Here is a 57,024-nt window from a genome sequence, read left to right as displayed (position 1 = left end):
GTGGGTGACCAACCATTCGGAGTACAAGCTGCAGACCGTCACGGATTCGATTATCCAGACCGCCGGGCCGTCGAGCGGCAAACGCGCGCTCGCGTACCAGATCACCAAGACGCCGACCAACGAGGGCACCGCGACCATCGGTTTCGCGGCGCATTGCGACAATCCGCTCGGCTGCCAGCCGAATCCGTGGGAGGCGGGCGCCGACTTCAAGCAGTTCATTCGAAACGGTCCCGGGCTGCGGAAAACGGCGACGCCGCAGGCCGGTACGATGCCGCCCGCCGCACCTGCACCCGCGCCTGCGCCGAGCGGCGTGCAGGTCAGTCCGCTGGATCAGCCGGTTCCGCTCAACCTCGAAAGCCAGCCGGGCCAGTCGGCGGCGCCGCTCACGCCTCAATAATCTAGTGTCCCATCGAGGCTGACGCGCCCTTCTTCGGCCGCGTCAGCCAGACCATCACGGCCAGCACCAGAAACGCATAGAACGAGATGCGGAAGAAGTCATTGGTTGACATCATGTACGCCTGCGCCGACACCACGCGATCCAGTTGCGCCGTCAGCGCCTGTCCCGACAGGCCGAGTCCCGAAAGCAGATCCGAGTATGCCGTCGTGCCGGCCGAATACGGCGTGACCGATTCGGTGAGCCGCGCGTGATGGCGGATCATGTCGTTCTCCCAGAAGGTCGTGCTGACCGCGGTGCCGATCGCGCCTGACAAGGTCCGCAAAAAGTTCGACAAACCCGCCGCTCCTGCAAGCCGCTCGTCGGAGACGCTGGACAGCGTGATCGTCGTCATCGGCACGAAGAAGCACGCGACACCGATACCCTGAATCAGCCGCGGATAGATGATCTGGTGAAACGGCGTGTCGAGCGTGAAAGTCGAGTTCCAGTGCGACACGAAGGCAAACGTGAGGAACGCAAAACTCGCGACCACACGCAGATTCAGCCGATGCATGTTCTGCCCGATGATCGGCGACAGCACCAGCGCGAGAATGCCGACCGGCGCGGTGGCAAGGCCCGCGAGCCACGGCGTGTAGCCGAGCACGGTCTGCAGCCACAGCGGCAGCACCACGACCGAGCCGAAGAACGCAAGAAAGCCGAGCGACGTGATCAGCACGCCCATCGCGAAATTGCGGTCGCGGAAAAGCGAAAGATCGATCACGGGCTCCTTCTCCGTCAGCTCCCACGCGAACATGAAGGCGAGCGACACCGCCGACACGATTGCCAGCGTCACGATGAAGCTGGAGCTGAACCAGTCGCGGTCCTTGCCGAGGTCGAGCATCATCTGCAGGCTCGCGACACCGATCACGAGCAGCGCGAGCCCGACGCCGTCGATGCGCTGCTTCGTTGTCTTCGTCTCGTGGCCGCGCAGCAGGAAGAACGCGATGGCCGCCGAAAACACGCCGATCGGCACATTGATATAGAAGATCCACGGCCAGGTGAAGTTGTCGGTGATGTAGCCGCCCATCACCGGGCCGAAGATCGGCGCGACGATAACGGTCATCGCCCAGAGACCGAGCGCGAGGCCGCGCTTTTCGGGCGGATAGCTGCGCATCAGGATGGTTTGCGACAGCGGGACCATCGGGCCGGACACGAGACCTTGCAACAGCCGGAACGCAATCAGCGATTCGAAGTTGTGCGCGAGGCCGCAGAGCGCCGATGCGATCGAAAACAGCAGCACGGAAATGGTGAACAGCTTCACCTCGCCGACGCGGCGTGCGAGCCAACCGGTCAGCGGCACCGCAATCGCGGACGCGACGGAGTACGACGAGATTACCCATGTTCCTTCGCTCGTCGCGACGCCCAGATTGCCGGAGATGGTCGGCACCGCGACGTTCGCGATCGACGTGTCGAGCACTTCCATGAAGGTGCCGAGCGCGAGGCCCATCGTCAAGAGGGCGAGGATGCCGCCTGTGAGCGGCATGGGCGTGGGCGGGGTTGCGGGCGTGCTGGTCGAGGATGTAGACATCTTTCAGTTCTCCGGCGCGTGGACGGCGCTCAAAACGCGCATCGCACGCAAACTATTTCTTGTCGCGGCATTCTCTGCCCAGACAGTGAAAGCGGCGCTATAGACGCCGAATTTTGTCAGGTTAATCAGGCTAGATCGTCATCGAGCGTGCATGGAGCGCAATCGCCCGCCGGCGTGTTTCCGATGATGCGCGCGAGCATCGCAATCAGCAGGTCCAGTTCCGCGGGGCTGAAACCGCGCAACTGCTCATTGAGCACCGCCGCACCGATCACCGGTAAACGCTTGGCGGCATCGCGTCCGCGCTCCGTCAGACTGAGCTCGACGACTCTCCGATCCGCCTCGCTGCGCGCGCGGCTCACGAAGCCCTTCTTTTCGAGCCTGTCGAGCATGCGCGTCATCGAGCCGCTGTCGTAGGACATTTCGCGCGACAACTCGAGCGGCGTGCGCGCCCGCCCCGACGCCAGCATGAGCATCACGCCGATTTGCGGCGATGTGAGGTCGAGCGGCTTCAGCGCCTGATCGGTTCGCATGATGAGTACATTGCGCGCCTTGGCGAGGTAATAGCCGAGGCTCGTTTCGAGCTGAATCGTGGCGGGATCGTAAAGCGGTTCGCTATTCATGCAACGTGGAAAGCGGCTGGTGCAGGTCTGCGACTAGGTCGCGTCTCTATAAGGCAACAATTCCGAAAAAGCAATCAGCAGTATCTTGAAAAGTAGTTGCACAGTCAATATTATTCTATGCAACGAGTTATGCGCTTGATGCGCCGCCCGAGACTATGTTCTGACCGCCTGCCGTCGTTCGCCGACGCCCGAGAGACCTTCCAATGACCCGCTTTGTTCGCACCGCCCGCCGACGCTTCGGCCCCATCAGCAGCATGCTCGCCAACGCTTCACGTCACTTCGTCCCGCCGAAGCTGAGCTCGTGGAAACTCGCGTTGTATCTGATCGTGTTCCTGCTTCCGGGCGGTTCGTTCGTGGTGCTGGGCATGGGATGGTTCGAGAACCGGCATCGGCGCAAGGCGACGGCATCCGCGCCGACGAAGGCGCCCTCCCGATCCCTTCTCGCCGCGCCGTGCCCCGGCGGCGGCGCCAGCGGCGCGTGACCCACCCGTAACGCGTCGTAACCTATTCCCGCTGCCGCGTAACACCCGCCTTACGGCGAACCCGTTACGCTAACGTCTGCCTGACGAGCGCGCATGATAAGCGCCCGTCGCGTTCCGTTACCATTTCGGCTTGCCGCGTCCGTCGCTTCGGAGGCGCGGCGCCGACAGGAATTCCGACAAGCAGATGCCGCATCGCCCCGCCTTTCCCGCTTTCCCCGTTACGCGCCCGCTGACCGCCGCCGCGCTCGCCGCCACGCTTGCGGTCTTCATCGCCGGTTGCGCGGTCGGCCCCGATTATCAGCGCCCCGCGGCAACGATCCCGGCCAGCTACAAGGAAGCGCCCGAAGGCTGGAAGGTCGCGCAGCCCGGCGACCAGGCCGATCGCGGAACCTGGTGGACCGTCTATAACGACGAGCGCCTCAACGACCTCGAAGCGCGTCTGAATCAGTCGAATCAAAGCATTGCGCAGTTCGCGGCCGCTTACCGGCAGGCGCGTGCGCTCGTCGGCGAGGCGCGCGCGGCATATTTCCCGACGATCGGCGCGTCGGCTTCGGCTTCGCGTTCCGGAACCGGCGCAGGCAACCGGTCGACCAACAGTTCCAGCTTCGGTCAGCAGGGTTCGGTGAACAACCAGTTCAGCCTCGCGCTCGACGCATCGTGGGAACCGGACCTGTGGGGCAGCGTGTCGCGCACCGTCGCCGCGCAAACGGCGGGGCAGCAGGGCGCCGCCGCCGATCTCGCCAACGCGCGGCTGTCCGCGCAGGCCACGCTCGCGCAAGACTATTTCCAGTTGCGCTCGCTCGACGCGCAGCAGAAGCTTCTGGACGAAACCGTCGCAGCCTACGAGCAATCGCTCAAGCTCACGCAGAATCAGTACGCGCAAGGCATCGTCGCGCGTTCCGACGTGATTCAGGCGCAGACGCAATTGCAATCCGCGCAAGCTTCCGCCATCGACAACGGCGTCGCGCGCGCGCAGTTCGAACATGCGATCGCGGTGCTCGTCGGTGAGCCGGCTTCGACCTTCTCGCTTCCGCCGATTCCGCTCGACGCGACGCCGCCCACCGTGCCCGTGCAGATGCCGTCCGCGATTCTCGAGCGTCGGCCGGATATCGCATCGGCGGAGCGCAAGGCGGCGGCGGCAAACGAGCAAATCGGCATCGAAATGGCCGCCTATTTTCCGACGCTCACACTCTCCGCACAGGGCGGCTTCGAAAGCTCGGTGCTGTCGCAATTGCTGCGCGCGCCGTCACGTTTCTGGACGCTCGGGCCGGACATCGCCGCGACCATTTTCGACGGCGGCCTGCGCTCCGCGCGCACGGAAGCCGCGCGCGCCGCCTACGACCAGAACGTCGCGACGTATCGGCAAACGGTGCTGACCGCGTTCCAGGACGTCGAAGACAATCTCGCGTCGCTGCGCATTCTGGAAAGGGAAATCGTGGTGCAGCAGCAGGCCGTCGAATCGGCGCAGCAGGCGCTCGCGATCATCAACAATCAGTACAAGGCGGGAACGGTCGCGTTCATCAGCGTGCTGACCGCACAGACCACCGCGTTCACCGCGCAGCAGAAGCTGGCGAATATCGCGGGGCAGCGAATGGTGTCGTCGGTGGGACTGGTGAAGGCGCTCGGCGGCGGCTGGGATGTCGCGCAAATGAATCGCGAAACGGGCGGCGTGGAAGCGCCCGCCGCGGCTGCGTCCGCTGCAAGCGCGACGCAAACCGCCAATCGCTGATTTTTAACGCATGAAGGTCAGCGCAACCGTATCCGGATCGGTATGACGGCCGAGCAGGTTCAGAAGGCCTGCGAGGTTTTCACGCTGATTCGGCGCAGCCGTCGCGGTGCCCTGAAACGACGTCGATTCCGGCGAGATCGAGCCGTTGCCGGTCAGCATGAGCGGCCCTTTGCTCGTCGAAAGATCGATCGTCGCGGATGCGCCCTGCGCCTGCAGCGCCACGCGATACGAACCGAGCGGCTTGACACGCGAGACGCGCGAAGCCATGTCGTCGAGCGTGACGACCAGTTGGCCGTACGTGTTGCGGTTGAGCAAGCGGAACTCGGTCCACGAAAGCCGCACGCTGCCATCGAAGTCGAGCGTGTTGAACGGAGCGCCCAGACCCGCGAGCAGCGTCGCAGGCACGGCGATCTGGCCTGGCGTGACTGTCGCGCCGCGCGTCGTGGCATCGACGGTCACGGCGTCGGGCATCGCGTCGGTCTGGCGCATCGTCATGTGCACGCGGCCGGTGAAGAGCGGCAGAAAGGACGTCGTCCATTCGATGCGCCCCGGCAGAAGCGTCGCGCCCGCGCCGTCGTTGCCCGCGGCGAGCATCAGCGTGGCCGAGCCGCTCCACAGCGAGCCCGCCGGATCGACCAGGTTCACGTGGCCGCCCGTGGCCTTCGAAAATTGCGGCACGATCCACGCGGCGGGCATCATGGCGAGCAGCGTGCCGGCGACCGATATCACCATCACGAAAAGCGCCGGCAGCGCGAGCCGGAAACGTCGCGTCCAGTAACTCATTTCGCGCCGGCCGGTTGCAGCGACGCCGTCAGATCCACTTGGCCATCCGGCTTCAGCGCCGTGACGTGCGCCTCCGATACCTGCACTTTGAACTGCTTGCGCGCGTCGTCGAGCCACATCGTCCAGTTCGGGAACGACGCGTTCTTCAACTGAATCTGCACCGCCGCGCCGATCACCTGGATCTGCGTCGGCTGCATGCCGTTGTCGGCAAGCGACTTCGCGAGCGCATCGCGCAACGCGCCGCCCGTCGGCATCACGCCTTCGGCGGCGGGCGCGAGCGAGCGCGCGTCGTTGGCCTGCGCGGTCATCGTCGCGAGCTGGCGCTGCATCACGGGCAGGCTTTCGCGCAGCCGCGCGCGGCCTTCGTAGGCGGGCGCCCACAGCACGAGATACACGAGCGCGAGGCCGAGCGCGAGGCCGCCCCACATCAGGAGCGTCTTTTCGCGCGGCGTGCGCACTTCCCAGAATTCCGACAGTGAACGTGCGATTTCCGCTTTCATTGGCCGCTCCTGATCGTCCATTTGCCGGTGTTGCTATCGATCGAACCGTTCAGGCCGTTCGCGGCGAGGCGCTTCGTCAGGTCGGGATCGACCTTCGTTTCCGGCTTGAAGGTCACTTCCAGATGACGGTCGCGATAATCGAGGGCCGCGACGCCGTTCACCGGCACGGGCCCGAGCGAGCGCGCGAGTCCGTCCGCGAGCGAGAGGAAATCCGATGGCGACAGCTCGCCCGACGCCACACGCAGGCGATCGAGATTGCGCGTCATCTGATCGGGCGCGTCGAGCACGACGGTCGTTTTCGGAAATGTGTTGAGCAGCAGATCGGTTTCCTGCGCGGCAATCGCGTCGCGCTGACGCGCGAGTTGCAGCCATTGCACGTTGATGCCGATGATCGACACGACGATCGACGCCGCCACGAGCGCGATCGGCACGCGCAGGCGCCGCATCGTCGCGCGGTCGAGCCGCCACGGCTGCGCGGCGAATTCGAACTGGCACAAGTCGAAGCGGCTCGCGACGGCATTGCGCGCGAGCGTTTCGAATGTGACGGGCTGCGCGCCGGCGACCGCGGCTGCGGCATTGCGCGAACCCGACAGGCGCGGCTCGTCGCCGGGAAGATCGGCGAGCGAATAGAGCGTCACGGGATGATCGCCCGCGAGTGCCGCGAGTGTCGCTGAAATCGAATCGGCGGGCAGCGCGAGGCCTTCGCCGAGCGCCGCGCGTTCGCCGCGCGCAATCGCGATTTCGATGCGCGGCGCACCGAGCGCGGCCGGCGAGGGCGCGGCCAGCTCCCCGATCAGCGCAGGCGCGGTCGAGACGACCTGACCGAGCAGCCCCGCGATGAAGGGCGTCGATGGCGCCTCCGTTGCCTCGCCTTCCGCGGCTTCTGCAACAGGCGGCACAGCCGCGACCGGCAGGCAGCGCATGGCAGGCACGGCCTTCACATTGCGATGCCCCGCGCCCGAAAACGCGCCCAGCACGAAGCGGAACCAGCCGCGATCGATCACGGCGAGCACGCGCTTGCCATCCGCGAGTTCGACCGGATCGACCGCGATGTGGCACGTCTGCGGATCCTGAATCAGTTGATCCTCGACGACGTTCGGCAGCGCCTGCCGCAAGCGCGGCCCCTTGAGCGGCGGCATGGAAGCGGCGAGCAGGAGCGTGTCGCGGGCCGCGACGATCAGCACGGTCGCGCTCGCACGCGGCAGAAGCCCGAGCGCCGCGCGGCCGACGCGCTGCGGCGCGCCGCGCTTGTCGAGCAGCAAAAACGGCAGATCCGGCAGATGCCACTCTTCCGAGCGCACCGCCGGATCACGCGGCGGTAATAAAACGATCAGTGTGCTCAATGGCCACTTCCTCTCATCAATGACTGCGGCACGTCTTCACAGCGCATCGCGCGTGTAGACGATGCGCGTCGTATGCGTCGTCGGGTCGCGATACACGAGCGTCGTGCGCTCCAGTTGCGCGCGTTCATGTTCGACGCGACCGTGGATCACGAAATACTTCGTGGTGACGTCCATCTCGTTCGGGTCCATCGACACCGTCTTGACGCCCGCGCCGGTCAGCGCGAGCTGCACGTTGCCGACATCGTGGAAGAACACCGTCTCCCGGCGCGCGACGAACGCCTGTCCCTGCGACAGGTTCATCCCCGGCACCACGGCCGCCACCACTTCGGCGGGCGCGGTGTTCATGTTCACGGCGGTCGTCGTCGGCAGCACGGTGACGAACGGCCGAAGCTTGGCGACCGCTTCCGGCGAGAAACCCGGCACGTCGAGCAGCGAATCGACGGTGATCATCTGCAAAGGCGCGACGGGCGCGTTGCTGTCCGCGTCCTTCAGTCCGGGATCGTCGGTGAAATTGCCGCCGCCCGTGCCGCCGCCTTGCGCGATCGCCGCCAGCGTCGTCGCTTCGTTGTTCGTGCCCGCCGCCGTGGTCGCGCTGTTGCCCGTCTGCGTCTGAAAGCGCGTGGCCGAGCGCGCGAGGCCCGCGCGCATCTGCAGCGCCACCGTCTTCGCGAGCGAGCCGTTGATGCCGAGCATCGTGAGCAGCCGCTGGAACGCCTGAATCTGCGCGACGTTGATGGTCAGCACGCCGGGCGTCGGCGTCGAGACCAGATTGCGCAGGTTGAACTTCGCCTGCGCGTCCTCGATCGAGCCGGACAAATAGGTCGATGCGCCTTGCTGCGCGCGCACTTCGCCGATCTGCCCGAGGAAATCCGACAGCTTCGTCTTCGCGATCGGCACGCCCCATACACCGCCGAGATACGTGACCGTGGGCGAGGTATCGGCTTCCGAGCGCAGGATGAGGCGCGTCCAGTCGAGCGCGCTGCGCGAAATCCACTGCGCCTGCGCGAGCAGCCGCTGATTCTCGATGCGGCGAATCTGCACCTGCTGGCGCCACAGCATGCCCGACACGAGAATCGCCGCGAGCGATACGACCAGGAGCGCGCTGATGATCGCGACGCCGCGTTGCCTCTTCGGATTTGGAGCGCGCATGCTCATTCTCCGACCAGAAACACGCGCGTGAGCGGCGTCGCGAGCGTGCGCGCGCCGACCGCGATCTGAATGCCCGACACCGCGCGCGCCAGCGGCGCGTTGCCGAGTTGCGGCACCTTCAGGTTGTTGCCGTTCTGGTTGATCTGCGCGAGCACGTCGGTCATGCGCGTCGTCCAGCCTTTTTCCGGAATGTAGACGCGCGTCGCGAGCGAGGCCACGCCGCCCATCAACGGAATCGAGCTCCAGCCATCGCCCGTATCGCCCGACGAGAGCGCGCGCCGCACTTCGCCGACGTTCGACAGCGGCGGCGACGCAAAGCGCACGATGCGCCCGTTCGACAGCCGGTAGCGCACTACCTGAAGCCGCGGCGGCGTACCCGGCGCGAACACGCCGCGCACGATCTGCAGCGAGCCGTTGCCGACCTGCACGGCGGGCTGGCCGGCTTCGTCGTCGGTGGCGGCCTGGCGCGCGTCGATACGCATCTGGTCGAACAATTGCGCGACGACGCGCTCGTCTTCCATCGCGTTCTCGATCGTCGCGCGGCCGCGGATCACCGAGTCGAGCCCGCGCCACGACAGCACCGCGAGCACCGCGAGAATCGCGATGGCGATCAGCATCTCCAGCAGCGTGAAGCCGCGCTGCTTTCTGCCGCGGTCAGAGCGAGCGGTTCGTTTCATTCGCCACCACCGTGACCATTTGCGCCAGATTCCCGGAGCGGCCGGGCGTCGAGACGAACATCTCGACGCGCCGGAAAATCGGATTGGGCGTCTGGCTCACGCGCTGCGTGCACAGGAGCTTCAGATTGCCCTGCGAGCAGTCGAAAGTGCGCGAGCCGATCGGCGGAAACTGATGCGAGAGCCGCAGTTGCGCGAGCTCGTTGTCCGCGCTCCAGCCCGCGAGCAGCCGCCGGTGCAGGTCCGCTTCGCCCGTCGCGAGCGAGCCGACCGCGCGCACCGATGCGGCGAGCGCCACCGCGATGATCGCCAGTGCGACGAGCACTTCGATCATCGTGAAGCCGCGCTGATGCCGACGATGTTCGCGCATCACCGCACCTGATAGCGGCCGTTGCCGCTTCCGACGATCGTCACGCGGCCCACGGCCGAGAACAGCGTGATTTCCATCGGCGCGTCGATGGCTTCGGTGCCGAACACGAGCCGGCTCACCGTTTTGTCCGAGTCGAGGAACTGGATCGACACGCCGGTCACGCCGCCTTCCCAGCGCCGCTGGCGCAAGAGGTCGTCGCGCAACGGGCGCCAGCCGTCTTCCGTGCGGATGTCGAAGCGAAAGCCGCCGTCGAGCGGCTGCCACGCGATCGGCCGCGCGCGCACCTGCGCCTCGTCGCCCGCGGATTCGAACAGCAGGGCGAGACGCTGCGCTTCCTCGTTGAGATCGGTGCGCGGATTGCGCGTCAGTTGCAGCGACGCGAGCGACACCAGCAAGCCCGCGATCACCAGCACGACGAGCATTTCGAGCAGCGTGAAGCCCGCGTTGCGTCGCGTATGTCGGTGCCTGTTCACGCCGCTTTCCTTCGTCTGCCGTCAGACGGTCATTGCCACGAGCCGACATCGGCATCGTTGCCTTCGCCGCCGGCCTTGTTATCCGCGCCGTAGCTGAACACGTCGATTTCGCCGTGCACGCCCGGATTCAGATATTGATACTGACCGCCCCACGGATCGGCCGGCAGGCGCTCGAGATAGCCACCGTCCTTCCAGTTATTCGGCACCGGCTCGGTCGACGGCTTTTCGACCAGCGCGCGCAGGCCTTGCTCCTGCGTCGGATAGCGGCCGTTATCGAGGCGATACAGCTTCATCGCCTGCATGATGGTGCCGATGTCCTGCTTCGCGGCGACGCGGCGCGCCTCGTCCGGGCGGCTCATGATCTTCGGCACGATCAGCGCGGCGAGAATGCCGAGAATCGCGATCACGACCATGATTTCGATCAGCGTGAAGCCGCGCTGACGGCGTCCTTGCGCCTGAGCCTGTTGAATTCGCATGCGGCGTTGGGTCCACAATTGCATGACTGCTACCTCTTGAATTGAAAATATCGTTTCCGGGCTCATGCCCGGTGATGATTGGAAAAATCGCGCGGCTTCCTGTCTTTCGGAAGCCGCCGGTCATTCTATCGATCCGCTTTCGTCGCGTGATTTCTGCCCGAGCGAGGCATCGCGTCGCGCTCAGCGCACCCAGATCGTCGGTCCGGGCGGATTCGGCGGCAGGAAGATCTCCGACTTCACGCCGTTGCGATCGATGATGATCGAACGCGCGCGCACTTCGGAGAGCTTCACGCCTTGCGTGAGCGGCCCGCCCAGCGACACGGCCTTCGCCGCTTCGCCGCCGTAGCTCACGATGGCCGCCGCGCCGCCCTGCAACGCGAGAATCCCGAACAGATGCACATCCGAATTGGCCTGACGTTCCAGCCGTCCACCGAAAATGGTCGCAGCCTGCTCGACCGACGGAGCACGCGTCGCGGCCGCGGCGGGCAGCGGCGCGGTCTGCCGCGAGGTCAGCGTGACGACCCAGTACGTTACCGTCACGCAGAAGAGCGCGAGCGCGGCGAGCGTCAGTAAGCGAGTTTGAAGGGCGTTCATCACTGCACCAGATTATTCAGTTCGATGATCGGCAACATCACGGCGAGCACGATCACCAGCACGACGCCGCCCATCGCCAGAATCAGCAGCGGCTCGAGCAGGCTCGTGAGGAACATCGTGCGCCGTTCGAGCTCGCGCGCTTCGCCTTCGGAAGCGCGGTCGAGCATCGTGGTGACGTCACCCGTCGCCTCGCCCGAGCGGATCAGGTGAACCAGCACGGGCGGAAACGTCTTCGTGTTGCCGAGCGCGCGCGACAGCGACGAGCCCTCGCGCACCCGCACGATCGCGTCGTCGACGTTCTCGCGCATCGCCGTGTTGCTGAGCGTTTCGCCCGCAGCCTGCAGCGCGCGCAGGATCGGCACGCCCGCGGCGGTCAGGATCGCGAGCGTGCTGGCGAAGCGCACCGTGTTGTAGCCGCGCACCAGCTTCCCGATGAGCGGCGCGCCGAGCAGCCAGCGGTCGAACGACATGCGCGGGCCGGGCCGCGCGAGGATGCTCTTCACCAGCCACGCGAATATCACGACGCCGATCAGCACCGCCCACCAGTAACTTCGGACGAAGGACGAGAGCGCCATCATCATGACGGTCAGGAAAGGCAGCGCCTGCTTCGTGCTCGCGAACACGTTCACGACCTGCGGCACGACATAGCTCAGCAGGAACGTGACGATGCCGAACGCGATGATCGTCACGATGCCCGGATACGTGAACGCCAGAATGATCTTCTGCTTGAGCGCGTTACGCTGTTCGATGTAGTCCGCAAGACGCGACAGCACGAGGCCGAGCTTGCCGGTGTGCTCGCCCGCCGCGACGAGCGCGCGATAGATCTCCGGAAAGTCCTTCGGATGCTGCGCGAGCGCGTTGGCGAAGGAATGGCCGCCGAGCACTTCGGCGCGGATCGCGGCCATCAGTTCGCGGATGTAATCGCGCTCGGACTGCTCCGTCAGCACCGCGAGCGTCTCGCCGAGCGGCAGACCGGCGATCAGGAGACTGGCGAGCTGGCGCGTGAGAATCGCCTGTTCGCGCTGCGACAGACGCCGCCCGAGCGACAGCCGCTGCTGGCGCTCGCCGCGCGTGCGCGTGCCCGCCGCCTCGACGACGAGCGGCGTCAGCCCCTGCGTGCGCAACTGGCTGCGCGCGGCGCGGGCGCTGTCGGCATCGAGCACGCCTTTCTGCGTCTTGCCCGCGTGGTCGATCGCTTCGAAACGAAAGGCCGGCATACCGTTACTCTCCGCCCGTCACGCGCAGCACTTCTTCCAGCGACGTCACGCCGGCGGCGAGCCAGCGGTCGCCGTCCTCGCGCAGCGTGCGCATGCCTTGCTTGCGGCCTGCCTCGAGAATCTCCGCATCCGCCGCGTTGCGATGGATGAGCGGGCGGATCGCGTCGTCGATCAGAAGCAGTTCGTAGACACCGCGACGGCCGACATAACCCGACTGGCCGCATCGCTCGCAGCCGACCGGATGGTAGCGCTTCGTGCCGTCTTCCTCGACGCGCTCTTCCTTGCAGACCGGACAGAGCTGGCGCACGAGCCGCTGCGCGAGCACGCCGAGCAGCGACGACGCCAGCAGATACGGCTCCACGCCCATGTCGGTGAGACGCGTGACGGCAGAGGCAGCGTCGTTCGTGTGCAGCGTCGCGAGCACGAGGTGGCCGGTTAGCGAAGCCTGCACCGCGATCTGCGCGGTTTCGAGATCGCGGATTTCACCGATCATGATGATGTCCGGATCCTGGCGAAGGATCGAGCGCAGCGCGCGCGCGAAGGTCATGCCGATGCGCTCGTTCACCTGCGTCTGCCCGATGCCCGACAGGTCGTATTCGATCGGGTCTTCCACCGTCATGATGTTGGTGGTCGTGGTCTCCAGCCGCGACATCGACGCATAGAGCGTGGTTGTCTTGCCGGAACCGGTCGGGCCGGTGACGAGCACGATGCCGTGCGGCTTGCCGATCAGCTTGTCGAAGTGGACGAGCGTGTCGCGCGCCATGCCGAGCGTTTCGAGATTCAGGCGCTGCGCGTCCTTTTCCAGCAGACGCAGCACCGCGCGCTCGCCGTGGCCGGTCGGCAGCGTGGAAACCCGCACGTCGACGGGACGTCCGCCCACGCGCAACGTGATGCGGCCGTCCTGCGGCAATCGTTTTTCAGCGATATCGAGCTGCGCCATGATCTTGATGCGCGAGATCAGCGCGCCGTGCAGCGCTTTCTTCGGACGCACGACATCGCGCAGCGTGCCGTCGACGCGAAAGCGCACCACTGACGCGTTCTCGAACGGCTCGATGTGAATATCCGATGCCTGCTCGCGCGCCGCCTGCGTGAGCAGCGCGTTGATCATACGGATGATCGGCGCGTCGTCCTCGGATTCGAGCAGATCCTCGACTTCGGGAATGTCCTGCATCAAACGCGACAGATCGACTTCGCCTTCCACTTCGCCGACCACCTGCGCCGCGCTGCCGTCGTTGCGCGCGTATGCCGAATTGATCGCCGCGGCGAGCTCGTCGGCGGGCTTGCGCACGATCGACAGCGCGCCGAAATTGCGCGCGACTTCAGCGAGCGCCGCGTCGGTCGTCCGCTCGCTGATCCATACCTCGATGCTGTCCGCGTGCCGATGCGCGAGCAAGATCTGCCCGCTGCGCGCGAAGCCGTAGGGCACGAGGCGGGCCGCCGCCAGCGGCGACGCCGCGCTGCTCGCGCTCTCGACCGCATCGTTGACCATGCTCACGGCCGGGCTCCCTGTTGGCCGTTCGTCGCGGCGTTACCCGGCAGGGTGTTGGTCGCTGCGTTGCCCGGCATGGCGTTGGTCGCGCCGTTCGCGGGAAGCGGATAGCTGCCCTGCGGCGGCGGCGTCGATTGCGGCGCGGATTGCATCGGCTGCGGCGCCGGACCTGCTTCCGGGTTCTGCGGCAGCGTCGTGCTCGGGCCGGGGCCGCGTGTCGTGTTGCTCCAGTCCAGCAGATTTTGCGCCGGGACGCCGCCGCCTTCGCTCGGACCAATCGGTTTCGGCGGCATCACCGGCACATTCTGATCCTTGATGAGACGGTTGTCCGTCGTCGAGCCGTACTGCTGCTGACGCAGATACTCGTAGCGCGTGTTGGTGATCTGCGTCGAGGTTGCCTGATCGCGCACGATCACCGGGCGCAGGAACACCATGAGGTTGGTTTTCGTGCGCGTCTTGCTTTCGCTTCTGAACAGGCTGCCGATGAACGGAATGTCGCCGAGCAGCGGAATCTTGCTGTTGTTATTGTTGTACTGGTCCTGCATCAGGCCGCCGAGCACGACGATTTCACCGTCATCCGCGAGGATGGTCGACTGCACCGAGCGCGTATTGATCGTCACGCCGCCCGGATCGTTCTTCGTGGTCGCATCGACGCTCGAATCTTCCTGATAGATCTGCATCTTGAGCACGCCGCCATCGGTGATCTGCGGCTTCACATGCAGCGTCACGCCGACGTCGCGCCGGTCGAACGTGTTGAACGCGGTGACCGAGGTGGCCGCGTTCGCGGTCGGCGTCGCGTAGGAACCCGTCACGACCGGCACGTTCTGGCCGACGACGATCTTCGCTTCCTCGTTGTCGAGCGTAATCAGGTTCGGCGTCGAAAGGATGTTCGCATCCGCCGATGTCGACAGCGCCTGCAACAGCCCGCCGAGGCCGAAGAGGTTGCCGAAGCGGTGCAGCAAGCCGATGTTGAGGCCCTGCGCGAGCAGGCCGGTGGTCGACGTGATGGCCGACGGATTCTGTGCGATCGCGTTGCCCTGCAAGGTCAGATCGACGATGTTCGTGTTGCCCTGACCGAAGCTCGAACTGCCGTAGAGCGCGTTGTTGCCGCCGTTCGACAGCAGGAGGCCCTGCCACTGAATGCCGAGGTTCGCGCCGGTGGTCGCGGACAATTCGACGATCAACGCCTCGATGTAGACCTGCGCGCGGCGCGCGTCGAGCTGATCGATCACGGCGCGCAGGTTTCGATAGACCGGGTCCGCAGCGGTGATGATCAGCGAGTTCGTTGCGGCATCGGCCTGGATCATGCCGCCGCCCTGGTCGTTGCCGGACTCGTTGTCCTTGTTCGACGAGAAGCTCGAGTCGCGGTTGCCGGCGCCGCCCGACATCGGATTGTTGCTGCTGCCCGAGGTGCCGCCGAGACCGCCGGGCAAAGGCGGCGTGCCGGCCGTGCCGGTGGACATCGACGAACTGCCGAGACCGCCGCCGCTCTGACCGAACGAATTCGAGCTGGAGTTCGAGCCCGACGTGTTGTCCGAAGTATTGTTGCCCTTGCCCATCATGCCGCGCAGCGTCTTGGCGAGACGCGTCGCGTCGGCATTGCGCAGCGCCACGACGTGCATGTTGCCCGGTTGCGAAGTCGGAGAATCGAGCTTCTGCGCCAGTTGCTTCGCTGCGGCGAGACGCGAGCTGCTGGACGCGCGGAACATCAGCGAATTGGTGCGCGCATCGGGCGTGACGGTGACTTTGAGCGTGGCGTCGGTGCTGCCGATCGCGCCGGGATCGAGCAGCTTGTTCATCTGCTCGGCAACGTCGATGGCGTTCGCGTTCTTCAGCGTGACCACATCGACCGAGCGGCCGGCCGCCGTATCGACACCCGCGATGATGCCCGCGATGCGGCGCACGTTGTCGGCGTAGTCCGTGACGACGAGCGTGTTGTTCGCCGGATAGGCCGCGATGGTGTTGTTCGGCGAAATGAGCGGACGCAGCACCGGCAAAAGATTGTTCGCCGATTCGTTACGCAGTTGAAAGACCTGCGTGATCACCTGATCGCCGCGCGCGGCCGGCGCGTTGCCGACATACGTGGGCACGCCCTGCAGCTTCGCGTCGGCTTCGGGCACGACCTTCAGGACGCCGTGATCCTGCACGAGCGCGAAACCCTGCATGCGCAGCGACGACTGGAGCGTCTTGAGCGCCTGATCCTCGGGAACCGCATTCTCCGAGACCAGGTTGAGTTGCCCCTTCACCCGGGGATCGACGATGATCGTTTTGCCGGTAGCGGCGCCGATCGCCTTCGCGACCTGGTCGATGTCCGCATTGACGAAATTCAGCGTCACTTGCGCGTGCGCGGCTTGCGCGACGATAAGTCCCGCCGCCAGCAGTGCCGTCGCGATACGACGCAGTGCCATAGGTTGTCTTCTCATGAATGTGATGTCAGAGCCGGGTCTCGGGGGAGCCAGCCAAGGCAGCACCGCCCGTCAGCCGAGAGCGCTGCCAACCGCGATGTGGGACGCACAGGCCCGGAACATCGCGATCATTTTAAAAAATATGACGATAACAGCTTAATGTAACGAAAATGTGCCAATTCGTTCCGGATCAGATGACGCCTGGCTGTCGACTTCGCTACGTTTTCCAGCGCCCTCAAGCTTTCAAAAAACTTGCCGATAGACCGTACCTGGACGCTTCCAGAGGTCGGCCGATGCACGCGGGAGCCGAATTGTACCCCGTCCAGAAGTCTTATTATTCATACATTTAGATCACACCTGATTGACGGTCCGATGTGTTCCCGCGCAAGCGGGCTTCCGGCGCTGCACCGGGCGTATGTCTGATAGCCAACTTATGGTCTGATTCGTCAGCCGGTATGATACGGTCGGTTCCGCATTCCGGGCGGTTGCGAAATGGGCGGGTTTTCCCCATGCAGTCCGGCCGCGGGCGTTGATTTGTTGGCGTTGGCGCCAAGGCGCCGCAACGGCGGCATGACGTTCCGCATCTGCGGATGGAGTAGAAGGAAGATGAAGAGAATATTGCGACTACTTGCGATATGCGGGCCGCTCACGGCGGCCGCCTCCGCACATGCGGACTGCTTCGACGAAGCCGCGAAGTATCAGAAGGTCAATCCGCTCATCCTGCGCGCGATCGCCTGGCAGGAATCGCACAACAAGCCTGACGCCATCAACAAGAACGCCAACGGCTCGACCGACTACGGGCTGATGCAGATCAATTCGATCCATCTCAACACGCTGGCGCAGTACGGCATTTCCAGCGGCACGCTGATGGAGCCGTGCAAGAGCGTGTATGTCGCCGCCTGGCATCTGCGCCAGAAAATGAACAAGTACGGCAATTCGTGGCAGGCGGTCGGTGCTTACCATTCCGAAACACCCGCGCTACGCGACAAGTACTCGGCGCAGATCATCGAGATCCTGCGTCGCTGGAAGCTGCTTCAGGCCACGCGCTGACCCAAGGCGCGCTACTCGCACACGCGCCGCGTCCGGCGCGCATTTGATGCAAAATCCCCTATTCGATCGCCCGCGCCGCCCGAACGGCAGCGCGGGCTCGCGCTCGCGCGCTCCCTTCCTCCGTCACGCTCACTGCGATGAACCAGACGCCATTGCCCATTACCGTGCTATCGGGATTCATCGGCGCGGGTAAGACCACGCTCGTCGATGCCTTGCTCGCCAACGCCGAAGGAATCCGCATCGGCGCCGTGACATGCGGCAAGGCCGCGTCCGGCGCGGAACGCGAAACCACCGACTTGCCCAACGGCTGCCTCGTGCTGACGCTCGGCGACCCATCGATGGAGACGCTCGAAAGCGCGATCACCTGGATCGCGGAACAGCAGCGCTTCGATGCGATCATCGTCGAATCGTCGGGCATCGCGAATCCGATCACGATCGCCGAGCATCTCGCATTCGGCGATGACGACGACGCGACGCTCGCGGGCCGCGCGCATCTCGATACGTTCGTGACCGTGATCGATGCCGCGACCTTCCTGCGCGACTATGCGTCTTCGGACTCGCTCGCCGAGCGCGGTCTCTCGCAAGAAAGCCACGGCGACGAAGACGACCAGACAGTCGTCGAGACCCTCATCGAGCAGATCGAGTTCTGCGATGTCATCGTCATCAACAAGATCGATCTCGCCGGCGCGGACGAAGTGGAAAGGATCGCGCGCATCCTGCACGGGCTCAATCCGCGCGCGCTTCAAGTGCGGGCGCAATCCGGCAACGTGTCTTCCGGCGACGTGCTGAACACCGGCCGCTTCGATTTCGATGCGACCGCGAGCGCGCCCGGGTGGCTTGCGATTCTCAACGGCGAGCACGCGGCGAGCGACGAGCCCGATGCCTCCGGCATCGGCCATTATGTGTATCGCGCACGCCGGCCGTTTCATCCCGAGCGCCTGTGGAACCTGCTGCATCAGGAATGGCCCGGTGTCCTGCGGGCGAAAGGCTTCTTCTGGCTCGCGACGCGAAGCGATGTCGGCGGCTCGCTGTCGCAAGCGGGCGGGACCGTGCGGCACGGTCCGGCGGGGTTGTGGTGGGCCGCGCAAGATCGCAGCGAATGGCCGATCGACGACCCCGAGCTCGAAGCGGAGATCGTTGCGGAATGGTATGGCGACCCGGACGACAACAGCATCGGCGATCGCCGGCAGGAACTGGTGCTGATCGGCGAGAACCTCGACCGCACCGCATGGCAGGCCAGGTTCGATGCATGCCTTCTGACCGACGACGAATGGGCGCTCGGCCTCGATGGCTGGCATCGCTTCGCCGATCCGTTTCCCGCTTGGGACGTCGAAGAGCACGACCACGATCACGATCATGATAACGACCACCACGATCATGGTCCCGATTGCAATTGCGAGGATCATCGGCATTGAAGCGTGAACGGCTCGATGCAACGTCGAGCCCGCCAACGAGATGCGCAGCCGAAAAAAAAACCCGCCGAAGGCGGGTTATGTATAACTGGCTACTTCGAGTAGCCGCACAATCGGCAAGAAGCTTACCGCTTGTTCACTGCGTCCTTGAATGCCTTGCCAGCCGTAAACTTGACCGTCTTCGCGGCCGGAATCTTGATGGACTCGCCAGTCTTCGGGTTGCGGCCGGTGCGCGCTGCGCGCTTTCCCGAGCCGAAGCTGCCGAAGCCGATCAACTGAACTGCGTCACCTTTCGATACAGCCTTCTTGATCACTTCGAGCAACGTGTCCAGCGTTTCGCCGGTTTGAGCCTTGCTGGCGCCGGTCTGAGCGGCTACGGCGTCGATCAATTCCTGTTTGTTCATTAAGGTTCCTTTATCAGTTTAGGTTGACACGAACAGCGCGAACGCGCCGATTATACGTGCGCAAGCCGTGCAGTCGAGTAGCGACGGCCTTCTGGCGCGGCCGACCGGGGAATCGGCGGTGTTACGCGCCATCTCAACGGCATTGCTTCACTTCGTCGCCTTCACGCCGCCTCTATACGCGGCGCTTGGTATGATAGCGCAGCGCAAACCCAATCAGGATAAGGGTTTCAAAGATTTACCCTTATATTTTTGAGGCTCGCGGCGGTTTTTTTTGGCGCAGAACAACTGGGTCCGATCCATGCTACGCGAGCTGATCATCGAATACGGCCTGCCGTTGGTTTTTGCCAACGTTCTGCTCGAATGCCTCGGCTTGCCGCTCCCAGCCTTGCCCACACTGATTCTGACGGGTGCGATCACGGTCTCCGCGAGCTTCGCAACGGGCGTGCCTTCGGGCTTTCCGTCGGCTGCATGGGGGCCGCTCTTGGCGATCGTCGTCACGGCCAGCATGGCCGCGCTCATCGGCGACACGCTCTGGTTCTGGCTCGGGCGTCGCTACGGCAGCCGCGTGCTTGCCTTCATGTGCAAGATCTCGATCTCGCGCGATACCTGCGTGAACCGCAGCCTCGACTTCTTCGGGCGCTTCGGCGTGCGCATTCTCGCCCTGTCCAAATTCATCCCCGGCCTGTCGACGCTCGCGATACCCGTCGCGGGCGCGACCGGCATCGGCTTCGGCAGCTTTCTCTTGTATGACGCGCTCGGCGCATTGTTGTGGTCCGGCATCGGCGTCGCGTTCGGCGCGATGTTCGCCGATCTCGTCGATCGCATGCTCGCCTGGCTCGACCTGTTCGGGCGCGGCGTGGTCGTGCTTGCGATCATCGCGCTCGCGCTCTATCTCGCCATGCGCTGGTGGCAGCGCGTGTCGCTGTTGCGGAGGCTGCGCATGGCGCGCATCGATATCGCGATGCTGCGCGCGCTGCTCGATGGCGAACCGCCGCCGCTCGTCATCGACGTGCGCCGCCGCGAACGCCGCGCGATGGATCCGTTCGCCATTCCCGGCGCGCTGCTCCTGCACGACGACGCCGCATCGCAGCTCGCCGGTATCGCCCGCGACCGCAAGCTCGTGACGTACTGCGACTGCCCGAGCGAAGTGTCCGCCGCGCTTGCCGCCAAGGAACTCGCCGCGCACGGCTTCACCGATGTCGCGCCGCTGCTCGGCGGCCTCGCGGCATGGCGCGCGGCGGGCTACGCGCTCGAGCCGCTGACGATCGAAGACGCCCCGAACGGCGCCGCGCGGACCTTGGCCAAGTCGTCTTCCGCTTGACGTGTCTTCCCCTGTCGCATGACCGAATCTCTGTTTTTCGCGCCGCACGATCTTCCCGCGCGCTGGCGGCGCACGCGCGTCTTCACCTTCGTCGATATGACATTCAGCGCCTTCCTCCCGCTCTGGCAGCGCTGGCGCGACGACGAAGAGCGTTGCGACCGGTTGCACGTCGTGGCGATTGCGACGCTAAAGGCGCTGGACGATCCACCATCGACCGATGACGCATCGCCGCTCGCGGCCGAGCTTGCACGCGCGTGGCCGATGCGCGTGGCAGGCATGCATCGGCTGGAGTTCGACGAAGGACGCGTGGTGCTCACGCTCGCCATTGGCGACGACGCGCAGGCGATGCTGTCGAAACTCTGGCTACGCGCCGATGCCTTCCATCTCGAAGCGACCGACGATCCACGCGCCCTATGCAAATCGCTCGCGCGCTTTGCCGGCGACGGCGCGACAGTCTGCGCGAACGCATCCGGGCCGCTTCATTTGCCGATGCGCCGCGCGCTGGAATCGTCGGGCTTCGAGTGCTCGTCGGCGGCGGCGGACGCACGGCTCGTCGCACGCTTCGCGCCGCGCTGGCGCGTGCGCCGCCACGAACCGCCGCTTCCTTGCGCTGCGAGCGCGCGCGAGGCCGTCGTCATCGGCGCGGGACTCGCGGGCTGTGCCGTGAGCGCGCGGCTCGCCGGGCGCGGCTGGCACGTCACGCTGATCGATCGTCACGCGTTGCCCGCGCGCGATGCATCGGGCAATCCGGCGGGCGTGTTTCATCCTATCGTCTGGCGCGACGACAGTGTCGCCGCCCGCCTCACGCGCGCGGGCTTTCTCTACGCATTGCGCCGATGGCAGGCGCTCGAAGACGCACATCACGACTTGCTGCGCAGCCCCGCGGGTTTGCTACAGATCGCCGACACGCCCGAAGACGCCACTGCGCTCGCCGCCGCCATCGCGCGCTTCGCGTATCCATCTGAATACGTGCAGCCGACGACGCGCGCCGATGCATCGCGCATCGCGGGCGTCGATGTCGCGCGCGGCGGCTGGTTCTTTCCGCGCGGCGGTGCGATCTCGCCTGCGGCCGTTTGCACAGCGCAACTCGCCGACGCCGCTGCCCGGATCACGCTGCGCATGGAAACCGACGTAACGCGCATTGCGCACGATGGCCGCATCTGGAGCGCGTTCGATACGAGCGGCGGCGAGATCGCGAGCGCGCCGGTGATGGTGCTCGCCAACGCTCACGATGCCGCGCGGCTCGCCGGTCTGTATGGCGCGCCGACACGCAGCGTGCGCGGCCAGCTCACCGTGCTCGATTCATCCGCGCTCGATGCCCTGCGTGCGCCGGTTATCGGCGAAGGCTACGCGGTGCCGCTCGGCGCGGACGGCGCGCTCATCGGCGCGACCTATGACATCGACGATCCCGACCGGGATATTCGCGAAGCCGGGCATCTGGAGAACATCGAGCGCGTCGCGGGGATGTTGCCGGATCTAGCGCTCGCGCCGAAGCAAATCCGCGCGGGGCGCGTCGCGTTCCGCTGCGTGACGAGCGACCGCATGCCGATGATCGGCCAGCTTGCCGACGAAAGCGCCGCGCGCCGCGATGCGCCTCAACTCTCGGGCGCGTGGCCGCTCGATCTGCCGCGCATGCCCGGTCTTTACGGCGCATTCGCATTCGGCTCGCGCGGGCTCGTCTGGGCGACGCTCGCGGCCGAGCTGATCGCGTCGCAGATTGAAGGAGAACCGTGGCTCATCGAGCGCGAACTCGCGGACGCCGTCGACCCAGCCCGCTTTTTGCTCAGAGCGCTCCGTCACGGAGAAATCGGCTCGACATAGTTGTCCCCGGCACGTTGTGGATAACCCGTCTAATTGCAGGTGGAAGTCGTGTGAACGCGATGTGCACGTAAACGGGACAACCTGGACTTCCGGTTTACGCGCGCCAAAGTTGTTCCGGGTTGGCCGCGCCGCGCCAACGTGTTTACGGCCCGCTTCTGCTTTATCCAAATGATTGAATGTAAAGACGAAAGATGGGTTATCCACAGAAGACGCAGCCTCTTGTTAACTACTACTACGTTTATATACAGTAAACCTGTAAACACCTGAAGACGAAGCCATCGGTCAGGCATAAACCAGAAATCCGAACGTCCCGATAACGGCGAGCGGTCAGCCTTTCCATCCTGCTTCGAGCCCGGCAGTCGCTTTTACTTCATAAGAATCAGGAGCTTGGACTTTCTGTCAGGGCAACGGAGGTATGGCACAATCGCGCTTCTTCCTGCGTCGCGCCGTTCGGACGGCGACCGCTTCATTGGAACGATGGTTGCGAGCCAAGAATCTGATCAACGAAGCCGCGCCGTCGTTTGCTGTGTTCGGCCCGGCATTCGAGCGGGCGCCGCATGCGTTACCCATGTCACACGGATCCGAGTTCTCCGGTGCGACATCGAGGGCATGCAGGGCGCATCGCAGCTAGCCGAACGCGTCGTCTAATCCGTGCACGTCCTGACGTGACGCCGTGTTCGTTCGCATTTCGTTTCGCCTGAATGAACCAACGCTCGCATAGCGGGCCCGATGCGCCTCGCCCGCGAGCGCGCGCCGTCGATGCGAGTCACGCAACGGAACGTGCACGCTCTGCTGCAGCAACGAAGGAGAAGCCAATACGATGAATTCGGCATTTTCATTTTTGCCCGTCTGGCCGCTCGAACCCGACGCCATTTTCTGGGCCGGTCTCGCGCTCATTACGGCGGGGCTCGCCGGCGAGCTGTTATGGCGCGCGTGGCGCTTGCCGCGCATCACCGGGTTCGCGGTGATCGGGCTGATCGCCGGTAACGCGGGTCTCGGTGTGATCGACGCAAGCGCGGCCGGCCTGTCGCGGCCGCTGCTCGATGTCGCGCTCGGGCTGCTGCTCTTCGAATTGGGTGGGCGGCTCGATCTGCGCTGGATCCGTCGCAATCCGTATCTGATCTTGTCGAGCATCGCCGAATCGACGCTGACGTTCGGCCTCGTGCTGATCGCGCTGACATTGCTCAACGTGCCGACGATGCCCTCGGTCGTGATCGCGGCCATTGCGATGGCGACGTCGCCCGCGATGGTCATCCAGTTGAAGACCGAACTGCGCGCGGAAGGCCAGGTCACGCAACGTCTGCTGACGCTGACCGCGCTCAACAGCATGTATGCGGTGATCGTCGAGAAGCTCGCGGCGGGCGTGCTGCATCAGGAAATCTACGGCAACGCGCTCGCGACGATCCTGCAGCCGCTCTATCTGCTGATCGGCTCGCTCGTGCTCGCGTTCCTGCTCGCGCGCGCCTGCAATCTGCTGGTGCGGCGCCTGCCCGCGAACGACGAGCATTCGTTCGTCGCGCTCTTCGGGCTCGTGCTGCTGGCGATCGCGGTCGCGCATATCTTCAAGCTGTCGACGATTCTCGCGCTGCTCGCCGCGGGCATCATCGTGAAAAACGCCGACGAACGTCCGCAACTCTGGCCGTCGCACTTCGGCTCCGCCGGATGGCTCCTGACCGTGATTCTTTTTGCGCTGACGCTCACGCCGTTTCACTGGCGCGATATCGCGCTCGGCGGCGTCGCGGCGCTCGGGCTGATCGTTGCGCGTTTCGTCGGCAAGCTCGTCGGCGTGCTGATTTTCGCGAAGCCGAGCGGGCTCGACTGGAAGCAGGGCGCGGCGCTCGGCGTCGCGCTGACGCCGATGTCGGCGCTGGCGTACGTGCTCGTCGACGACATGTACGTTCTCTATCCGGACTACGACCCGACGCTGCGCGCGATCATCATGTGCTCGATCGTCGTGCTGCAGATAGTCTCGCCCTTCGTGGTCTACCGCAGCCTGTCGGCAGTCGGCGAGCGGCGCGAGTGATCGCGCCCGCTTGACTCATGCATTGATTATTCAAGAGGCGCCATGGCACTCGAACCTTTCATCAACTCCGAACCGTTCACGTTCGGCGTCGAGCTGGAGATCCAGGTCGTCAACACGCACGACTACGATCTGACCCGCGCCGCGTCGGACCTCATGCGTCTCATCAAGGACGAAAAAATTCCGGGCAACATCACGCCTGAAATCACCGAAAGCATGATCGAGCTTTCGACCGGTATCTGCACGACGCACGAGCAGGCTGTCACGGACCTTCGCAAGATCCGCGATACGCTCGTCGCCGCGGCGGATCAGCTCAACGTCGGGCTCGCGGGCGGCGGCACGCACGCGTTCCAGCAATGGAGCGATCGTCAGATCTACGACGCGCCGCGCTTCCAGTACATCTCCGAACTGTACGGATACCTCGCCAAGCAGTTCACGGTGTTCGGCCAGCACGTCCACATCGGTTGTCCCGATCCGAACAGCGCGCTCTTCCTGCTGCACTCGATGTCTCGCTACATCCCGCATTTCATCGCGCTTTCAGCGTCGTCGCCATACATCCAGGGTGTCGACACGGGGTTCCACTCGGCGCGTCTGAACTCGGTGTTCGCGTTTCCGCTGTCGGGGCGCGCGCCCTTCGTGCTGACCTGGGACGGCTTCGAGGAATACTTCTCGAAGATGGTCAATACGGGCGTCGTCAACAGCATGAAGGACTTCTACTGGGACATCCGGCCGAAGCCCGGCTTCGGAACGATCGAAGTGCGCGTGATGGACACGCCGCTTTCCGTCGACAGGGCGGCCGCGATCGCCTGCTACATCCAGACGCTGTCGCGCTATCTGCTGCTCGACAAACCGCTGACGCCGCGCGAGGACGACTATCTGGTCTACACGTTCAACCGCTTCGAGGCGTGCCGCTTCGGACTGGAAGGCACGTGCATCCATCCGCAGACGGGCGAGCGGCGCACCATCGGCGAGGACATTCTCGCGACGCTCGACGTGCTCGCTCCGCATGCCGAAGCGCTCGGCTCACAGGCCGCGCTCGCGGAGGTGGCCGATATCGCGCGCGGCGTCAACGACGCGACCTGGCTACGCGGCGTGGTGGACAAGGAAAAATCGCTGCACGAGGCGGTCAGGCAGCAATGCCTGCAGTGGCGCCGATAACGCTGCGCTTACGCCGACGCGAATCGGCGAATCATGACGAAAGGCCGCTTCGAGAAGCTTACGAAGCGGCCTTTATCTTTGGGCCGTATGAAACATGTGCATGACGAGCAATGTGCATAAAGCGCTCGCGGCAACGTTGGAAGAAAAACCGATTCAGCGACGCTAAGGTTTACTTCAAGAAGTCCGTATACATCCGTAATAGTAGTTAACAAGTCTTCCCCGACGCTGTGGAAAACGTCAAAAAGAGGTGCAGAGTCAACGAGCTAGCGCGATGATAACCATGCGGCCCGCGTGTGGCGTCGCGACGAGGATTCTGGACAACGGAAAGGTGTCCGACGCGAGGGGAAGTGTTATCAAGAATACGCCCACATCAAAGAAGACTCTTTTCCACGGGTTATCCACAGTTCTGCGTGGATAATTAAGGTGTACGTTTGTTCTATGTCGCTTAGAATGGCGACTTTGCTGGCATGGCGTTATAGTCGGCAAGAAAACAGCGCCACGAGCAGGACCATAAGACGGCGCATAACGAAGAGGGTTGCAACGTCCCCATTCAGGCACCGCTAATTGGCTTGGCACGCCTGAATTTTGAGACGGCGGGGACCTGGAACGAAGGGCAGTTCGCAAGGGGTTCGGAGTACTTTCTGCGGGCGGCGTTTCGAACGAGGTGTTCGCGGTGGTTGCCGCGAACGTGCCGTCAGAACACATAAGCGGAACAACAAGCGAAAGACTATGAGTGAAGGCGTTTACGGAGAGCAGGCGACGGGGCGGGTGACCCACGGCCTGCTGAGGCTGAGCACCGCGATGCGCAGCCAGGCATGGGAATGGGCGGAAGGCGCGGGGCTGACGCCGACCCAGGGTGAAATTCTCGTTCTGCTGATGCAGCGCAAGGGGCCGATGCGCCTCGGCGAGATCGCACGTGAAACGGCGCTGACCGCCGCCACGACGAGCGATGCGGTGAGCACGCTCGAAGGCAAGGGTCTCGTCGAAAAGCGCCGCGCGCTCGACGACGGCCGCGCGCTCGCGGTGCGTCTGACCGCGCGTGGCCGCACGGCTGCGAAGAAGGCACTGCAATGGCCGGACTTCCTCGCGAAGGCGGTCGGCACGCTGCGCGAGGACGAGCAGGTGGCGTTCTATCGCACGCTGCTCAAGACAATCCGTCAGCTCGAATCGCAGCAGCAGATTCCGGCGCACCGCATGTGTCTCTCCTGCTCGCACTTCGAGGCGAGCAAGAATCCGAAGAAGACGCCGCATCACTGCGCGCTTCTGCAGATCGACATGGCGGACACGGATCTGCGTCTCGACTGTTCGGTATACGAAGAAGCCGACGTCGCCACGCAGAAGAAGAGCTGGAAGGTCTTCGCCCAAGTCGCCTGAATCAGGCTGCGCGGGTAAAAAGCCATCTGGCGGCATCCGGCGCTGTGAGGCCGCGGCGAGTCGGTTAGACTGTGCCCGTCGCGCCTCGCCGCGAGGCCCGGCTCGTCACTACTCCGTCCCGGGAAAGCCGCCGATGAAACATGAAGTCCTGGCGATTCGCCACGTCTATTTCGAAGATCTGGGCAGCCTCGAACACGTGCTCGGCGATCGCGGCCATCTCGTGCGCTATCTGGACGTCGGACGCGGCCGTATCGACGCGCCCAATCCGCTCGATCCTTCGTTGCTCGTCGTGCTCGGCGGACCGATCGGCGCTTGCGACGACGCGCATTATCCGCATCTCGCGCCGCTGCTTTCGATGCTCGAAAAGCGCATCGCGGCAGGCTTGCCGACGATCGGCATCTGCCTCGGCTCGCAACTGATCGCGCGGGCGCTCGGTGCGCGTGTGTATCCGTCGGGCAAGCTGGAGCTCGGCTGGTCGCCGCTCGAGCTGACCGGCGCGGGACGCGCGTCCGCGCTGCGGCATCTCGAAGCCGACGGCGCGCCCGTTCCGGTCTTTCACTGGCACGGCGATACCTTCGATCTCCCCAAGGACGCGACGCTCCTCGCATCCACCGATCTCTGCGCGCATCAGGCATTTTCCTGGGGCGAGCACGTTCTCGCGCTGCAGTGTCATCCCGAAGTGCTCGTGGAGCGCTTCGAGAGCTGGCTCGTCACGTACCCGGGCGATATCGCGCGCAGCGGCGCGACGGTCGCCTCACTGCGCGAAGACACCGCGCGTCACGGCGCGAAACTCGAACGGGCCGCTCGCGCGATGTTCGGCGAATGGCTCGACCGCTTCGCCGTGGTGGACGCGCGCTGAACGTGTGATGGTATGAATCATCGCGCCGCGTCTCGCGCGGTGCGCGTCCCTGCACGAAAGAAATCGCGGTGCTATTCTCGATCGCTCCTTTCTAGCGACGAGCCACGCCATGAGCGCGCTGTTCACTCCCACGACCCTCCGCAGCCTCCAGCTCCCGAACCGCATTTTCGTCTCGCCGATGTGTCAATACTCCGCCGAGCGCGGCGAGGCTACGGCATGGCACATGATCCATCTGGGCCACCTCGCGTTGTCCGGCGCGGGCATGCTGTTCATCGAGGCGACCGCCGTCGAGCCGGACGGCCGCATCACGCCGGGTGATCTCGGTCTTTGGGACGACGTCACCGAGGCCGCGCTGCGTCCGGTGCTTGCCGCGATCCGCCAGTATTCGAAGATCGCGGTGACGATGCAGCTATCGCACGCGGGCCGCAAGGCATCGAGCCGCAAGCCGTGGGAAGGCGGGCAGCTGATCTCCGTCGCCGATGGCGGCTGGATGACCTTTGCGCCATCCGCCATTGCGCACAAGCCTGAAGAGACCCCGCCGCTCGCGCTCGACGCCGCTGGCCTCATCCGTGTGAAGGAGGCGTTCGTCGCATCGGCGAAGCGTGCGGCGCGGCTCGGCATCGACGGCATCGAAGTGCACTGCGCGCATGGCTACCTGCTGCATCAGTTCCTGTCGCCGCTCGCCAATCAGCGCACCGACGAATACGGCGGCTCGCTCGAGAACCGCATGCGGTATCCGCTCGAAATCTTCGACGCCGTGCGCGCTGCGTTTCCCGCCGACAAGCCGGTCGGCGTGCGCGTCTCCGCGACCGATTGGGTCGAAGGCGGATGGAGCATCGAGGATACGATCGCGTTCGCGTCGGAGCTGAAAAAGCGCGGCGTGGACTGGGTCGATGTGTCGTCGGGCGGGGTCTCGCCGTTGCAGAAGATTCCGTTGTCGTCGGGCTATCAGGTGCCGTTCGCGCAGGCCGTGAAGGAAGCGACGGGCGTGAACACCGTGGCCGTCGGGCTGATCACCGAGGCAAAGGAAGCGGAAGAAATCGTCAGGAGCGGCAAGGCCGATTACGTCGCAATGGCGCGCGCGATGCTCTACGATCCGCGCTGGCCGTGGCACGCCGCCGCCGAGCTCGGCGCAACCGTCACCGCGCCGCCGCAGTACTGGCGCTCGCAGCCGCGCGAACAGAAGAATCTCTTCGGCGAGATCACCATCGGGCAACGCTGAAAAGTTTCGAACATCGTCCAGACGGTTGAGCATTCGCGCGCCGGGAGTGTAGGATACCGGTCTGTTGAGCGCGAGCGTTCAACCGAGCGAACGCGGCGCCTTTTGAGGCCACCGCGTTTTTTTTCATCCCGATGTTCATCCCGATCGCGCGGGAGCGAAGCGTTATTTAAGGATTCGTTCGATGAGTTCACGCAGGGTCACCGTTCGCCGCTCCGGCGTGCATGGCAAGGGCGTGTTTGCCGTGAAGCGGATTGCCGCGGGCGAGCAGGTGATGGAATACAAGGGCGAGCGCATTTCATGGAAGGAAGCGCTGCGCCGCCATCCGCACAACCCCGAAGAGCCGAACCACACGTTCTACTTCGCACTCGACGACGGCCGCGTGATCGACGGCAAGATCGAGGGGAACAGCGCGAAGTACATCAACCATTCGTGCGCGCCGAATTGCGAGGCCGAGGAAGTCGAAGGGCGCGTGTTCATTCACGCGTTGCGCGACATCGAGCCGGATGAAGAACTGAACTACGACTACGGGCTCGTCATCGACGGCCGCATCACGAAGAAGCTCAAGCAGGAATACGAGTGCCGATGCGGCGCAAGGAAATGCCGCGGCACGATGCTCGCGGTGAAGAAGGAGAAGAAGAAAAAGTAGGTCGCGCGCGCGTCGAGTCGATGCGAAAGAGCCACGCAAGCGCGTGGCTCTTTTTCATTCCGCCGCCGGCTTCTCTTCCTTGAGCGGCATGCGCACGATGAAGCGCGCGCCGCCTTCCGGCGCGTCCTCATAGTGCACGGTGCCGCCGTGCAGCACCATGATGTCGTGAACGATCGCGAGCCCGAGTCCCGCGCCGCCTTCCACGCTTTGTCCGTCGCCGCGGAAGAAGCGCTTGAAGAGATCCGGCTGCTGATCCGGCGGCACGCCCGGGCCGTTGTCCTCCACGATGACTTCGCCGAAGCGGCGGCCATTCGCGTCGCGCCATTCCGTGACCGTCATGGTGATACGCGCGCCTTCGATGCGAAACGGCGGAATGTACTTGAGCGCGTTGTCGATCAGATTTGCCAGGACTTCGCGGGCGAGCACGACGTTGCCGCGCACGATCAGCGGATGCTCGTTCTCGGGGTCGTCGAGACGCTGAAAGCCGAGATCGACGTGCGCGGCGAGCGCACGCGGCACCCACTCCGCGCCGGTTTCGAAGGCGAGCGCGGCGATGTCGAAATCGGCGAAACGCGCCGCCTGTTCGCCCGGCTCGGCGCGCGCGAGAGAGAGCAGTTGATTCGAAAGCCGCACCGCGCGATCCGCCGATGCACGCAACTCCTTCACCGCCTCGATCGCTTTGTCGGGATCGCGCGAACTGAGCGCCTGCTCCGCGTGCAGCTTGACCGCGGTCAGCGGCGTGCGCAGTTGATGCGCGGCATCGGCGATGAACTTGCGCTGCGCATCGAGCGCGCTCTGCAGGCGCACGAGCAAGGCGTTCATCGCGCTCGTGAGCGGGCGGATTTCGCTGGGGACATAAGTCTCGTCTACGGGCTCGAGCGAGATGTGCGTCTGCTGGTTGAGCGCGTCGGCGAGATCGGTGAGCGGGTTCAATTGCTGATTCACGACGCGCCACACGATCACCCAGCCCGCGAGCAGCAGCAGCGCGAGCGGCATCATGATCGCGATGAGAAACTCCACGGCGATCCGATACCGCGAGCCGACCCGTTGCGCCACTTCGACGACGATCGGATTGCCGGTCGGCTGCGGCACGCGCACTTGCGCCGCGCGCACGGAGACGCCCTGGAAGTGCGTCTCGAAGACATACGCGTAGTGGATGCGCCGCACGTTGGTGCCGGTGAGCGGCAGATCGGGCTCGCCCGCGATTTCCTCATCGCCCGTGCTGATGCGGTAGATGAGCTGCTCGACAGGATCGGAGAACATCGCCTGCGCGAGCGGCGGGACGGTGACGGGCGCATCGACGCCCGCGAGCTGGATCTGCTTGGAAATGGCAGTGGCCAGATCCGCGAGCGAGCGGTCGACGACGTGCTGCGTGTACTGCCAGGCGAGCCAGTACGCCATGAGGCCGCTCATCAGCGCGAGCAGGGACAGCGGCGCCGCGAGGCGGCGCAGCAGCGTGCGCCGCAGGCTCGGGGGCGCCGGCGTCCTGGTGGCTGTCGATCGAGCCAGATCGAGCCAGTCTTCGCGGGCGAAACGCTGATCGCTCGCACGGCGGGTGGGAAATCGCAAGGCGGTCTACGGCAGAAGCATTACGCGGCTTGCCGGATCTCCTGAAGCAGATAGCCGAAGCCCCGCACCGTCACGATCTCGACGCGCGTGTTTTCGAGTTTCTTGCGCACGCGGTGCACATACACTTCGATCGCCGTATCGCCGAGATCGCCGCCGAAGTGGGTCAGGTGATCCTGCAACTGCGCCTTGCTCACGACGCGGCCGTGGCGCAGCAGCAGCATTTCGAGCACGGCGAATTCACGCGGCGAGAGTTCGAGCGGACGTTCGTCGTTGAAGATGCGACGATCGACCCCCGACAGCCGCAGGCCGCCCAGCGACACTTCGGGGCGCGGCACGTCGCCGTGCGGGCCGCTGCGGCGCATCACCGCGCGAATGCGCGCTTCGAGTTCCTGCGGCTCGAAGGGTTTCAGCATGTAGTCATCGGCGCCGCTGTTCAGGCCTTGCACGCGGTCGTGCAGCTCGTCGCGCGCGGTGAGGATGATCACCGGCGTATGGCGGTTGCTCTGGCGAAAACGCGAGAGCAGCGTCATGCCGTCGATGCCGGGCAAGCCCAGATCGAGAATGACGAGTTCATGGCGGTTCTGCGCGAGCGCCTGCTCGGCGAAGATGCCGTCGTGGACCATGTCGACCGTGAAGCCGGATTGTTCGAGGCTGCTTTGAATGCCGCGCGCGATGGGGCGGTCGTCTTCGATCAGAAGGATTCGCATGGAGTCGCTCAAGTACAATGGTTGAGTTCAAGCGGGCGGGGCGGTCGGTGACATGCTCACATGCACGACGGGGCGGCGCGGGCTCGAGCGGTTTACATCTCATATCTCATGCGGCGTCGCGCGACCGTATCCCGGAATGCGCGAGCCGCCGTACACCGAAAGTGTTTCTGCCCGGACATGGCTGTCATCTCGATCAACGAACTCGAAGCCGCGATCAACTACTGGCGCGGCCGCTCTCCGTCTAGCGGCGACGAACTCAGCCTTTGCAAGGAGGCGAGCGCGTTGTCCAGGCCCTATGCGCTGCTGATTGTACAGCGTCAGTCCGGCGTGCCACCCGAGCAACTGGACGACGACGCGCGCGCCGCGTGGGAAGCTTACGAGCAATTCAGGAATGGTATCCAAGACTGAAAGCTAGCTGACGTCTGAGCTTTCTTTTTCCTGTTCTAACGCTTTCGTTTTTCCCGATTTCGCGGAATTTCGCGCGATTTTCGCCTTTCGCGATGTCATGATTGGTAACACGCGCGTTACTTTGTTTGCCGCCGTAAGCAATTCGTCAAATACGCGCTGAACGGCCCTTTCGCGCAAAGGGTTTGTGAGCTTCTGGTCATCAGTGCGATAAAGTCGCATTCATCCACGCCACAGCGCACATCCGCCTCATGCTCGAACTCGACCATTTCGACCTCGCCCTGCTCGACGTGCTTCAACGGTTCGGGCGCGCCACGCATCAGCAACTGGGCGAGCAAGTGCCGCTTTCGCCGTCGCAGATCGGGCGGCGGCTGCAGCGGCTGGAATCGACGGGGGTGATCGAAGGGTATCGCGTGGTCCTGCGGCCGGAGAAGCTCGGCCTGGGCGTAACGGCGTTCACGAGCCTGAAGCTTAAGCATCACGGCGATTCGATCATCGAGCAGTTTCAGCAGCAGATCGAGATGCTGCCCGAAGTGCTCGAATGCCACGCGACCGTGGGCGACGCCGACTATCTGCTGCGCATCGTCGCGCCGGATTTGAACGCGCTGTCAGGTTTCGTGATGAAAAAGCTGATGCGCGTGCCGGGCGTCGACAGCGTGCGCTCGAACATCGTGCTCACGACGTTCAAGCGCAACGGCCCGCTGCCGCTCTCTCATCTGGCGAGCGATGACTCGGGGCTCAGCAGATCCACGTAAGCGAGCGGCACGAGGTCCGTCTGCGCAACGCCCAGGCGCGCGAACATCGCGTGCGCTTCCTGTTCGCCGCCGGCTTCGTCGTCGTCCTGGCCGAGGAGCACTTCCAGCTCGATGAAATCGCCCAGGCCGTCCACGCGGTCCAGATGAATGCGCGTGCGTCCGACGAGATACACGTGCCGCTCCTTCGAGACGATGCCGCGCGTCGTCAGCGCCTGGGCGAGCAGCGCGTGCATCGCTTCGGGATTCGTGACCGGGCTGCGCGAGTAATACGAGACTTTCGGGCCGTCGCGGTCGTCGCGCTGATAAAAGATCAGCTCGGACGGCGTGCCGTCGTCGAACTGGCGCAGCTTGAGGCGTCCGGTCGGCACGTCGTAGAAGAAGTCTTGCTGGCGGAAAACCAGCGGCGCTTCGGTGGCGAGCGCGGCCGCCCGTTCGCGCAGCTGGTCGAACTGATGCGCGCGCGCCTTGATTTCGATGTTGCGTGCCATGAAGGCTCCTCGAACACGGTTGGATGGACGAGCCTAGCAAACAATCGATGAAGGTCGCTTGAATGCACTTGCGCGCGGACTCGGTATTTCCACTGAGATGTCGGCTCAAACCGCCCACTGCGCGTCGATCAGCCGCAGCGCCGCGGCGATCGCCGGTTCCTCGCGGCGCTCCGCCAGCGCGACGAAAGACAACTGCGTGGGCACCGTGACGCCTTCGACGATCGTCAGCGCGTGCGCATGCGCTTGCGCCAGCGCGATCGAATCCCGCACGAGTGACAGGCCGACGCCCGATTTGACGAGATCGAGCATCGACGGCTCCTGGTCGACTTCCGCGACGATCACCGGCATTGCGCCCGCCTCGCGGAAGATGCGCGACAACAGCCGGTTGTGGGCGGACTCGGCGGGCGTCCAGATCCACGGCAGCTTGGCGAGCGCGGCCCAGTTGCGCTTGCCCTTGTTCACGCGGTTGTGCCAGCCCGCCGGCGCGAGCACGCGGTAAAGAAACGGCGTCAGCCTGACCACGTGGAAGCGCTCGCCGTCGCGCGTGCCGTCGATGGCCGGATCGCCGATGTAATAGCCGACGTCCAGATCGCGCGACCTCACGCGCTCCAGAACCCAGCCCGACATGCCGTGCCGCAACGAGGTTTCGATACGCGGATGCGTCTCCACCAGTTGCCGCAGGAAGCCGCCGAGACGCAGGAATTCGGGATCGAGAATCGTGCCGATGCGAAGCGTCCCGCTCACTTCGTGACGCAGCGCAGCAGCAGCGCGCTGCACGTCGGCGGCGGCGGTGAGTGCGCGTTCGGCGTGCGGCAGAAGCGCTTCGCCGTCGCGCGTCAGCAGAAGACCGTGCGACGTCCGCGAGAACAGCACGACGCCCAGCATCTCCTGCAGATTCTTGATCTGCAGACTGACAGCCGGCTGCGTGAGATGCAATTGCGCCGCGGCGCGCGTGAGATTGCCTTCACGAGCGACGGCGAGAAAGGCGCGCAAAAGGGTGTAGTCCATCGCCTGATATTAAATCTTCTTATATCCCAGTTGAACATATCTCATTGGATTCGAGGAAGCATCCGGCAGTACGCTCGGGCTATTCACACATATAAGAGAGACATCATGGGCGAGACACATCGAAGCGAAGCGCGCGTCGCGGCGTTGACGCATTTCATCGGCGGCAAGCGGGTCGAAGGCGCGAGCGAGCGTTTCGGCGACGTGTTCAACCCGGCGACGGGCGCCGTCGCATCGCGCGTGGCGCTGGCGGGCGCATCCGAAGTGGATGCCGCCGTGGCCGCCGCGAAAGCCGCTTTCCCCGAATGGAGTGAAACCGCGCCGATCAAGCGTGCGCGCGTGCTCTTCAAGTTCAAGCAACTGCTCGACGAACATCACGACGAACTCGCCGAGATCATCACGCGCGAGCACGGCAAGGTGTTCAGCGACGCCAAGGGCGAAGTGATGCGCGGCATCGAGATCGTCGAGTTCGCGTGCGGCATTCCCAATCTGCTCAAGACCGACTTCACGGATCAGATCGGCGGCGGTATCGACAACTGGAACCTGCGTCAGCCGCTCGGCGTGGTCGCGGGCATCACGCCCTTCAACTTCCCGATGATGGTGCCGTGCTGGATGTTCCCCATCGCGATCGCGGCGGGCAATACCTTCGTGTTGAAGCCATCGGAGCGCGATCCGTCGGCATCGGTTCGTCTCGCGGAATTGCTGACGGAAGCCGGCTTGCCAGATGGCGTGTTCAACGTCGTGCACGGCGATAAAACCGCTGTCGACGCATTGCTCGCGCATGGGGATATCGAAGCGCTGTCGTTCGTCGGCTCGACGCCGATCGCCGAATACATCCACACTGAAGGCACGAAGCACGGCAAGCGCGTGCAGGCGCTGGGCGGCGCAAAGAACCATCTCGTCGTGATGCCCGATGCGGATCTCGATCAGGCGGTCGATGCGCTGATCGGCGCGGCGTATGGTTCGGCGGGCGAGCGCTGCATGGCGATTTCGGTTGCGGTCGCGGTGGGTCACATCGCCGATGAGCTGATCGAACGCCTCACGCCGCGCGTGAAATCGCTCGTGATCAAGAACGGCATGGAAAGCGATGCCGAAATGGGTCCGCTCGTCACGGGCGCGCATCGCGCGAAAGTCGAAGGCTACATCGACGCGGGCGTGAAGTCGGGCGCGACGCTCGTCGTCGATGGGCGCGGCCACAAGGTCGAAGGGCACGAGAACGGCTTCTTTCTCGGCGGCACCCTGTTCGACAACGTGAAGACGGACAGCAGCATCTATAAGGAAGAGATCTTCGGACCGGTGCTCTGCGTCGTGCGCGTGCCGGATTTCGCGAGCGCGGTCGAGCTCATCAACAAGCATGAGTTCGCCAACGGCGTGTCTTGCTACACAACGGATGGCGGCGTCGCGCGCGCGTTCTCGCGTCAGATCAAGGTCGGCATGGTCGGCATCAACGTGCCCATTCCGGTGCCGATGGCGTGGCACTCGTTCGGCGGCTGGAAGCGCTCGCTCTTCGGCGATCACCACGCATACGGCGAAGAAGGCGTGCGCTTCTATACGCGCTACAAGAGCGTGATGCAGCGCTGGCCCGACAGCATTGCGAAGGGCGCCGAATTCACGATGCCGGTAGCGAAGTAATCGAATCATCGAATCATCGAAGCCGCGCAAGACGGCAAAGTCAGGAGACACGTCATGAAGCAGAACGCACGCAAGCTGGAAGGCGAGTTCGACTACATCATCGTCGGTGCGGGCACGGCAGGTTGCGTGCTCGCAAATCGCCTCACCGAAGATCCGAACGTGAAAGTGCTGCTGCTCGAAGCAGGGGGCAAGGACGACTATCACTGGATTCACATTCCGGTCGGCTATCTGTATTGCATCGGCAATCCGCGCACGGACTGGCTCTACAAGACGCAGGCAGAACCGGGTCTCGACGGCCGCAAGCTTTCGTATCCACGCGGGCGCGTGCTCGGCGGATGCTCCTCTATCAACGGCATGATCTACATGCGCGGCCAGCGCGAGGACTACGACGACTGGGCGCACATCAGCGGCGATCCGAACTGGTCGTGGGATTCGGTGTTGCCCATTTTCATGCGCAGCGAGGATCATCACGGCGGCGGCAATGCATGGCATGGCGCGGGCGGCGAATGGCGCGTCGAGAAGCAGCGCCTGAAGTGGAAGATTCTCGAAACCTTCGCGCAGGCCGCGCAGCAAAGCGGCATTCCCGCGACGGACGATTTCAACCGCGGCGACAACACCGGCGTCGGCTATTTCGAAGTGAACCAGCGCGGCGGCATTCGCTGGAATGCGGCGAAAGCATTCCTGCGTGAAGCGATGAAGCGCCCCAACCTCACGACGATCACCGGCGCGCATACGCAACGCCTCGTGTTCGAAGGCATGCGCTGTATCGGAGTGGAATATCGCGGCGGCGATGTCGATTACCTCGCGCGTGCGCGTATCGAGGTAATTCTCAGTGCGGGCGCGGTGAATTCGCCACAGATTCTCGAACTCTCCGGTATCGGCAACGGCGCGCGTCTGCAACGCCTCGGCATCGATGTCGTGAAGAGCCTGCGCGGTGTCGGCGAAAATCTGCAGGACCACTTGCAACTGCGCATGGCGTACAGGGTCGATGGCGTGCGCACGCTCAATACGCTGTCGGCGCATTGGTGGGGCAAGCTCTTTATCGGCATGCAATACGCGGTGATGCGAAGCGGGCCGATGTCGATGGCGCCGTCGCAACTGGGCGCGTTCGCCAAATCGAATCCCGACGATGCGTCGATCACACGCGCCGATGTCCAATATCATGTCCAGCCTTTGTCGCTCGAACGTTTCGGCGAGCCGCTGCATTCGTTCAATGCGTTCACCGCGTCCGTGTGCAATTTGCGGCCCACATCGCGCGGCAGCGTGCATATCGAATCGCCGGATGCGCACGCAGCGCCGCTGATCGCGCCGAACTATCTGTCCACCGACCGCGATCGCGAGGTCGCCGCGAATTCGCTGCGTCTCACACGACGCATCGCCAGCGCGCCAGCGCTGGCGCAATACGCGCCCAAGGAAATTCTTCCGGGCATCCAGTTCCAGACGCAGGAAGAACTCGTCGAAGCGGCGGGCAAGATCGGCACGACGATCTTCCATCCGGTCGGCACGTGCCGCATGGGCACGGACAACGATCCGGGCGCGGTCGTCGACAGCCGCCTGCGCGTGATCGGCGTGCGCGGGTTGCGCGTGGTCGACGCATCGGTGATGCCGACCATCACATCGGGCAACACGAACTCGCCGACCCTGATGATCGCCGAGCGTGCGAGCGAGATGATCCGCGAGGACAGGCGCGGCATCGAAGCGGAAGAAGTGATCGCCACCGCACTTGCGTGACGGATCGGTGACACGGGCGCGTCAGATGCCGGGACGTCGGGATGACGCGTGACTGGCGCGCGCATGAGGCCGCACCGAGGAATGCTTATATGCAAAGCGCATAAGCAGTCTCCGTGCCCCTAATGCGTGCACGCGTAAAACTCCAAGCAATTCGTTAGTAAGTGCAAATCCCAATGATTGCGCTGCATCATTGGCGCGACAATGGCCCCGGAATTAGTGATGCTCGGCATACCTCGTGCACACTTTGTGCGGGCGCAACAGCGATGCAAGCAGCGAAGCGGCACCGGGATGGAGACAACGTTCGGGTGCGCGCGCGGAAAGAAAAAATAAGGCGCAGGCGAATACGGATATGCCCAGCGCTTCACTTCGCATGGAAGGGGACATGATTCTCGGCGACACCATTCTTGAAACGCGAGGGCTCACGAAGGAATTCAAAGGCTTTACGGCCGTGAATGGCGTGAACCTGCGCGTGCGCCGCGGTTCGATCCATGCGCTGATCGGACCGAACGGCGCAGGCAAGACGACCTGCTTTAACCTCCTCACCAAGTTTCTCGAACCCACCGCGGGGCAGATCGTTTTCAACGGCACGGATATCACGCGCGAGCGGCCGGCGCACATCGCGCGGCGCGGGATCATCCGCTCGTTTCAGATTTCCGCAGTGTTTCCGCACCTGACGGTGCTCCAGAACGTGCGCATCGGTTTGCAGCGGCAACTGGGCACGTCGTTTCATTTCTGGCGCAGCGAGCGTTCCCTCGATGCCCTCAACGACCGCGCGATGGATCTGCTCACGCAAGTCGGCCTCACCGACTTCGCCGATACGAGAACCGTCGAGCTCTCATACGGCCGCAAGCGCGCGCTCGAGATCGCGACCACACTGTCGATGGAACCCGAACTGATGCTTCTCGACGAGCCGACGCAAGGCATGGGTCACGAGGATGTCGATCGCGTGACGGCGTTGATCAAGAAGGTGTCGGCGGGCCGCACCATCCTCATGGTCGAACACAACATGAACGTGATCGCGGGCATTTCCGACACCATCACCGTGCTTCAGCGCGGCGAAGTGCTCGCCGAAGGCAGCTACGCGGAAGTGTCGAGGAATCCGCTCGTGATGGAAGCCTACATGGGCAGCGCCGATGCGGCGCTCACCGGAGCGCATGCATGAGTACGATCGTGGAGGAGCGCCGCTCGCGCGAGGCGAACGGCGCGGCGGGCAATGTGCCCGCGCTGGAAATATCGGGTCTGCAGGCGTGGTACGGGGAATCGCACATCCTGCACGGCGTGGACCTGAAGGTAAATCGCGGCGAAGTGGTCACGCTGCTCGGCCGCAACGGCGCGGGCCGCACGACCACGTTGCGCGCCATCATGGGTTTGACCGGGCGAAGGACGGGTTCCATCCGCGTCGGCGGAAATGAAACCATCGGCCTCGCCACACACAAGATCGCGCATTACGGGGTCGGCTATTGTCCGGAGGAGCGCGGCATTTTTTCGAGCTTGTCCTGCGAGGAAAACCTTCTTCTGCCGCCGATGATCGGCCATGCAAAAGACGCAATGCCGCTCGACGAGATCTACTCGATGTTCCCGAACCTGAAGGAACGCCGCGCAAGCCAGGGCACGCGTCTTTCGGGCGGTGAGCAACAGATGCTGGCCGTCGCGCGCATTCTGCGCACGGGCGCGAATCTGCTTTTGCTCGATGAAATTTCGGAAGGGCTCGCGCCGGTCATCGTACAGACGCTCGCGCGCATGATCCTCATGCTGAAGTCTCGTGGCTACACGATCGTCATGGTCGAACAGAATTTTCGTTTCGCGGCGCCGCTCGCGGATCGCTTTTACGTGATGGAGCACGGAAACATCGTCGAGCATTTCGGCGCGGGGGAACTCGAAGCGAAGATGCCGGTGCTGCACGAACTGCTCGGGGTGTAATCGATCCCGGGCGCGGCACATCGGAAGGGCAACACCAGTAATACCGCAACAAATCAAAACTCATGGAGACTGGAATGAAAAAGAAGACCCTCGCGCGCCTCTCTATTCTGTGCTTTGCGGCTGCGGCGGCGAGTGTGGCGGTGATGAGCACGAGCGCCAACGCCGCCGACAGCAACACGGTGAAGATCGGTTTCGTCACCGACATGTCGGGCCTCTACGCGGATATCGACGGGCAGGGCGGACTCGAAGCCATTCGCATGGCGGTCGCTGACTTCGGCGGAAAGGTGAACGGCAAGCCGATCGAAGTGGTGTATGCGGATCACCAGAACAAGGCGGATATCGCGGCATCGCGTGCGCGCGAATGGATCGACCGCGACGGCGTGAACGTGATCATCGGCGGGACGAACTCGGCGACGGCGCTTTCGAGCGCGCAAGTCGCGGCGGAGAAGAAGACGCCGTACATCAACATCGGCGCGGGCGCGGACAACCTGACCAACGAGCAGTGCTCGCCCTACACGGTCCACTACGCCTACGACACGATGGCGCTCGCGAAGGGCACCGGTTCCGCGGTGACCAAGCAGGGCGGCAAGACGTGGTACTTCCTGACGGCCGACTATGCGTTCGGCAAGGCGCTCGAAAAGAATACGGCTGACGTCGTGAAGGCCAATGGCGGCCAGGTGCTCGGCGAAGTGCGTCATCCGCTGTCGGCGTCGGACTTCTCGTCGTTCCTGCTGCAGGCGCAAGGTTCGAAGGCGCAGGTGCTCGGCCTCGCGAATGCCGGCGGCGACACGATCAACGCGATCAAGGCCTCGAAGGAGTTCGGCATCACCAAGTCGATGAAGATCGCCGCGCTGCTGATCTTCATCTCCGACATCCACAGCCTCGGCCTCGAAACCACGCAAGGGCTGGTCGCGACGGACAGCTGGTACTGGAACAAGGACGACAAGACGCGCGCCTGGGCGAAGCGCTACTTCGACAAGATGAAGAAGATGCCGGGCAGCCTGCAGGCGGCGGATTACTCGGCTGTCACGACGTACCTGAACGCGGTGAAGGCGGCGGGCACGACCGACAGCGACAAGGTCATGGCGCAGCTCAAGAAGGCGAAGATCGACGACTTCTACGCGAAGGGCTACATCCGCGAAGACGGATCGATGATCCACGACATGTACCTGATGGAAGTGAAGAAGCCGTCGGAATCGAAGGAGCCGTGGGACTACTACAAGATCACCGCGACGATTCCGGGCGATCAGGCGTTCGGCACCAAGGCCGAATCGCGCTGCAAGCTCTGGAAGTAAGCATTCGGTAGTGCGCAAGCGTCGCGAGGCGGGCGGCCGGAAGGGCCGCTTCGCCGTCGCAGCCGCGTCAACACGTTTCTGACGGCAGGTTCAATGGAAATATTCGGCATCCCGCTCGCCGCAATGATGAGCCAGCTGTTGCTCGGGCTGGTGAACGGCTCGTTCTACGCGATCCTGAGCCTCGGGCTCGCGGTGATCTTCGGCTTGCTCAACGTCATCAATTTCGCGCATGGCGCGCTCTTCATGCTGGGCGCGATGCTCGCGTGGATGGGCTATTCCTATTTCAACATCCCGTACTGGGCGATGCTGCTGCTCGCGCCCATCGTGGTCGGGCTGTTCGGCGTGGTCGTCGAGCGCTCGATGCTGCGCTGGCTTTACAAGCTCGATCATCTTTACGGGCTGCTGCTCACCTTCGGCCTGACGCTCGTGATCGAAGGCGTGTTCCGCTCCATCTACGGTTCTTCGGGGCAGCCTTACGACGTGCCGTCGCTGCTTTCGGGCGCGACCAATCTCGGCTTCATGTTCCTGCCGAACTATCGCGCGTGGGTGGTCGCCGCGTCGCTCGCCGTGTGCTTTGCGACGTGGTTCGTGATCGAAAAGACGCGCATCGGCGCTTATCTGCGCGCGGGCACGGAGAATCCGAAGCTCGTCGAGGCATTCGGCGTCAATGTGCCGATGATGATCACGCTCACCTACGGCTTCGGCGTCGCGCTCGCGGCGTTCGCGGGCGTGCTGGCGGCGCCCGTGATCCAGGTGTCGCCGCTCATGGGCCAGTCGATGATCATCACCGTGTTTGCGGTCGTCGTGATCGGCGGGATGGGCTCGATCATGGGCTCGATACTGACGGGCCTGCTGCTCGGCGTGATCGAGGGCTTTACGCGCGTGTTCTATCCGGAAGCGTCCGCGACGGTCGTCTTCGTCATCATGGCGATCGTGTTGATGATTCGCCCGGCAGGACTCTTCGGCAAGGAAAAATGATGCAGAGAAAAGCGCTCTACGGCCTGTTGCTGATCGGCCTGATCGTCGCGCCGTTCGTCGGCGTGTATCCGCTGTTTATGATGAAGGTGCTGTGTTTCGCCCTGTTTGCGGCGGCATTCAATTTGCTGATCGGCTATACCGGGCTGTTGTCGTTCGGTCATGCGATGTTCCTCGCGACCGCCGGCTATGTCGCCGGCTATGCGATCCAGTCGCTGAACTTCACGCCGGAGCTCGGCGTAATCGCGGGCACGGCGGCGGCGACGCTGCTCGGGCTCGTCGCCGGTCTGCTCGCGATCCGGCGCCAGGGCATTTACTTCGCGATGGTCACGCTCGCGCTCGCGCAGATGGTGTACTTCGTGTTCCTGCAGGCGCCGTTTACGCATGGCGAAGACGGTCTGCAAGGCGTGCCGCGCGGCAAGCTGTTCAATGTCATCGATCTGGGCAACGACATCACGCTCTACTACGTCGTGCTCGTCGTGATGCTGCTCGCGTTCGCGCTGATCGTGCGCATCGTGCATTCGCCGTTCGGGCAAGTGCTGATCGCAATCAAGGAGAACGAGCCGCGCGCGATTTCGCTCGGCTACGACACGTCGCGCTACAAGCTGCTGGCGTTCGTTTTGTCGGCGGGTCTCGCGGGCTTCGCGGGGGCGATGAAGACACTCGTGCTCGGCTTCGAAACGCTCGGCGACGCCTACTGGACGATGTCGGGCCTGGTCGTGCTGATGACGCTCGTCGGCGGCATGAGCACGATGTTCGGGCCGTTGCTCGGCGCGGCGATCATCGTCGCGCTCGAAGACCGGCTCGGCGACATCGGCAGCGGCATCGCGCGCATCACGGGTGTGTCGTGGTTCAACTCGTTGGGCGAATCGGTGACGATCGTGACAGGCGTGATCTTCATCGCGTGCGTGCTCGCCTTCCGCCGCGGGATCGTCGGAGAGATCATCGCGCGGGTTCGGCCGCTTCAAGGCTGAGCGATTTATTTGGAATTACGAAGGAATGGAGCATTTGAAAGAAGCGCGCTAAATTGCAAGAAATACGCCCCGTTGCGGTGCTTTTGTGCACCACTAGGGTAAATGCTAGGTTGTCGTGCAGTGTTGCGTTCTTTAACATGCGTCCTAGTTCTGTTGCACCCAGATTTTTGAGGTGGAGAACGAGGAGACATGAGGCACAAAGTGCCCGACCGAAAAGCGCTGTTGGATGAGTCCAACAGCGCTTTTTTTATTTGCCGTCGATAATACGAATAAATCCCCGCGGATTTTTTTTAAGGCGGGTTTTCCCGGGGTTCGCAAGGCACGGAAAACCTTCAAAACGCTTGCTGCACGGCGGTTTCCTCCGCTAAACTGCATTTCCCGACCCGCCGGTCGGCGATTCAGAGCGGGCGCGAAACACGGCATATTCGCAGACAATTCTTCACGCAGAAAACACGATTTACGGGGCGCAAATCAATGAAGTTGGCTTTACGCGGCAAGGCGGTCGCAATGGCCGTCGCGGGATTATCGGCGGTATTCAGCAATCAGGTTTTGGCGGACGTGAAAATCGGCGTGACGGTCTCGGCGACAGGACCGGCGGCTTCGCTCGGCATTCCGGAAAAGAACACCGTCGCGCTGTTGCCCAAGGAAGTCGCCGGGCAGAAATTGGAATACATCGTTCTGGACGACGCGACCGATTCCACCCAGGCGGTGAAAAACGCACGCAAGCTGACGAGCGAAGATCACGTCGATGCGCTGGTCGGTTCGACGGTCGTTCCCAATTCGCTCGCGATGATCGACATCGCGGCCGAAACGCACACCCCGATGATTTCGATGGCCGCGGCCGCGAGCATCGTCGAGCCGATGGACAGCAAGCGCGCGTGGGTCTTCAAGACGCCGCAGAACGACATTCTGATGGCTACCGTGATCGCGCAGCACATGTCGAATCACGGCGTGAAGACTGTCGCGTTCATCGGCTTTTCCGACGCCTACGGCGAGAGCTGGTTCAAGGAATTCTCGAAGGCAGCCGATCTGGCGAAGCTGAAGATCGTCGCGAACGAGCGCTTTGCGCGCAACGATGCGTCGGTGACGGGCCAGGTGCTCAAGATGATGTCGCAGAACGCGGACGCGGTGCTGATCGCGGGCGCGGGCACGCCGGCCGCGCTGCCGCAGAAGACGCTCAAGGAGCGCGGCTACAAGGGCAAGATCTATCAGACGCACGGCGTCGCCAATAACGATTTCCTGCGCGTGTGCGGCAAGGACTGCGAAGGCACGTTCCTGCCCGCGGGCCCGTTGCTCGTCGCGGAGCAGTTGCCTGACAGCAACCCCGTGAAGCAAGCCGCGCTGACGTACAAGAAGGCGTACGAAGGCGCCAACGGCGCGGGTTCCGTGTCGACGTTCGGCGGTCACGCGTGGGACGCGGGCCTCATTCTGCAGCGTGCGATTCCTGTTGCGCTGAAGAAGGGCCAGCCGGGCACGCCGGCGTTCCGCGAAGCGTTGCGCGCGGCTATCGAAGAGACGAAGAATCTGCCTGCATCGCACGGCATCTTCAACATGAGCCCCAACGATCACTCCGGACTGGACCAGCGCGCACGCGTGATGGTGGAGATCGTCGGCGGCAAGTGGAAGCTCTCGGGCAACTGACGGATTCGCATGTGAACTGATTCGGAGAACAAAGGCGCGTAGCAACACAACGCGCCTTTTTTTCTGTGCCGTGCAGCAGGAACCGCGACGCGAAGGAGAGGGCGCAAAGCCTCGATCGCGGCGGCGCAACGGTCAGGGAAAACCAGCCTTGGCACGCAGTAACGCGGTAAATAGATTGGGGCGGCTCTTTGGTTGGCGCCAGAGAAGCAGCATCGATAACAACTCGCAGCAGCGCACCGCAGGGGTGCGTGAACCGCAAGTCGCGTTTGGAGACAAGCAATGAAAACGAAGAAGGCATGGATCAGGACGGGCATCGCGCTCGCCATCGCGGGCAGCGCGCTTGCCGGGGCGGGCGCGGCGCTCGCTCAGGTGAAGATCGGCGTGACGCTCTCGGCGACGGGACCGGCCGCATCGCTCGGGATTCCCGAGAAAAATACGGTCGCACTGTTGCCGAAGGAAATCGGCGGGAAGTCGGTCGAATGGATCGTGCTCGATGACGGGTCCGACACGAGCCGCGCCGTGCAGAACACGCGCAAGCTGATCGACGAAGATCACGTCGATGCGATCGTCGGCTCCACCGTGACGCCGAACTCGCTCGCGATGATCGATCCGGCCGCCGCCGGCAAGACGCCGATGATCTCGATGGCCGCGTCCGCCGCGATCATCGCGCCGATGGATGCAAAAAAGGCGTGGGTCTTCAAGACGCCGCAAAACGACGCGCTGATGGCCGATGCCATCGCGAGCTACATGGAAAAGCACGGCGTGAAGACGGTGGGCTTCATCGGCTTCGCGGATGCCTACGGCGACGGCTGGTACAACGTGTTCAATACGGCGGCGACGGCGCACAAGCTGAAGATCGTCACGAACGAGCGCTATAACCGCACGGACACGTCCGTGACCGGCCAGGTTTTGAAGACGATGGGCGCGAACCCGGACGCGGTGCTGATCGCGGGTGCGGGCACGCCGTCTGCGCTGCCGGCGAAGGCGCTGAAGGAGCGTGGCTACAAGGGCAAGGTCTATCAGACGCATGGCGTCGCCAACAACGACTTCCTGCGCGTGTGCGGCAAGGACTGCGAGGGAGAAATCCTGCCCGCCGGCCCGGTGCTCGTGACCGAGCAGTTGCCGGAGAGCAACCCGGTGAAGAAGTCGTCGGCCGCGTACAAGGACGCGTATGAGAAGGCGTATGGCGCAGGCACGCTGTCGACCTTCGGCGGGCATGCATGGGATGCTGGCCAGATGCTTCAGCGCGCGATTCCCGAGGCGCTCAAGAAAGGCCAGCCGGGCACGCCGGAATTCCGCGAAGCGCTGCGCGCCGCGCTGGAAAACCTGAAGGACCTGCCGGTGTCGCACGGGATCATGAACACGACGCCGACCGATCACAACGGCTTCGACAATCGCGCCCGCGTGATGGTGCAGATCGTCGACGGCAAGTGGAAATTGCTGAACGACTGAGCTCGACAGGACGCGCTTCATCGCGCGTTCTCGTTTCTTAATTTCGAGATGAATGGGCGGCGCACCGGCAACGGCGCGCCGCTTTGACCATGTTCCGGCGGCTGTTTCTTGAGTCGCCTGTTTCACAAGAAGCTTCGAAGAGGAAGTATGGACTTATCGATTGCGGCGATCCTCGCGCAGGACGGGATCACCACGGGCGCGATCTACGCCTTGCTCGCGCTCGCTCTGGTGCTCGTGTTCTCCGTGACACGCGTCATTTTCATTCCGCAGGGCGAGTTCGTCGCGTATGGCGCGCTCACGCTGGCCGCACTGCAGACGCAGAAGCTGCCGGCGACCTGCTATCTGCTCATCGCGATGGGCGTCGGCTGCTTTGTCGCGGAACTCGCGGGCATCGTTCGGCATCCTGCGCGATATCACCAGATCGGGCGCTTACTGGCAGTGCTGACGGGCAAGTATCTGCTGTTTCCCGTCGCGGTGTGGGGCATCACGCAAGCGGCGTTCGCACAGCCTCTGCCGATGATCGCGCAGATCGCGCTGACGCTTCTCATCGTCGTGCCGATGGGACCGTTCGTGTATCGCCTCGCGTATGAGCCGATCGCGGAGGCGAGCACGCTGTTGCTGCTGATTGTGGCGGTGGCGGTGCACTTCGCGATGGTCGGCCTCGGGCTCGTGATGTTCGGCGCGGAAGGCTCGCGCACGACGGCGTTTTCTGACGCCACGTTCAACCTGGGCAGCGTGTCGATCTCCGGGCAGAGCTTGTGGGTCGTCGGGACGGCCGTCGTGCTGATCGTCGCGCTGTACTTCTATTTCGATCGCTCGATCTCCGGCAAGGCCTTGCGCGCGACGTCGGTGAATCGCCTCGGCGCGCGGCTCGTCGGCATCGGCACGACGCAGGCAGGCCGCCTCGCATTCACGCTCGCGGCGGGCCTGGGCGCGCTGTGCGGCGTGCTCGTGGCGCCGATCACGACCATCTACTACGACTCGGGCTTCCTGATCGGCCTCAAGGGCTTCGTAGGCGCAATCGTGGGCGGTCTGGTGAGCTATCCGCTCGCGGCCGCAGGGTCGTTGCTCGTGGGTTTGCTCGAATCGTATTCGTCGTTCTGGGCAAGCGCGTACAAGGAGGTGATCGTCTTCACGTTGATTATTCCGGTCCTGCTGTGGCGAAGCCTGGCAAGCCCGCATTCGGATGAGGACGAGGAGTAAGCCGATGAACTTTCTGCATCGATATCGATTTTTCTGGTTGTTCCTGGTTGTCGTCTTCGCGCTGCCGGTCTTGCCGCGGCCGGTCGCCGTGCCCGAGTACTGGATCACGCTGCTGAACTACATCGGCCTGTATTCGATCGTCGCGATCGGGCTGGTGTTGCTGACTGGCATCGGCGGGATGACGAGCTTTGGGCAGGCCGCGTTCGTCGGCGTGGGCGCGTATGCGACGGCTTTCCTCACGACGCGCTACGGTGTCTCGCCGTGGCTCGCGCTGATCGCGGGCGTCGTGCTCACGGCCTTCATCGCGCTGCTGCTCGGTCTCATCACGATGCGCCTTTCGGGACATTTCCTGCCGCTCGGGACGATCGCGTGGGGACTCTCGCTGTTCTACCTCTTCGGCAACATGGAGTTGCTCGGCAAGTACGACGGCATCAACGGAATTCCCGTGCTCAACGTGTTCGGTTGGGAGCTGGAATCGGGCCGTAGCATCTATTACCTGATCTGGGTCGTGGTACTGCTTGCGGTGATTTCTGTTCAGAATCTGCTTAATAGTCGCCCGGGGCGAGCGATTCGCGCGTTGCGCGGCGGCGGCACGATGGCCGAAGCGATGGGCGTCAACACTGCCTGGATGCGCGTAGTCATCTTCGTCTATGCAGCCGTGCTCGCGGCCGTTTCCGGCTTCCTGTACGCCCATTTGCAGCGGGCGGTGAACCCGACGCCGTTCGGCCTGAATCACGGCATCGAGTTCCTGTTCATGGCGGTGGTCGGCGGCGTCTCCCATGTCTGGGGTGCGATTCTCGGCGCGACAATTCTCACCGTTCTGCAGGATTATCTGCAAACGCTTCTGCCCAAGCTGCTCGGCGCGAACGGCAACTTCGAGATCATCGTGTTCGGCGTGGTGATGGTCTTGCTGCTGCAATACGCGCGGCAAGGCGTCTGGCCGTTCGTGGCGCGTCTGTTTCCACGCGGGCCGCGTGCACACGTGCCGGATCATGGCGATGCTTTGCCGCAGCGCAGCAAACCCAACGTGGGGGAGCGCTTGCTGGTCGTCGACAAGGCGCGCAAGCAGTTCGGCGGACTCGTGGCAGTGAACGATGTGAGCTTCGAGGTGAGGGCAGGCGAAATCATCGGATTGATCGGCCCGAATGGCGCCGGGAAGTCCACGACCTTCAATCTTGTCACCGGCGTACTTCAGGCGACGAGCGGCGCAATCAGCTTCCACGGTGAGCGTATCGAGAAGCTGACTTCGCGTGAAATCGTCAAGCGCGGCATCGGCCGGACGTTCCAGCACGTGAAGATGCTTCCCGGGATGACGGTGCTGGAAAACGTGGCGATCGGCGCGCATTTGCGTGGAAGCACGGGCGTCTGGCGCAGTGTCGTGCGACTGAACGCGGCAGAAGAGGCGCGGCTGATGGCTGAGGCAGCGAAGCAGATCAAACGCGTCGGGCTGGAGAAGCATATCTATAGCGAAGCCGGTAGCCTCGCGCTGGGTCAACAACGGATTCTCGAGATTGCCCGGGCGCTGTGCTGCGATCCGACGCTGCTGCTGCTGGATGAACCCGCCGCCGGCCTTCGTTATCAAGAAAAGTTGCAATTGGCCGATTTGCTGCGAAAGCTGCGCGCGGAGGGAATGAGCATTCTTCTTGTCGAGCACGATATGGATTTCGTGATGAATCTGACGGATCGGCTCGTAGTAATGGAGTTCGGCACGAAGATCGCAGAAGGATTGCCTACGGATGTCCAAAAGGATCCGGCGGTGCTCGAAGCATATCTCGGCGGGGTGGAGTGATGGCGAAGGAATCGAACGCAGTTGTGAACCCGATCTTGCAGGTAGACGCCCTGTCCGTGCGCTACGGCAAGGTCGAAGCATTGCACGATGGCAAGCTCACCGTCGGAGCGGGGCAAATCGTTTCGGTGATTGGGCCGAATGGGGCGGGAAAGTCGACGCTCCTTAACGCGATCATGGGCGCGTTGCCCCAAACGGGGCACGCGAAGGGCGTGGTGCGTTACCTTGGCGAAGACGTGTCCGCATTGGCGATCGAGCGCCGCGTTTCACGTGGAATGTGTCTTGTGCCCGAGAAGCGCGAATTGTTCGCGACGATGGCGGTGGAGGACAATCTCGTGCTGGGCGCATATCGGCGGAAGAAAGCCGGCGAGCGAAACTTTCTCGATCAGCTCGACCACGTGTTCCAGCTTTTTCCTCGTCTAAAGGAGCGAAGAAGGCAGGCGGCGGGAACTTTGTCTGGTGGAGAGCGGCAGATGCTCGCGGTTGGCCGTGCATTAATGGGGAAGCCGCAACTTCTGATGCTCGACGAACCGAGCCTCGGCTTGGCGCCGCTGATCGTGAAGGAGATTTTCCACATCATCAGCGCGCTTCGGCAGACGGGTGTTGCAACGCTGTTGATCGAGCAGAACGCGCGCGCTGCGCTTCAGATTTCCGACTATGGCTATGTTCTTGAGACCGGCGAGTTCGCGCTGGAAGGAAACGCCGACGCGCTTCAGCACAACCCTCAGGTCATCGAAACTTATCTCGGTCTGACTAAAAAGGTGGCATAAAACGCGGTGTTCTTTGGGAAAATGGCGGCGTGTTTCACGTGAAACACGCTTTTTTTTGCCTGTGATCGAACGGTCGATTCGAGGTCAGGAAGAAGTCGTTATAATTCAAAGCTATTCTCTCTTCAGGTTCGTGTCGTTCGTACACGAGATCCCAATGCTTTATCCCACAGAATTTGATGTGATCGTCGTTGGTGGCGGTCACGCGGGCACGGAGGCGGCGCTCGCTTCTGCGCGTATGGGCTGTAAAACGCTTCTTTTGACGCACAACATCGAGACGTTGGGCCAGATGAGCTGCAATCCGTCGATTGGCGGCATCGGCAAGGGTCATCTCGTCAAGGAAGTCGACGCTCTCGGCGGGGCAATGGCTGCGGCTACCGATGAATCGGGCATTCAGTTCCGTATCCTCAACTCGTCGAAGGGACCCGCCGTTCGGGCAACGCGCGCGCAGGCCGATCGTCTTTTGTACAAACAGGCGATCCGCCATCGCCTCGAGAATCAGCCGAATCTGTGGCTCTTCCAGCAAGCCGTCGACGATTTGATGGTCGAAGGCGATCACGTTGTAGGCGCCGTAACGCAAGTCGGACTTCGTTTTCGGTCCCGCGCCGTTGTGTTGACCGCTGGCACTTTCCTGGACGGAAAAATACACGTCGGCCTGAATAATTATGTCGGCGGCCGTGCAGGTGACCCAGCGGCGGTGTCGCTTTCAGCGCGTTTAAAGGAATTAAAGCTGCCTCAAGGCCGCCTGAAGACGGGCACACCGCCTCGTATTGATGGCCGCACGATCGACTTTTCGAAGCTCGAAGAGCAGCCGGGCGATCTCGATCCCATTCCGGTGTTCTCGTTCCTTGGCCGCGTAGAGCAGCATCCGCGTCAGATGCCATGCTGGGTCACACATACGAATGCACAGACGCACGACATTATCCGGGGCGGACTAGACCGCTCGCCGATGTATACGGGAGTGATTGAAGGCGTCGGACCGCGTTATTGCCCGTCGATCGAGGACAAGATTCATCGTTTTGCTTCCAAAGACGCGCATCAGATCTTTCTGGAGCCGGAAGGACTGACGACGAATGAGTTCTATCCGAACGGGATCTCCACGAGTCTTCCTTTTGACGTCCAGCTTGAGCTCGTTCGCTCGATGCGCGGGCTCGAACACGCGCATATCTTGCGGCCCGGCTACGCGATCGAATATGACTACTTCGATCCGCGTGCGTTGAAGGCTTCGCTCGAAACAAAGGCGATCAACGGCCTCTTCTTTGCAGGTCAGATCAACGGGACAACCGGGTACGAAGAAGCCGCCGCGCAGGGACTGTTGGCTGGTATCAATGCTGGTCTACAGGTTCAAGGGAAGGAAGCGTGGTCGCCGCGCCGCGATCAGGCGTATCTGGGTGTTCTGGTGGACGATCTCGTGACGCGCGGGGTGTCGGAGCCATATCGGATGTTCACGAGCCGCGCGGAATACCGCCTGTCGCTGCGCGAAGACAACGCAGATATGCGTCTGACGGAGATCGGGCGCGAACTCGGCGTAGTCGACGATGTTCGTTGGGATGCTTTCAGCCGCAAACGCGACGCTGTTTCACGTGAAACACAGCGTCTGCGTTCAACGTGGGTAAATCCTAAGACTTTGCCGGCGGAGGAAGCGACGGCGTTGCTGGGCAAGGCGATCGATCATGAGTACAGCCTTGCCGATCTTCTGCGACGCCCCGGCGTTTCGTACGACGGAATCTGCGCACTTCGTGAGGGCGCCTGCGGTCCCGAAGCATCGCTCTCGGACGATCCGGTTCTGCTCGCACAAATCAAGGAGCAGATCGAGATCGGCGTTAAGTACCAAGGCTACATCGATCGTCAGGCCGACGAGATCGTGCGGAACGGCGCGCAGGAAAACACCCGGTTGCCGGACGGGCTCGACTACAACGAAGTCCGCGGATTGTCCTTCGAAGCCCGTCAGAAGTTGATTCAGCATCGCCCGGAGACGATCGGGCAGGCTTCGCGCATTTCCGGCATCACGCCGGCCGCAATCTCGCTTCTCATGGTGCATCTGAAGCGCGGCGCAGGCCGTCGCGGCCGAAATTCTGCTGGCGACGATGCGGCAACCGGCAACCCGACGGCGGTTCAATGACGGAGCGCCATTTATCCTTGGCGGCGACGCTCGAGAAGGGCGTCACCGAACTCGACATTGCGCTTTCGTCCTCGCAAATTCAGAAATTTCTCGATTATGTTGCGCTGCTCGGCAAATGGAATTCCGTCTACAACCTGACGGCGATCCGCGATCCGCATCAAATGCTCATCCAGCATATTCTGGATTCGCTTGCGATCGTTCCGGCGGTGAACGTGCGCAGGCCGTCGACAGTGCTGGACGTCGGCTCCGGCGGCGGTTTACCCGGCATCGTACTGGCGATCGCGTTGCCTGAATTGCACGTCACGCTCAACGACATCGTTCATAAGAAAACAGCATTTCAGTCGCAGGCGAAAGCGCAGTTGGGTCTGAACAATCTGTCGGTGGTGACCGGTCGCGTCGAAAGTTTACGTCCGGGAGTCGAAGTCCCGGGGAAATTCGATTTAATCGTGTCGCGCGCATTCGCAGAGCTCTCCGATTTCGTTACACTTGCGCGTCATCTGGTTGCGGACAACGGACGGATTCTGGCGATGAAGGGTGTCAGGCCTGAGGCTGAAGCCGCGCGTGTGCCGGCGGGTGCCAAGGTGCTCGGTATCGAGCGCCTCAATGTGCCGATGCTCGACGCGGAACGGCATCTCGTCGAGATTGCCGTCGAGCCAGCTTGAAGGTCCGCTGCACGGTTTCCATCCGGCATTCCAGGCACGCTGATCTTCTGACAGCGAAGAAACGAGGACACTAAACGATGGCAAAAATCTTCTGCGTCGCAAATCAGAAGGGCGGCGTTGGAAAGACCACGACAGCGGTCAATCTCGCGGCGAGCCTTGCGGGCCTCGATCAGCGCGTTCTGCTGATCGACCTCGACCCTCAGGGCAACGCGACCATGGGCAGCGGCATCAACAAGGCCGCGTGCGAGAACACTGTCTATGAAGTGCTCGTCGATGGCGTGACACTGCGCGAGGCACGCACACGCCCGGAGGCGGTCGGATACGACGTGCTGCCGGCCAATCGCGAGCTGGCAGGCGCCGAAGTCGAACTCGTGGACATGGAAAATCGCGAAGGCATTCTTCGGGCGGCGATTGCCGAAGTAGCCGATGACTATGACTTCGTGCTGATCGATTGCCCCCCCGCGCTTTCGCTGCTGACGCTTAACGCCCTATGCGCGGCGCACGGCGTCGTGATTCCGATGCAGTGCGAATATTTTGCGCTCGAAGGATTGTCGGATCTCGTGAACACCATCAAGCAGGTGCACGCGAACCTGAATCGTGACCTGAAGGTAATTGGCCTGCTGCGCGTGATGTTCGATCCCCGAATTACGTTGCAGCAACAAGTGTCGGACCAATTGAAGGAACACTTTGGCAGCAAGCTGTTCGACGTTGTGATCCCGCGCAACGTGCGCCTTGCGGAAGCGCCTAGCTATGGACTGCCCGGCGTCGTGTTCGACAAGTCGTCGCGCGGTGCGCAGGCGTATATCCAGTTCGGCACCGAAATGATCGAGCGTGTGCGCGCGCTCAACGGCAACTGAGCAAACCCCATTCGATGCGGCCGAGAACGCCGACGGAGGAACCGAAATGAGCGCTGTGATGAAGAAAAAAGGTCTAGGCCGCGGCTTGGACGCATTGCTCGGCGGTAGCGTCGACATTACGGAAGCCGTGCGCGGCGAGGGCACGCCCTCGGTGCTGCCGCTCGATAAGCTGCAAGCCGGCAAGTATCAGCCGCGTACACGGATGGACGAGGGCGCGCTCCAGGAACTCGCCGCGAGCATCCGCGCGCAGGGTCTGATGCAGCCGATTCTCGTGCGCTCGGTGAGTGACGATCGTTATGAAATCATTGCGGGCGAGCGGCGCTTCCGTGCCGCGCGCCTTGCCGGCCTCGACGAAGTTCCGGTGCTCGTAAAAAACGTGCCAGATCAAGCAGCCGCTGCGATGGCGTTGATCGAAAACATTCAGCGGGAAGATTTGAACCCGCTGGAAGAGGCGCAGGGCATCCAGCGTCTGCTCGACGAATTCCGCTTTACGCACGAACAAGCGGCCGAGTCGGTCGGGCGCTCGCGCAGCGCGGTATCGAACCTGCTGCGCCTGCTGAATCTCGCAGCGCCCGTGCAGACCATGCTTCTCGCCGGCGACCTGGACATGGGCCACGCGCGTGCGTTGCTCGCCGTCGATGCGGCGACGCAGATCCAGCTCGCCAATCATGTCGTCAATCGCCGCTTGTCGGTACGCGAAACCGAACGCCTGGTAGCGGCGACGACCAAGGAAGCCCCTGCGACAAAAGCACGCGCCGCAAATGACGGCGGACGTGATACGCGCCGTCTGGAAGAAGAGCTGTCGGATCTGCTTTCCGCCAACGTAAAGATCAAGTTGGGCGGAAGAGGGCGCGGCAAGGTCACGATCGATTTCGGCAATCTCGACTCGCTCGAGGGCATCCTGAGCAAATTGCGTGGAAGTATCGAAGCGCCGACTCCGACGACCTGATTCACACGCATCTTGTCCGAATTCAACGTCAAAAGCACACGTTTCGACCTCCTCGCCCGTATCTGGCGAGCCGTCTCGAAGGAGCCGGTTCTCGCGATCCTCGTCTTCGCGCTCGTCGTGTTGCAGATCGGGCATCCGCGGCCGTGGATGTCGCTGCCCGGTCTCGTCGACTGGCAGACGGTACTCACACTCGCCGGCCTCCTGATTCTCACCAAGGCGATCGAATTATCAGGATTCCTGATGTGGGCGGCGCACCGCCTCGTGCACCACATTCATGGCGAGCGGACGCTGGCGCTGCTGCTCGTCGCGCTTGCTGCGGTACTGTCCACCGTCCTGACCAACGACGTCGCGCTTTTCGCCGTCGTGCCGCTCGCCTTATCGCTGCACAGGCTCGCACCACTGCCCATCAAGCGGCTCGTGATCGTGATCGCACTCTCGGTCAACGCGGGTTCGATTCTCACGCCGCTCGGCAATCCCCAGAACCTGTTTCTATGGCAGACGAGCGGCGTCGGCTTCCCCGCGTTCGTGTGGGCGATGCTGCCGCTGTGCGCCGCGTTGATGGCGCTGCTCGGCATCCTCACGTTTGCGATGTTCCGCGCCGAACCGCTCGATCTTTCCGGCGATATCGAAGAGCATCGCGTCGATCGCGTGCTGTGCAGCGTGAGCGTGCTTGCATTTGCCGCGTTCGTGGCGCTCGCGGATGCGCATCATGCCGGGCCCGCGCTTGCCGTGCTTGCGATCCTCTTCGTGCTGTGGCGTCGCGAGGTCGTGTTCAAGATCGACTGGCTGTTGTTGCTCATCTTCGTGTTGATGTTCATCGTGCTGCGCAGCGCGGCCGCAATGCCGTCGATCCACGCAGCCATCGCACACGTCGGCATCGGCACGCCTAAGCGCGCGTATGCGGCCGGCGCCGCTCTCTCGCAAGCGATCAGCAACGTGCCGGCGGCCATCGTGCTCGCGGAGTTCTCCAAGGACTGGCGCGCGCTCGCGTTCGGCGTCAGCGTCGGCGGATTCGGCATCGCGATCGGTTCGCTGGCCAATCTCATCGCCGTGCGATTATCGGGCGAAAAGGGGCTGTGGATGCCATTTCACATGGTGTCGATTCCATTCTGGATCGTGGCAACGGTCATCGGTTGGGCGCTCATTTAACCGTTCATCGGACGATGTGCCATCGACTGAGAATCTCCTTGCAATTGCAAGGAAAGTCTCGTTTTCGAGACCGATTTTTAAGGTTCGTCCGCTTGGCTTTTGACACACCTAAACTATTGAATCCCCGACAACAATCGCTTACAATCGCCCGGATTTATCAGCTAGGCCACCTCGAAAGCGCAGCGAAAGCGCAAGGTGATTTTCCGGACTTTTGGTTGAAGGTTTGAAGACGGTGCGAGAGGAAAATCGAGCGCCGAACGCTCACGCAACCGGCGACGCAAATGCCTCCGGAAATCAGCCGCGCAGATCGTCCGGCGACGCGTGGGATGCCGAAGCGCAAGATAACAATATCGTTCCGCTCACGCGGGATCAGGCACAGAAGCTGTTTGGGCCCGAGGTGAGTCGTCCATCGCGTGTCACGCCGTTTAAGGTCGTGGCAGCGCAAATGGTTTTGTCCCTGGGTGCGACGCTGTTGTGGTGGCTGTTTTACAAGCCGCCGGGCGACGCTGCGCTGTCAGCATTTCTCGGGGGAGCAATTTGCTGGGTGCCGAGCGCTTTGTTCGCCGCGCGCCTGAGAGCAAAAAGCGGCGCGGAGACGATCATGAGCTGGATGATCGGCGAGGCGCTCAAGATGGGCGCGACGATCGCCATGTTCGTGGCGGTCGCGTACTGGTACAAGAGTGCGTTGTGGTTGCCGCTGCTCGTGACGTACATCGTCGCCCTGAAGACTTACTGGGTTGCAATGGCGCTGCGGTGACGATTCTTGACGTCCCAGGTAAGTGCCTTCAGCACGAGTTGCAAGTAGCATCACAGATGAACAGGTGCGGACCATGCTCCGCACTCGGGCCTCTCGACCCGAAGCCGCAACGCGAAGCGGCGGCTCGGAAGCGACAGGTGACGAAAGATTTTTGACAATTTGGGTGGCTTTAACGATATGGCAGCTAGCGAAGGAACGCACGCTCTGGATCCGTCCGAGTACATTGCGCACCACTTGCAGAATCTTTCCACGCACGCACAGGCGTCGATCTTCGACATCCATGTCTGGAATCTCGACACGCTTTTCTGGTCGATCGTGTGCGGTCTCGTGACCATCATCATTCTCGGTCTTGCCGCGCGCAAGGCGACCTCCGGTGTACCCGGCCGGTTCCAGTGCGCGATCGAGATGCTGGTCGAAATGGTCGAAGATCAGTCGAAGTCGATGATTCACGGCAGCCGCCGTTTCATCGCTCCGCTCGCACTGACCGTGTTCGTCTGGGTCGCCCTGATGAACTCGCTCGACTTCATCCCCGTTGATTTGCCGGGCCGCGTCATCGGCTGGCTGGGACTGTCGGAAGCGCTGCCGCATCATCGCATTGTGCCGACGGCTGACCTGAACGGCACCATCGGCATCGCGCTCGGCGTGTTCGTGCTGATGATCTACTACAACTT

General features: G+C 63.3%; 53 protein-coding genes (2 of these 53 running past the window's edge). 34 read left to right on the top strand and 19 right to left on the bottom strand.

Annotation, left to right across the window (positions count from 1 at the left end):
• Positions 1-397, top strand: the 3' portion of a protein-coding gene (locus tag NCT32_RS13865; RefSeq protein ID WP_250477239.1) for a hypothetical protein. It extends 170 nt beyond the left edge of the window; only the last 397 of its 567 coding nucleotides appear in the window; its start codon lies off the left edge, out of view; it ends in the stop codon at positions 395-397.
• Between the two features lies 1 nt (position 398).
• On the opposite strand, the gene NCT32_RS13860 is transcribed toward NCT32_RS13865, so the two are convergent.
• Complete coding sequence (locus NCT32_RS13860) at positions 399-1,961, bottom strand: DHA2 family efflux MFS transporter permease subunit (protein WP_061116633.1); 1,563 nt, start codon at positions 1,959-1,961, stop codon at positions 399-401.
• A 125-nt stretch (positions 1,962-2,086) separates the two neighbouring features.
• Complete coding sequence (locus tag NCT32_RS13855; RefSeq protein ID WP_061116632.1) at positions 2,087-2,581, bottom strand: MarR family winged helix-turn-helix transcriptional regulator; 495 nt, start codon at positions 2,579-2,581, stop codon at positions 2,087-2,089.
• 203 nt (positions 2,582-2,784) lie between these two features.
• Between NCT32_RS13855 and NCT32_RS13850 the strand changes: the two genes are divergently transcribed.
• On the top strand, positions 2,785-3,063 hold the full coding sequence (locus NCT32_RS13850) for a hypothetical protein (RefSeq protein ID WP_061116631.1): 279 nt from the start codon (positions 2,785-2,787) through the stop codon (positions 3,061-3,063).
• A gap of 184 nt (positions 3,064-3,247) precedes the next feature.
• A complete protein-coding gene (locus NCT32_RS13845; protein ID WP_061116630.1) occupies positions 3,248-4,792 on the top strand; it encodes an efflux transporter outer membrane subunit in 1,545 nt (514 codons plus the stop codon).
• Positions 4,793-4,795: 3 nt separating this feature from the next.
• Here the strand turns inward: NCT32_RS13845 and NCT32_RS13840 are convergent, their stop codons facing one another.
• The 12 genes from NCT32_RS13840 to gspD all read right to left on the bottom strand — a co-directional run bounded on the left by NCT32_RS13840 (position 4,796) and on the right by gspD (position 16,268).
• Entirely contained in the window at positions 4,796-5,575 is a 780-nt protein-coding gene (locus NCT32_RS13840) for a type II secretion system protein N (RefSeq protein WP_061116629.1), read from the bottom strand.
• Complete coding sequence (gene gspM, locus NCT32_RS13835) at positions 5,572-6,075, bottom strand: type II secretion system protein GspM (RefSeq protein WP_061116916.1); 504 nt, start codon at positions 6,073-6,075, stop codon at positions 5,572-5,574. Before gspM ends, NCT32_RS13840 begins: the two co-directional genes overlap by 4 nt.
• Positions 6,072-7,418, bottom strand: a complete 1,347-nt coding sequence (gspL, locus tag NCT32_RS13830) for a type II secretion system protein GspL (RefSeq protein WP_061116628.1) — start codon at positions 7,416-7,418, stop codon at positions 6,072-6,074. Before gspL ends, gspM begins: the two co-directional genes overlap by 4 nt.
• A 36-nt stretch (positions 7,419-7,454) precedes the next feature.
• Positions 7,455-8,573, bottom strand: a complete 1,119-nt coding sequence (gene gspK / locus NCT32_RS13825; RefSeq protein ID WP_061116627.1) for a type II secretion system minor pseudopilin GspK — start codon at positions 8,571-8,573, stop codon at positions 7,455-7,457.
• Positions 8,570-9,244 carry a type II secretion system protein J gene (locus tag NCT32_RS13820; protein WP_086960773.1) on the bottom strand — a complete coding sequence of 225 codons (675 nt, stop codon included), beginning with the start codon at positions 9,242-9,244 and terminating at the stop codon, positions 8,570-8,572. Before NCT32_RS13820 ends, gspK begins: the two co-directional genes overlap by 4 nt.
• The gene (gene gspI / locus NCT32_RS13815; protein WP_061116625.1) at positions 9,222-9,611 is read right to left on the bottom strand and encodes a type II secretion system minor pseudopilin GspI; all 390 of its coding nucleotides are present in this window, start codon (positions 9,609-9,611) and stop codon (positions 9,222-9,224) included. Before gspI ends, NCT32_RS13820 begins: the two co-directional genes overlap by 23 nt.
• A complete protein-coding gene (locus NCT32_RS13810) occupies positions 9,611-10,084 on the bottom strand; it encodes a GspH/FimT family pseudopilin (RefSeq protein WP_035499420.1) in 474 nt (157 codons plus the stop codon). The genes gspI and NCT32_RS13810 overlap by 1 nt, the downstream gene beginning before the upstream one ends.
• A 29-nt stretch (positions 10,085-10,113) precedes the next feature.
• Complete coding sequence (gspG, locus tag NCT32_RS13805) at positions 10,114-10,584, bottom strand: type II secretion system major pseudopilin GspG (RefSeq protein WP_061116624.1); 471 nt, start codon at positions 10,582-10,584, stop codon at positions 10,114-10,116.
• A gap of 156 nt (positions 10,585-10,740) precedes the next feature.
• Complete coding sequence (locus NCT32_RS13800; RefSeq protein ID WP_061116623.1) at positions 10,741-11,154, bottom strand: hypothetical protein; 414 nt, start codon at positions 11,152-11,154, stop codon at positions 10,741-10,743.
• Positions 11,154-12,371, bottom strand: a complete 1,218-nt coding sequence (gspF, locus tag NCT32_RS13795) for a type II secretion system inner membrane protein GspF (protein ID WP_061116622.1) — start codon at positions 12,369-12,371, stop codon at positions 11,154-11,156. Before gspF ends, NCT32_RS13800 begins: the two co-directional genes overlap by 1 nt.
• A gap of 4 nt (positions 12,372-12,375) precedes the next feature.
• Positions 12,376-13,860, bottom strand: a complete 1,485-nt coding sequence (gspE, locus tag NCT32_RS13790; protein ID WP_061116621.1) for a type II secretion system ATPase GspE — start codon at positions 13,858-13,860, stop codon at positions 12,376-12,378.
• A gap of 2 nt (positions 13,861-13,862) precedes the next feature.
• Entirely contained in the window at positions 13,863-16,268 is a 2,406-nt protein-coding gene (gene gspD, locus NCT32_RS13785) for a type II secretion system secretin GspD (RefSeq protein WP_250477237.1), read from the bottom strand.
• A gap of 603 nt (positions 16,269-16,871) precedes the next feature.
• On the opposite strand from gspD, the gene NCT32_RS13780 reads away from it, so the two are divergent.
• Together NCT32_RS13780 and NCT32_RS13775 are read left to right on the top strand one after the other, a co-directional pair.
• Positions 16,872-17,315: a lytic transglycosylase domain-containing protein gene (locus NCT32_RS13780; RefSeq protein ID WP_061116619.1), complete on the top strand. Its 444-nt coding sequence runs from the start codon at positions 16,872-16,874 to the stop codon at positions 17,313-17,315.
• A 137-nt stretch (positions 17,316-17,452) separates the two neighbouring features.
• On the top strand, positions 17,453-18,730 hold the full coding sequence (locus NCT32_RS13775; RefSeq protein ID WP_061116618.1) for a GTP-binding protein: 1,278 nt from the start codon (positions 17,453-17,455) through the stop codon (positions 18,728-18,730).
• A 122-nt stretch (positions 18,731-18,852) separates the two neighbouring features.
• Here the strand turns inward: NCT32_RS13775 and NCT32_RS13770 are convergent, their stop codons facing one another.
• A complete protein-coding gene (locus NCT32_RS13770; RefSeq protein WP_008352404.1) occupies positions 18,853-19,131 on the bottom strand; it encodes an HU family DNA-binding protein in 279 nt (92 codons plus the stop codon).
• A 298-nt stretch (positions 19,132-19,429) separates the two neighbouring features.
• Between NCT32_RS13770 and NCT32_RS13765 the strand changes: the two genes are divergently transcribed.
• The 8 genes from NCT32_RS13765 (at position 19,430) to NCT32_RS13730 (ending at position 29,552) form a co-directional block, all read left to right on the top strand.
• The gene (locus NCT32_RS13765) at positions 19,430-20,452 is read left to right on the top strand and encodes a VTT domain-containing protein (RefSeq protein ID WP_250490410.1); all 1,023 of its coding nucleotides are present in this window, start codon (positions 19,430-19,432) and stop codon (positions 20,450-20,452) included.
• A gap of 18 nt (positions 20,453-20,470) precedes the next feature.
• Positions 20,471-22,273 (top strand): bifunctional tRNA (5-methylaminomethyl-2-thiouridine)(34)-methyltransferase MnmD/FAD-dependent 5-carboxymethylaminomethyl-2-thiouridine(34) oxidoreductase MnmC, encoded by a 1,803-nt coding sequence (gene mnmC, locus NCT32_RS13760; protein ID WP_061116616.1) that lies wholly within the window; start codon positions 20,471-20,473, stop codon positions 22,271-22,273.
• Positions 22,274-23,093: 820 nt separating this feature from the next.
• The gene (locus NCT32_RS13755; protein ID WP_061116615.1) at positions 23,094-24,296 is read left to right on the top strand and encodes a cation:proton antiporter; all 1,203 of its coding nucleotides are present in this window, start codon (positions 23,094-23,096) and stop codon (positions 24,294-24,296) included.
• 42 nt (positions 24,297-24,338) lie between these two features.
• A complete protein-coding gene (locus NCT32_RS13750) occupies positions 24,339-25,451 on the top strand; it encodes a YbdK family carboxylate-amine ligase (RefSeq protein WP_061116614.1) in 1,113 nt (370 codons plus the stop codon).
• Between the two features lie 729 nt (positions 25,452-26,180).
• Complete coding sequence (locus NCT32_RS13745; RefSeq protein WP_061116613.1) at positions 26,181-26,825, top strand: MarR family winged helix-turn-helix transcriptional regulator; 645 nt, start codon at positions 26,181-26,183, stop codon at positions 26,823-26,825.
• Between the two features lie 133 nt (positions 26,826-26,958).
• Entirely contained in the window at positions 26,959-27,684 is a 726-nt protein-coding gene (locus NCT32_RS13740; protein ID WP_061116612.1) for a glutamine amidotransferase, read from the top strand.
• Between the two features lie 109 nt (positions 27,685-27,793).
• Positions 27,794-28,906 carry an NADH:flavin oxidoreductase/NADH oxidase gene (locus NCT32_RS13735; RefSeq protein WP_061116611.1) on the top strand — a complete coding sequence of 371 codons (1,113 nt, stop codon included), beginning with the start codon at positions 27,794-27,796 and terminating at the stop codon, positions 28,904-28,906.
• A gap of 181 nt (positions 28,907-29,087) precedes the next feature.
• The gene (locus tag NCT32_RS13730; protein WP_061116610.1) at positions 29,088-29,552 is read left to right on the top strand and encodes an SET domain-containing protein; all 465 of its coding nucleotides are present in this window, start codon (positions 29,088-29,090) and stop codon (positions 29,550-29,552) included.
• Between the two features lie 54 nt (positions 29,553-29,606).
• Here NCT32_RS13730 and NCT32_RS13725 read toward each other — a convergent pair whose 3' ends face one another.
• Both NCT32_RS13725 and NCT32_RS13720 read right to left on the bottom strand, forming a co-directional pair.
• The gene (locus NCT32_RS13725) at positions 29,607-31,061 is read right to left on the bottom strand and encodes a sensor histidine kinase (RefSeq protein WP_061116915.1); all 1,455 of its coding nucleotides are present in this window, start codon (positions 31,059-31,061) and stop codon (positions 29,607-29,609) included.
• A gap of 80 nt (positions 31,062-31,141) precedes the next feature.
• A complete protein-coding gene (locus NCT32_RS13720) occupies positions 31,142-31,828 on the bottom strand; it encodes a response regulator transcription factor (protein WP_014192702.1) in 687 nt (228 codons plus the stop codon).
• A 177-nt stretch (positions 31,829-32,005) separates the two neighbouring features.
• Here NCT32_RS13720 and NCT32_RS13715 point away from each other — a divergent pair, with 177 nt between their 5' ends.
• On the top strand, positions 32,006-32,236 hold the full coding sequence (locus tag NCT32_RS13715) for a DUF3717 domain-containing protein (RefSeq protein WP_061116914.1): 231 nt from the start codon (positions 32,006-32,008) through the stop codon (positions 32,234-32,236).
• A gap of 248 nt (positions 32,237-32,484) precedes the next feature.
• The gene (locus NCT32_RS13710; protein WP_061116609.1) at positions 32,485-32,988 is read left to right on the top strand and encodes an Lrp/AsnC family transcriptional regulator; all 504 of its coding nucleotides are present in this window, start codon (positions 32,485-32,487) and stop codon (positions 32,986-32,988) included.
• Here the strand turns inward: NCT32_RS13710 and NCT32_RS13705 are convergent.
• Both NCT32_RS13705 and NCT32_RS13700 read right to left on the bottom strand, forming a co-directional pair.
• Complete coding sequence (locus tag NCT32_RS13705) at positions 32,946-33,476, bottom strand: class IV adenylate cyclase (RefSeq protein ID WP_061116608.1); 531 nt, start codon at positions 33,474-33,476, stop codon at positions 32,946-32,948. The two genes, NCT32_RS13710 and NCT32_RS13705, sit on opposite strands and share 43 nt — an antisense overlap.
• Before the next feature lie 105 nt (positions 33,477-33,581).
• A complete protein-coding gene (locus NCT32_RS13700) occupies positions 33,582-34,484 on the bottom strand; it encodes a LysR family transcriptional regulator (protein ID WP_061116607.1) in 903 nt (300 codons plus the stop codon).
• Between the two features lie 105 nt (positions 34,485-34,589).
• Here NCT32_RS13700 and NCT32_RS13695 point away from each other — a divergent pair, with 105 nt between their 5' ends.
• The 19 genes from NCT32_RS13695 to atpB form a co-directional block, all read left to right on the top strand.
• Positions 34,590-36,113: a CoA-acylating methylmalonate-semialdehyde dehydrogenase gene (locus NCT32_RS13695; protein WP_250490409.1), complete on the top strand. Its 1,524-nt coding sequence runs from the start codon at positions 34,590-34,592 to the stop codon at positions 36,111-36,113.
• A gap of 54 nt (positions 36,114-36,167) precedes the next feature.
• Complete coding sequence (locus NCT32_RS13690) at positions 36,168-37,844, top strand: GMC family oxidoreductase (protein ID WP_061116605.1); 1,677 nt, start codon at positions 36,168-36,170, stop codon at positions 37,842-37,844.
• A gap of 382 nt (positions 37,845-38,226) precedes the next feature.
• Positions 38,227-39,006, top strand: a complete 780-nt coding sequence (locus NCT32_RS13685; RefSeq protein WP_061116913.1) for an ABC transporter ATP-binding protein — start codon at positions 38,227-38,229, stop codon at positions 39,004-39,006.
• Positions 39,003-39,764, top strand: a complete 762-nt coding sequence (locus tag NCT32_RS13680; RefSeq protein WP_250477234.1) for an ABC transporter ATP-binding protein — start codon at positions 39,003-39,005, stop codon at positions 39,762-39,764. Before NCT32_RS13685 ends, NCT32_RS13680 begins: the two co-directional genes overlap by 4 nt.
• A gap of 74 nt (positions 39,765-39,838) precedes the next feature.
• Positions 39,839-41,059, top strand: a complete 1,221-nt coding sequence (locus NCT32_RS13675) for an ABC transporter substrate-binding protein (protein ID WP_250477233.1) — start codon at positions 39,839-39,841, stop codon at positions 41,057-41,059.
• Between the two features lie 93 nt (positions 41,060-41,152).
• The gene (locus tag NCT32_RS13670) at positions 41,153-42,037 is read left to right on the top strand and encodes a branched-chain amino acid ABC transporter permease (protein ID WP_061116602.1); all 885 of its coding nucleotides are present in this window, start codon (positions 41,153-41,155) and stop codon (positions 42,035-42,037) included.
• A complete protein-coding gene (locus tag NCT32_RS13665; RefSeq protein ID WP_061116912.1) occupies positions 42,037-43,008 on the top strand; it encodes a branched-chain amino acid ABC transporter permease in 972 nt (323 codons plus the stop codon). The genes NCT32_RS13670 and NCT32_RS13665 overlap by 1 nt, the downstream gene beginning before the upstream one ends.
• A gap of 474 nt (positions 43,009-43,482) precedes the next feature.
• Entirely contained in the window at positions 43,483-44,649 is a 1,167-nt protein-coding gene (locus tag NCT32_RS13660; RefSeq protein ID WP_250490408.1) for an ABC transporter substrate-binding protein, read from the top strand.
• 279 nt (positions 44,650-44,928) lie between these two features.
• Positions 44,929-46,101 carry an ABC transporter substrate-binding protein gene (locus NCT32_RS13655; RefSeq protein WP_061116600.1) on the top strand — a complete coding sequence of 391 codons (1,173 nt, stop codon included), beginning with the start codon at positions 44,929-44,931 and terminating at the stop codon, positions 46,099-46,101.
• Between the two features lie 147 nt (positions 46,102-46,248).
• The gene (locus NCT32_RS13650; protein ID WP_061116599.1) at positions 46,249-47,304 is read left to right on the top strand and encodes a branched-chain amino acid ABC transporter permease; all 1,056 of its coding nucleotides are present in this window, start codon (positions 46,249-46,251) and stop codon (positions 47,302-47,304) included.
• Positions 47,305-47,308: 4 nt separating this feature from the next.
• Positions 47,309-49,093, top strand: a complete 1,785-nt coding sequence (locus NCT32_RS13645; RefSeq protein WP_061116598.1) for an ABC transporter permease subunit — start codon at positions 47,309-47,311, stop codon at positions 49,091-49,093.
• Positions 49,093-49,860, top strand: a complete 768-nt coding sequence (locus NCT32_RS13640) for an ABC transporter ATP-binding protein (protein ID WP_250477231.1) — start codon at positions 49,093-49,095, stop codon at positions 49,858-49,860. Before NCT32_RS13645 ends, NCT32_RS13640 begins: the two co-directional genes overlap by 1 nt.
• A 154-nt stretch (positions 49,861-50,014) precedes the next feature.
• The gene (gene mnmG / locus NCT32_RS13635; RefSeq protein ID WP_250490407.1) at positions 50,015-51,979 is read left to right on the top strand and encodes a tRNA uridine-5-carboxymethylaminomethyl(34) synthesis enzyme MnmG; all 1,965 of its coding nucleotides are present in this window, start codon (positions 50,015-50,017) and stop codon (positions 51,977-51,979) included.
• Positions 51,976-52,641 carry a 16S rRNA (guanine(527)-N(7))-methyltransferase RsmG gene (gene rsmG, locus NCT32_RS13630; RefSeq protein ID WP_250477229.1) on the top strand — a complete coding sequence of 222 codons (666 nt, stop codon included), beginning with the start codon at positions 51,976-51,978 and terminating at the stop codon, positions 52,639-52,641. Before mnmG ends, rsmG begins: the two co-directional genes overlap by 4 nt.
• Before the next feature lie 77 nt (positions 52,642-52,718).
• Positions 52,719-53,498, top strand: coding sequence for a ParA family protein (locus NCT32_RS13625; RefSeq protein ID WP_250490406.1), 780 nt, complete (start codon positions 52,719-52,721; stop codon positions 53,496-53,498).
• Positions 53,499-53,544: 46 nt separating this feature from the next.
• Positions 53,545-54,447, top strand: a complete 903-nt coding sequence (locus NCT32_RS13620) for a ParB/RepB/Spo0J family partition protein (protein ID WP_061116593.1) — start codon at positions 53,545-53,547, stop codon at positions 54,445-54,447.
• Between the two features lie 12 nt (positions 54,448-54,459).
• On the top strand, positions 54,460-55,596 hold the full coding sequence (locus NCT32_RS13615; protein WP_250490405.1) for an SLC13 family permease: 1,137 nt from the start codon (positions 54,460-54,462) through the stop codon (positions 55,594-55,596).
• Between the two features lie 211 nt (positions 55,597-55,807).
• Positions 55,808-56,353 (top strand): ATP synthase subunit I, encoded by a 546-nt coding sequence (locus tag NCT32_RS13610; protein WP_086960769.1) that lies wholly within the window; start codon positions 55,808-55,810, stop codon positions 56,351-56,353.
• Positions 56,354-56,530: 177 nt separating this feature from the next.
• Positions 56,531-57,024 carry the 5' portion of a F0F1 ATP synthase subunit A gene (gene atpB, locus NCT32_RS13605; protein WP_061116590.1) on the top strand. It continues 358 nt past the right edge of the window, so only the first 494 of its 852 coding nucleotides appear in the window; it begins with the start codon at positions 56,531-56,533; its stop codon lies beyond the right edge, outside the window.

It is taken from the genome of Caballeronia sp. INML2, from assembly GCF_023631365.1.
Lineage (GTDB): Bacteria > Pseudomonadota > Gammaproteobacteria > Burkholderiales > Burkholderiaceae > Caballeronia > Caballeronia turbans.
Note: the sequence above shows the minus strand (reverse complement) of the source record. Positions and strands in the feature narration are given on the sequence as shown.

Bases quoted from the DNA above. Each gene is read 5' to 3' on its own strand.
- NCT32_RS13860 (WP_061116633.1), bottom strand. From the start codon at position 1,961: ATGTCTACATCCTCGACCAGCACGCCCGCAACCCCGCCCACGCCCATG.
- NCT32_RS13855 (WP_061116632.1), bottom strand. From the start codon at position 2,581: ATGAATAGCGAACCGCTTTACGATCCCGCCACGATTCAGCTCGAAACG.
- NCT32_RS13850 (WP_061116631.1), top strand. From the start codon at position 2,785: ATGACCCGCTTTGTTCGCACCGCCCGCCGACGCTTCGGCCCCATCAGC.
- NCT32_RS13845 (WP_061116630.1), top strand. From the start codon at position 3,248: ATGCCGCATCGCCCCGCCTTTCCCGCTTTCCCCGTTACGCGCCCGCTG.
- NCT32_RS13840 (WP_061116629.1), bottom strand. From the start codon at position 5,575: ATGAGTTACTGGACGCGACGTTTCCGGCTCGCGCTGCCGGCGCTTTTC.
- gspM (WP_061116916.1), bottom strand. From the start codon at position 6,075: ATGAAAGCGGAAATCGCACGTTCACTGTCGGAATTCTGGGAAGTGCGC.
- gspK (WP_061116627.1), bottom strand. From the start codon at position 8,573: ATGAGCATGCGCGCTCCAAATCCGAAGAGGCAACGCGGCGTCGCGATC.
- NCT32_RS13820 (WP_086960773.1), bottom strand. From the start codon at position 9,244: ATGAAACGAACCGCTCGCTCTGACCGCGGCAGAAAGCAGCGCGGCTTC.
- gspI (WP_061116625.1), bottom strand. From the start codon at position 9,611: ATGCGCGAACATCGTCGGCATCAGCGCGGCTTCACGATGATCGAAGTG.
- gspG (WP_061116624.1), bottom strand. From the start codon at position 10,584: ATGCAATTGTGGACCCAACGCCGCATGCGAATTCAACAGGCTCAGGCG.
- NCT32_RS13800 (WP_061116623.1), bottom strand. From the start codon at position 11,154: ATGAACGCCCTTCAAACTCGCTTACTGACGCTCGCCGCGCTCGCGCTC.
- gspF (WP_061116622.1), bottom strand. From the start codon at position 12,371: ATGCCGGCCTTTCGTTTCGAAGCGATCGACCACGCGGGCAAGACGCAG.
- gspE (WP_061116621.1), bottom strand. From the start codon at position 13,860: ATGGTCAACGATGCGGTCGAGAGCGCGAGCAGCGCGGCGTCGCCGCTG.
- gspD (WP_250477237.1), bottom strand. From the start codon at position 16,268: ATGGCACTGCGTCGTATCGCGACGGCACTGCTGGCGGCGGGACTTATC.
- NCT32_RS13780 (WP_061116619.1), top strand. From the start codon at position 16,872: ATGAAGAGAATATTGCGACTACTTGCGATATGCGGGCCGCTCACGGCG.
- NCT32_RS13775 (WP_061116618.1), top strand. From the start codon at position 17,453: ATGAACCAGACGCCATTGCCCATTACCGTGCTATCGGGATTCATCGGC.
- NCT32_RS13770 (WP_008352404.1), bottom strand. From the start codon at position 19,131: ATGAACAAACAGGAATTGATCGACGCCGTAGCCGCTCAGACCGGCGCC.
- NCT32_RS13765 (WP_250490410.1), top strand. From the start codon at position 19,430: ATGCTACGCGAGCTGATCATCGAATACGGCCTGCCGTTGGTTTTTGCC.
- mnmC (WP_061116616.1), top strand. From the start codon at position 20,471: ATGACCGAATCTCTGTTTTTCGCGCCGCACGATCTTCCCGCGCGCTGG.
- NCT32_RS13755 (WP_061116615.1), top strand. From the start codon at position 23,094: ATGAATTCGGCATTTTCATTTTTGCCCGTCTGGCCGCTCGAACCCGAC.
- NCT32_RS13750 (WP_061116614.1), top strand. From the start codon at position 24,339: ATGGCACTCGAACCTTTCATCAACTCCGAACCGTTCACGTTCGGCGTC.
- NCT32_RS13745 (WP_061116613.1), top strand. From the start codon at position 26,181: ATGAGTGAAGGCGTTTACGGAGAGCAGGCGACGGGGCGGGTGACCCAC.
- NCT32_RS13740 (WP_061116612.1), top strand. From the start codon at position 26,959: ATGAAACATGAAGTCCTGGCGATTCGCCACGTCTATTTCGAAGATCTG.
- NCT32_RS13735 (WP_061116611.1), top strand. From the start codon at position 27,794: ATGAGCGCGCTGTTCACTCCCACGACCCTCCGCAGCCTCCAGCTCCCG.
- NCT32_RS13730 (WP_061116610.1), top strand. From the start codon at position 29,088: ATGAGTTCACGCAGGGTCACCGTTCGCCGCTCCGGCGTGCATGGCAAG.
- NCT32_RS13720 (WP_014192702.1), bottom strand. From the start codon at position 31,828: ATGCGAATCCTTCTGATCGAAGACGACCGCCCCATCGCGCGCGGCATT.
- NCT32_RS13715 (WP_061116914.1), top strand. From the start codon at position 32,006: ATGGCTGTCATCTCGATCAACGAACTCGAAGCCGCGATCAACTACTGG.
- NCT32_RS13710 (WP_061116609.1), top strand. From the start codon at position 32,485: ATGCTCGAACTCGACCATTTCGACCTCGCCCTGCTCGACGTGCTTCAA.
- NCT32_RS13705 (WP_061116608.1), bottom strand. From the start codon at position 33,476: ATGGCACGCAACATCGAAATCAAGGCGCGCGCGCATCAGTTCGACCAG.
- NCT32_RS13700 (WP_061116607.1), bottom strand. From the start codon at position 34,484: ATGGACTACACCCTTTTGCGCGCCTTTCTCGCCGTCGCTCGTGAAGGC.
- NCT32_RS13695 (WP_250490409.1), top strand. From the start codon at position 34,590: ATGGGCGAGACACATCGAAGCGAAGCGCGCGTCGCGGCGTTGACGCAT.
- NCT32_RS13690 (WP_061116605.1), top strand. From the start codon at position 36,168: ATGAAGCAGAACGCACGCAAGCTGGAAGGCGAGTTCGACTACATCATC.
- NCT32_RS13685 (WP_061116913.1), top strand. From the start codon at position 38,227: ATGATTCTCGGCGACACCATTCTTGAAACGCGAGGGCTCACGAAGGAA.
- NCT32_RS13680 (WP_250477234.1), top strand. From the start codon at position 39,003: ATGAGTACGATCGTGGAGGAGCGCCGCTCGCGCGAGGCGAACGGCGCG.
- NCT32_RS13675 (WP_250477233.1), top strand. From the start codon at position 39,839: ATGAAAAAGAAGACCCTCGCGCGCCTCTCTATTCTGTGCTTTGCGGCT.
- NCT32_RS13670 (WP_061116602.1), top strand. From the start codon at position 41,153: ATGGAAATATTCGGCATCCCGCTCGCCGCAATGATGAGCCAGCTGTTG.
- NCT32_RS13665 (WP_061116912.1), top strand. From the start codon at position 42,037: ATGCAGAGAAAAGCGCTCTACGGCCTGTTGCTGATCGGCCTGATCGTC.
- NCT32_RS13660 (WP_250490408.1), top strand. From the start codon at position 43,483: ATGAAGTTGGCTTTACGCGGCAAGGCGGTCGCAATGGCCGTCGCGGGA.
- NCT32_RS13655 (WP_061116600.1), top strand. From the start codon at position 44,929: ATGAAAACGAAGAAGGCATGGATCAGGACGGGCATCGCGCTCGCCATC.
- NCT32_RS13650 (WP_061116599.1), top strand. From the start codon at position 46,249: ATGGACTTATCGATTGCGGCGATCCTCGCGCAGGACGGGATCACCACG.
- NCT32_RS13645 (WP_061116598.1), top strand. From the start codon at position 47,309: ATGAACTTTCTGCATCGATATCGATTTTTCTGGTTGTTCCTGGTTGTC.
- NCT32_RS13640 (WP_250477231.1), top strand. From the start codon at position 49,093: ATGGCGAAGGAATCGAACGCAGTTGTGAACCCGATCTTGCAGGTAGAC.
- mnmG (WP_250490407.1), top strand. From the start codon at position 50,015: ATGCTTTATCCCACAGAATTTGATGTGATCGTCGTTGGTGGCGGTCAC.
- rsmG (WP_250477229.1), top strand. From the start codon at position 51,976: ATGACGGAGCGCCATTTATCCTTGGCGGCGACGCTCGAGAAGGGCGTC.
- NCT32_RS13625 (WP_250490406.1), top strand. From the start codon at position 52,719: ATGGCAAAAATCTTCTGCGTCGCAAATCAGAAGGGCGGCGTTGGAAAG.
- NCT32_RS13620 (WP_061116593.1), top strand. From the start codon at position 53,545: ATGAGCGCTGTGATGAAGAAAAAAGGTCTAGGCCGCGGCTTGGACGCA.